The 54,806-nt window shown below is 63.2% G+C and carries 56 protein-coding genes, 2 tRNA genes and 1 pseudogene (1 of these 59 running past the window's edge); 27 read left to right on the top strand and 32 right to left on the bottom strand.

Translation table 11 applies throughout. The annotated features are described in order from the left end of the window. Positions 1-30 precede the first annotated feature (30 nt). Positions 31-1,193, bottom strand: a protein-coding gene (locus QLQ83_RS18410) for an IS3 family transposase (RefSeq protein ID WP_282734270.1) whose coding sequence is annotated in 2 segments (ribosomal slippage) — positions 31-935 and positions 935-1,193 — 1,164 coding nt in all. Because the reading frame shifts where the segments join, the coding sequence is not laid out codon by codon here. A gap of 72 nt (positions 1,194-1,265) precedes the next feature. On the opposite strand from QLQ83_RS18410, the pseudogene QLQ83_RS18415 reads away from it, so the two are divergent. The 4 genes and pseudogenes from QLQ83_RS18415 to QLQ83_RS18430 form a co-directional block, all read left to right on the top strand. Then, positions 1,266-2,078: pseudogene (locus QLQ83_RS18415) on the top strand (DGQHR domain-containing protein); the annotation flags it as partial. Beyond that, positions 2,078-3,028, top strand: a complete 951-nt coding sequence (locus QLQ83_RS18420; RefSeq protein WP_282736949.1) for a hypothetical protein — start codon at positions 2,078-2,080, stop codon at positions 3,026-3,028. The pseudogene QLQ83_RS18415 and the gene QLQ83_RS18420, both read left to right, overlap by 1 nt. 30 nt (positions 3,029-3,058) lie before the next feature. Then, positions 3,059-3,721, top strand: a complete 663-nt coding sequence (locus tag QLQ83_RS18425; RefSeq protein ID WP_282736950.1) for an SOS response-associated peptidase — start codon at positions 3,059-3,061, stop codon at positions 3,719-3,721. 54 nt (positions 3,722-3,775) lie between these two features. Next, the gene (locus QLQ83_RS18430) at positions 3,776-3,946 is read left to right on the top strand and encodes a hypothetical protein (RefSeq protein ID WP_282736951.1); all 171 of its coding nucleotides are present in this window, start codon (positions 3,776-3,778) and stop codon (positions 3,944-3,946) included. 20 nt (positions 3,947-3,966) lie between these two features. Here the strand turns inward: QLQ83_RS18430 and QLQ83_RS18435 are convergent, their stop codons facing one another. After that, complete coding sequence (locus QLQ83_RS18435; protein ID WP_282736952.1) at positions 3,967-5,283, bottom strand: Y-family DNA polymerase; 1,317 nt, start codon at positions 5,281-5,283, stop codon at positions 3,967-3,969. An 8-nt stretch (positions 5,284-5,291) separates the two neighbouring features. After that, positions 5,292-5,732 carry a LexA family protein gene (locus QLQ83_RS18440; protein WP_282736953.1) on the bottom strand — a complete coding sequence of 147 codons (441 nt, stop codon included), beginning with the start codon at positions 5,730-5,732 and terminating at the stop codon, positions 5,292-5,294. A gap of 155 nt (positions 5,733-5,887) precedes the next feature. On the opposite strand from QLQ83_RS18440, the gene QLQ83_RS18445 reads away from it, so the two are divergent. Further along, entirely contained in the window at positions 5,888-6,241 is a 354-nt protein-coding gene (locus QLQ83_RS18445) for a LexA family protein (RefSeq protein ID WP_282736954.1), read from the top strand. 192 nt (positions 6,242-6,433) lie between these two features. Here QLQ83_RS18445 and QLQ83_RS18450 read toward each other — a convergent pair whose 3' ends face one another. Genes QLQ83_RS18450 through QLQ83_RS18460 form a run of 3 tightly spaced genes read right to left on the bottom strand, consistent with a single transcriptional unit; the run spans position 6,434 to position 8,725 of the window. Next, positions 6,434-7,204: a hypothetical protein gene (locus tag QLQ83_RS18450; protein ID WP_282736955.1), complete on the bottom strand. Its 771-nt coding sequence runs from the start codon at positions 7,202-7,204 to the stop codon at positions 6,434-6,436. A gap of 52 nt (positions 7,205-7,256) precedes the next feature. Next, positions 7,257-8,285, bottom strand: coding sequence for a phage late control D family protein (locus QLQ83_RS18455; protein ID WP_282736956.1), 1,029 nt, complete (start codon positions 8,283-8,285; stop codon positions 7,257-7,259). Next, entirely contained in the window at positions 8,282-8,725 is a 444-nt protein-coding gene (locus QLQ83_RS18460; RefSeq protein ID WP_282736957.1) for a phage tail protein, read from the bottom strand. Before QLQ83_RS18460 ends, QLQ83_RS18455 begins: the two co-directional genes overlap by 4 nt. A 15-nt stretch (positions 8,726-8,740) precedes the next feature. On the opposite strand from QLQ83_RS18460, the gene QLQ83_RS18465 reads away from it, so the two are divergent. Then, a complete protein-coding gene (locus QLQ83_RS18465) occupies positions 8,741-9,172 on the top strand; it encodes a hypothetical protein (RefSeq protein WP_282736958.1) in 432 nt (143 codons plus the stop codon). Here QLQ83_RS18465 and QLQ83_RS18470 read toward each other — a convergent pair whose 3' ends face one another. From QLQ83_RS18470 to QLQ83_RS18490, 5 genes are all read right to left on the bottom strand, one after another. Continuing rightward, a complete protein-coding gene (locus tag QLQ83_RS18470; RefSeq protein ID WP_282736959.1) occupies positions 9,173-11,638 on the bottom strand; it encodes a phage tail tape measure protein in 2,466 nt (821 codons plus the stop codon). Positions 11,639-11,650: 12 nt separating this feature from the next. Beyond that, positions 11,651-11,785, bottom strand: a complete 135-nt coding sequence (locus QLQ83_RS18475) for a GpE family phage tail protein (protein WP_282736960.1) — start codon at positions 11,783-11,785, stop codon at positions 11,651-11,653. A 26-nt stretch (positions 11,786-11,811) separates the two neighbouring features. Then, complete coding sequence (locus QLQ83_RS18480; RefSeq protein ID WP_282736961.1) at positions 11,812-12,132, bottom strand: phage tail assembly protein; 321 nt, start codon at positions 12,130-12,132, stop codon at positions 11,812-11,814. A gap of 249 nt (positions 12,133-12,381) precedes the next feature. Continuing rightward, positions 12,382-12,891 (bottom strand): phage major tail tube protein, encoded by a 510-nt coding sequence (locus tag QLQ83_RS18485; protein ID WP_282736962.1) that lies wholly within the window; start codon positions 12,889-12,891, stop codon positions 12,382-12,384. 22 nt (positions 12,892-12,913) lie between these two features. Beyond that, entirely contained in the window at positions 12,914-14,425 is a 1,512-nt protein-coding gene (locus QLQ83_RS18490; protein ID WP_459382599.1) for a phage tail sheath protein, read from the bottom strand. Between the two features lie 492 nt (positions 14,426-14,917). Here QLQ83_RS18490 and QLQ83_RS18495 point away from each other — a divergent pair, with 492 nt between their 5' ends. Beyond that, positions 14,918-18,043, top strand: a complete 3,126-nt coding sequence (locus tag QLQ83_RS18495) for a sulfatase-like hydrolase/transferase (protein ID WP_282736963.1) — start codon at positions 14,918-14,920, stop codon at positions 18,041-18,043. 246 nt (positions 18,044-18,289) lie between these two features. On the opposite strand, the gene QLQ83_RS18500 is transcribed toward QLQ83_RS18495, so the two are convergent. The 16 genes from QLQ83_RS18500 to QLQ83_RS18575 form a co-directional block, all read right to left on the bottom strand. Further along, a complete protein-coding gene (locus tag QLQ83_RS18500) occupies positions 18,290-18,871 on the bottom strand; it encodes a DUF4376 domain-containing protein (protein ID WP_282736964.1) in 582 nt (193 codons plus the stop codon). Between the two features lies 1 nt (position 18,872). Next, positions 18,873-19,898, bottom strand: coding sequence for a phage tail protein (locus QLQ83_RS18505; RefSeq protein ID WP_282736965.1), 1,026 nt, complete (start codon positions 19,896-19,898; stop codon positions 18,873-18,875). 33 nt (positions 19,899-19,931) lie between these two features. Further along, positions 19,932-20,570 carry a phage tail protein I gene (locus QLQ83_RS18510; protein ID WP_282736966.1) on the bottom strand — a complete coding sequence of 213 codons (639 nt, stop codon included), beginning with the start codon at positions 20,568-20,570 and terminating at the stop codon, positions 19,932-19,934. Then, a complete protein-coding gene (locus tag QLQ83_RS18515) occupies positions 20,563-21,474 on the bottom strand; it encodes a baseplate assembly protein (protein ID WP_282736967.1) in 912 nt (303 codons plus the stop codon). Before QLQ83_RS18515 ends, QLQ83_RS18510 begins: the two co-directional genes overlap by 8 nt. Beyond that, complete coding sequence (locus QLQ83_RS18520; protein WP_282736968.1) at positions 21,471-21,809, bottom strand: GPW/gp25 family protein; 339 nt, start codon at positions 21,807-21,809, stop codon at positions 21,471-21,473. Before QLQ83_RS18520 ends, QLQ83_RS18515 begins: the two co-directional genes overlap by 4 nt. Beyond that, positions 21,806-22,417 (bottom strand): phage baseplate assembly protein V, encoded by a 612-nt coding sequence (locus QLQ83_RS18525; RefSeq protein ID WP_282736969.1) that lies wholly within the window; start codon positions 22,415-22,417, stop codon positions 21,806-21,808. The genes QLQ83_RS18520 and QLQ83_RS18525 overlap by 4 nt, the downstream gene beginning before the upstream one ends. An 86-nt stretch (positions 22,418-22,503) precedes the next feature. Continuing rightward, on the bottom strand, positions 22,504-22,962 hold the full coding sequence (locus QLQ83_RS18530) for a phage virion morphogenesis protein (RefSeq protein ID WP_282736970.1): 459 nt from the start codon (positions 22,960-22,962) through the stop codon (positions 22,504-22,506). 1 nt (position 22,963) lies between these two features. After that, positions 22,964-23,446 carry a phage tail protein gene (locus tag QLQ83_RS18535; RefSeq protein ID WP_282736971.1) on the bottom strand — a complete coding sequence of 161 codons (483 nt, stop codon included), beginning with the start codon at positions 23,444-23,446 and terminating at the stop codon, positions 22,964-22,966. After that, entirely contained in the window at positions 23,443-23,880 is a 438-nt protein-coding gene (locus QLQ83_RS18540) for a holin family protein (protein ID WP_282736972.1), read from the bottom strand. The genes QLQ83_RS18535 and QLQ83_RS18540 overlap by 4 nt, the downstream gene beginning before the upstream one ends. A gap of 39 nt (positions 23,881-23,919) precedes the next feature. Then, positions 23,920-24,726 (bottom strand): N-acetylmuramidase family protein, encoded by an 807-nt coding sequence (locus QLQ83_RS18545; RefSeq protein WP_282736973.1) that lies wholly within the window; start codon positions 24,724-24,726, stop codon positions 23,920-23,922. Beyond that, positions 24,723-25,031: a hypothetical protein gene (locus QLQ83_RS18550; protein WP_183315248.1), complete on the bottom strand. Its 309-nt coding sequence runs from the start codon at positions 25,029-25,031 to the stop codon at positions 24,723-24,725. The genes QLQ83_RS18545 and QLQ83_RS18550 overlap by 4 nt, the downstream gene beginning before the upstream one ends. A 19-nt stretch (positions 25,032-25,050) precedes the next feature. Further along, complete coding sequence (locus QLQ83_RS18555; RefSeq protein ID WP_411971143.1) at positions 25,051-25,260, bottom strand: tail protein X; 210 nt, start codon at positions 25,258-25,260, stop codon at positions 25,051-25,053. Then, positions 25,260-25,733, bottom strand: coding sequence for a head completion/stabilization protein (locus QLQ83_RS18560; RefSeq protein ID WP_282736974.1), 474 nt, complete (start codon positions 25,731-25,733; stop codon positions 25,260-25,262). Before QLQ83_RS18560 ends, QLQ83_RS18555 begins: the two co-directional genes overlap by 1 nt. A gap of 104 nt (positions 25,734-25,837) precedes the next feature. After that, positions 25,838-26,551 carry a phage terminase small subunit gene (gene gpM, locus QLQ83_RS18565; protein ID WP_282736975.1) on the bottom strand — a complete coding sequence of 238 codons (714 nt, stop codon included), beginning with the start codon at positions 26,549-26,551 and terminating at the stop codon, positions 25,838-25,840. 13 nt (positions 26,552-26,564) lie between these two features. After that, positions 26,565-27,587: a phage major capsid protein, P2 family gene (locus QLQ83_RS18570; RefSeq protein WP_282736976.1), complete on the bottom strand. Its 1,023-nt coding sequence runs from the start codon at positions 27,585-27,587 to the stop codon at positions 26,565-26,567. 12 nt (positions 27,588-27,599) lie between these two features. Then, positions 27,600-28,409, bottom strand: a complete 810-nt coding sequence (locus tag QLQ83_RS18575) for a GPO family capsid scaffolding protein (protein ID WP_282736977.1) — start codon at positions 28,407-28,409, stop codon at positions 27,600-27,602. Between the two features lie 146 nt (positions 28,410-28,555). Between QLQ83_RS18575 and QLQ83_RS18580 the strand changes: the two genes are divergently transcribed. Together QLQ83_RS18580 and QLQ83_RS18585 are read left to right on the top strand one after the other, a co-directional pair. Then, the gene (locus tag QLQ83_RS18580; protein ID WP_282736978.1) at positions 28,556-30,331 is read left to right on the top strand and encodes a terminase large subunit domain-containing protein; all 1,776 of its coding nucleotides are present in this window, start codon (positions 28,556-28,558) and stop codon (positions 30,329-30,331) included. Then, positions 30,328-31,446: a phage portal protein gene (locus QLQ83_RS18585; protein WP_282736979.1), complete on the top strand. Its 1,119-nt coding sequence runs from the start codon at positions 30,328-30,330 to the stop codon at positions 31,444-31,446. Before QLQ83_RS18580 ends, QLQ83_RS18585 begins: the two co-directional genes overlap by 4 nt. 1,012 nt (positions 31,447-32,458) lie before the next feature. Here QLQ83_RS18585 and QLQ83_RS18590 read toward each other — a convergent pair. Next, entirely contained in the window at positions 32,459-32,662 is a 204-nt protein-coding gene (locus QLQ83_RS18590) for a cold-shock protein (RefSeq protein WP_089714596.1), read from the bottom strand. Positions 32,663-32,949: 287 nt separating this feature from the next. On the opposite strand from QLQ83_RS18590, the gene QLQ83_RS18595 reads away from it, so the two are divergent. The 3 genes from QLQ83_RS18595 to QLQ83_RS18605 all read left to right on the top strand — a co-directional run bounded on the left by QLQ83_RS18595 (position 32,950) and on the right by QLQ83_RS18605 (position 34,350). Beyond that, positions 32,950-33,189: a hypothetical protein gene (locus tag QLQ83_RS18595; protein WP_282736980.1), complete on the top strand. Its 240-nt coding sequence runs from the start codon at positions 32,950-32,952 to the stop codon at positions 33,187-33,189. A 176-nt stretch (positions 33,190-33,365) separates the two neighbouring features. Continuing rightward, positions 33,366-33,689 carry a TraR/DksA family transcriptional regulator gene (locus QLQ83_RS18600; RefSeq protein ID WP_282736981.1) on the top strand — a complete coding sequence of 108 codons (324 nt, stop codon included), beginning with the start codon at positions 33,366-33,368 and terminating at the stop codon, positions 33,687-33,689. 64 nt (positions 33,690-33,753) lie between these two features. Further along, positions 33,754-34,350, top strand: a complete 597-nt coding sequence (locus tag QLQ83_RS18605; protein ID WP_282736982.1) for a hypothetical protein — start codon at positions 33,754-33,756, stop codon at positions 34,348-34,350. A 4-nt stretch (positions 34,351-34,354) separates the two neighbouring features. Here the strand turns inward: QLQ83_RS18605 and QLQ83_RS18610 are convergent, their stop codons facing one another. Beyond that, the gene (locus QLQ83_RS18610; RefSeq protein WP_282736983.1) at positions 34,355-34,942 is read right to left on the bottom strand and encodes a helix-turn-helix domain-containing protein; all 588 of its coding nucleotides are present in this window, start codon (positions 34,940-34,942) and stop codon (positions 34,355-34,357) included. A gap of 121 nt (positions 34,943-35,063) precedes the next feature. Further along, positions 35,064-35,804: an SDR family NAD(P)-dependent oxidoreductase gene (locus QLQ83_RS18615; protein WP_282736984.1), complete on the bottom strand. Its 741-nt coding sequence runs from the start codon at positions 35,802-35,804 to the stop codon at positions 35,064-35,066. Positions 35,805-35,962: 158 nt separating this feature from the next. On the opposite strand from QLQ83_RS18615, the gene gltX reads away from it, so the two are divergent. The 3 genes from gltX to QLQ83_RS18630 all read left to right on the top strand — a co-directional run bounded on the left by gltX (position 35,963) and on the right by QLQ83_RS18630 (position 37,676). Continuing rightward, positions 35,963-37,444 (top strand): glutamate--tRNA ligase, encoded by a 1,482-nt coding sequence (gene gltX / locus QLQ83_RS18620; protein WP_282736985.1) that lies wholly within the window; start codon positions 35,963-35,965, stop codon positions 37,442-37,444. A gap of 58 nt (positions 37,445-37,502) precedes the next feature. Then, positions 37,503-37,578: transfer RNA gene (locus QLQ83_RS18625), tRNA-Ala, on the top strand. A gap of 22 nt (positions 37,579-37,600) precedes the next feature. After that, positions 37,601-37,676, top strand: a tRNA-Glu gene (locus QLQ83_RS18630). A 517-nt stretch (positions 37,677-38,193) separates the two neighbouring features. On the opposite strand, the gene gltA is transcribed toward QLQ83_RS18630, so the two are convergent. Further along, complete coding sequence (gltA, locus tag QLQ83_RS18635) at positions 38,194-39,480, bottom strand: citrate synthase (protein WP_282736986.1); 1,287 nt, start codon at positions 39,478-39,480, stop codon at positions 38,194-38,196. A 446-nt stretch (positions 39,481-39,926) separates the two neighbouring features. On the opposite strand from gltA, the gene sdhC reads away from it, so the two are divergent. The 12 genes from sdhC (at position 39,927) to QLQ83_RS18695 (ending at position 54,481) form a co-directional block, all read left to right on the top strand. Next, positions 39,927-40,304 (top strand): succinate dehydrogenase, cytochrome b556 subunit, encoded by a 378-nt coding sequence (gene sdhC / locus QLQ83_RS18640; RefSeq protein WP_282736987.1) that lies wholly within the window; start codon positions 39,927-39,929, stop codon positions 40,302-40,304. After that, positions 40,298-40,645 (top strand): succinate dehydrogenase, hydrophobic membrane anchor protein, encoded by a 348-nt coding sequence (gene sdhD, locus QLQ83_RS18645; protein WP_106230151.1) that lies wholly within the window; start codon positions 40,298-40,300, stop codon positions 40,643-40,645. The genes sdhC and sdhD overlap by 7 nt, the downstream gene beginning before the upstream one ends. 3 nt (positions 40,646-40,648) lie before the next feature. Next, positions 40,649-42,421, top strand: coding sequence for a succinate dehydrogenase flavoprotein subunit (sdhA, locus tag QLQ83_RS18650; RefSeq protein ID WP_282736988.1), 1,773 nt, complete (start codon positions 40,649-40,651; stop codon positions 42,419-42,421). A 12-nt stretch (positions 42,422-42,433) separates the two neighbouring features. Next, positions 42,434-43,144, top strand: coding sequence for a succinate dehydrogenase iron-sulfur subunit (locus tag QLQ83_RS18655; RefSeq protein ID WP_282736989.1), 711 nt, complete (start codon positions 42,434-42,436; stop codon positions 43,142-43,144). A 222-nt stretch (positions 43,145-43,366) separates the two neighbouring features. Further along, positions 43,367-46,195, top strand: coding sequence for a 2-oxoglutarate dehydrogenase E1 component (locus QLQ83_RS18660; protein ID WP_282736990.1), 2,829 nt, complete (start codon positions 43,367-43,369; stop codon positions 46,193-46,195). A 41-nt stretch (positions 46,196-46,236) separates the two neighbouring features. Continuing rightward, positions 46,237-47,808, top strand: coding sequence for a 2-oxoglutarate dehydrogenase complex dihydrolipoyllysine-residue succinyltransferase (odhB, locus tag QLQ83_RS18665; RefSeq protein ID WP_282736991.1), 1,572 nt, complete (start codon positions 46,237-46,239; stop codon positions 47,806-47,808). Between the two features lie 49 nt (positions 47,809-47,857). After that, positions 47,858-49,297: a dihydrolipoyl dehydrogenase gene (lpdA, locus tag QLQ83_RS18670; RefSeq protein ID WP_282736992.1), complete on the top strand. Its 1,440-nt coding sequence runs from the start codon at positions 47,858-47,860 to the stop codon at positions 49,295-49,297. 139 nt (positions 49,298-49,436) lie between these two features. Continuing rightward, positions 49,437-50,603 (top strand): ADP-forming succinate--CoA ligase subunit beta, encoded by a 1,167-nt coding sequence (sucC, locus tag QLQ83_RS18675; protein WP_282736993.1) that lies wholly within the window; start codon positions 49,437-49,439, stop codon positions 50,601-50,603. Continuing rightward, positions 50,603-51,475, top strand: a complete 873-nt coding sequence (gene sucD, locus QLQ83_RS18680; RefSeq protein WP_282736994.1) for a succinate--CoA ligase subunit alpha — start codon at positions 50,603-50,605, stop codon at positions 51,473-51,475. Before sucC ends, sucD begins: the two co-directional genes overlap by 1 nt. A 272-nt stretch (positions 51,476-51,747) precedes the next feature. Continuing rightward, complete coding sequence (locus QLQ83_RS18685) at positions 51,748-52,164, top strand: CopG family transcriptional regulator (protein WP_282736995.1); 417 nt, start codon at positions 51,748-51,750, stop codon at positions 52,162-52,164. 24 nt (positions 52,165-52,188) lie between these two features. Further along, positions 52,189-53,529 (top strand): extracellular catalytic domain type 1 short-chain-length polyhydroxyalkanoate depolymerase, encoded by a 1,341-nt coding sequence (locus tag QLQ83_RS18690; protein ID WP_282736996.1) that lies wholly within the window; start codon positions 52,189-52,191, stop codon positions 53,527-53,529. Positions 53,530-53,611: 82 nt separating this feature from the next. Continuing rightward, positions 53,612-54,481: an urea carboxylase-associated family protein gene (locus tag QLQ83_RS18695; protein WP_282736997.1), complete on the top strand. Its 870-nt coding sequence runs from the start codon at positions 53,612-53,614 to the stop codon at positions 54,479-54,481. 98 nt (positions 54,482-54,579) lie between these two features. On the opposite strand, the gene QLQ83_RS18700 is transcribed toward QLQ83_RS18695, so the two are convergent. Next, positions 54,580-54,806 carry the final stretch of an exoribonuclease II gene (locus tag QLQ83_RS18700; RefSeq protein ID WP_282736998.1) on the bottom strand. Its footprint extends 1,714 nt past the window's final position, so only the last 227 of its 1,941 coding nucleotides appear in the window; the start codon falls outside the window, past its right edge; the stop codon is at positions 54,580-54,582.

Below are 54,806 nucleotides of genomic sequence, written 5' to 3' on the forward strand. Positions count from 1 at the left end.
TGATCTTACCCAGCATTGGTGGACACCGGTCTAAGCGATCATTTGGGCCTCAAAGGCCTCTGGACTGATCATCCCGATTGCACTGTGTCGGCGTTGCCGGTTGTAGTCCAACTCAATGTATTCGAATACCTGCCGACGCATCGCCTCACGGGTCACGAACCGCTCGCCGTGGATGGCTTCGACCTTGAGGCTGTGAAAGAAGCTCTCAGCGCAGGCATTGTCGTAACAGTTGCCCTTGGCGCTCATGCTGCACTTGAGACCGTGACGCATCAGCAGCGACTGGTACAGCGTCGAGCAGTACTGGCTCCCGCGGTCTGAATGGACAATTACGCCTTTGGGCATCTTCCGGCTCCACAGGGCCATTTTCAGGGCATCGCTGACCAGGTCAGCCGTCATGCGTTCGCTCATCGCCCAGCCGATCACCTTGCGTGAGTACAGATCAATCAGCACCGCCAGATAGAGCCAGCCTTCACCCGTTGCCAGGTAGGTGATGTCGCCGACCCATTTCTGATTCGGTGCCGTAGCGGTGAAGTCCTGCTCCATCAGGTTCGGTGCGACTGGCAGGCCATGCCGTGAATTCGTGGTGGCCTTGAACTTGCGAGCGGCTTTCGCCCGCAGGTTTTGCCGACGGAGGCTGGCGGCCACAGTATTACGGCAGATGGGTACGCCAGCATCGTTCAGGTCGCGGGTCAGCCTGGGGGCGCCTGAGCGCCCCTTGCCCTGTTCGAAGGCCTGAGCCACGCGCTGATCCGTGATCGTTTGTCGGCGGCGGCGGGAAGACGGTTCACCACCACGCTGTCGCCAGGCGTAGTAGCCGCTGCGGGCGACACCGAGAAACGCGCACATCCGATGAACGCTGAAGGCCTGACGGTGCTGCTCGATGAAGGCGTACTTCACTTCAGGCTCTTCGCGAAGTACACCGCGGCTTTTTTTGCGATTTCAAGCTCTTCCGACTTCTCAGCCAGCTGACGCTTGAGCCGCGCATTCTCGTCAGCCAAGGCCTGCTCGCGAGCCGAGACGGTTTGCTGCTGCTGGGCCTTGGCTCGCCATTGATAGAGCTGGCTGGACTGAAGCCCCAGCTCGCGAGCGGCGGCACTGGTGCCAACACGATCAGCGAGTGCCAGGGCCTCGTCCTTGTAGGCCTGGGAGTAACGGGTACGGGTCTTCTTCATCGCCGCTGCTTGCCTTGCCATGGGGTCACCTCGTTCAGTGTACTGCCTTAACGGGGTGTCCACTGTTGCTGGGCAAGATCAGTTTTAGATGAAAGTCGAGCAAAAGATATTGCTCATTACATCGATAATGAGCTGGGCACTATCCCAACTTCGATCATACTTTCCGCACAAGCAGCAGCAGAGCTTGAGATTGTGGGGAGAGGGAAAACGCTTTCTTTTAAGGAAAACCCAAAAGCATTTCTTGTGCTCGATGGTCAACATAGGGTTTTTGGCTTCTCGATGGCAAAAACTCATCTTCGTGTTCCTGTTGTTATTTATAACGGTCTTTCTCGCAGGGATGAGACAAGACTTTTTATTGATATAAACTCTAAGCAAAAGGGGGTTCCTAACGAACTTTTGCTTGATATTAAGAAGCTTGCAGAATATGAAAATAATGAAGAAGTTGTTCTTAGAGAAGTCTTCGATATGTTTGACGGGGATTTTTCTAGTGTCTTATATGGTTTGCTCTCTCCAGCAAAAAAATCAAAAAATAAGATATCCAGAGTCTCGTTTAGGCATGGCGTTTCTCCTGTGCTGGTCTATTTTAGGAATAGAGAGTCAGAGTATATTTTTAAAGTCCTTAATTCGTACCTGACAGCCTTCAAAGAAGGGCTGAGTAATCTGGGGTGCGAAAAGTCAATTACTAGTTCAGTCGTATTTCGTGGTGTTATGGGGGCCTTTCCTATAGTTGTGACAAAAGTAAAGGATAGGTATGGGTCAGATTATAGCGTAAATAATTTTTATGACGTGTTGGAACCTGTCTTTTCTAAAGCCGGAGCTTATAACAAGTTTGATTCTCCCGGTACGTCGCCTAAGGCGTTAGTGGAGTTTATTGATTCGGGTCTTAAAACTGCCCTGGTGGTGTAATGCGCGTAGATCATCTCCGAGTTTTTTATGCTCAAGGAATAAATTCAGTTCAGATTCCAAAAGATGATTTTGTCGATTTTAAAGCTTGGGTTTCATCAGGGAAGTACCAGTTAAAAGAAGTTAGAAATAAAGGTTTCGATGTGGTTGTGTCGGATTATCATAGTTTTTCAACAATGTTGGCCCATGATTCAAGTAGGTTTTGCTCTGCTGCTTTCGAAACAATGAAGTTGATCAGTTTTCCCGAGAATCTGCCTCGTTCTTTGGCATGGGTTGCTGTGCAGACATATTATGCAGCCTTTTTTGCCGCGCATTCGGTTCTTCGGGTTTTTGGGAATGTGTTCAGTTTTTTATACCCTGGGCACCTCAAAATCGTCGAAGAATTTGCTGAAGTTTTGTCAATTCCCTCTAGGCACAATATGTCAGGTGGCAGCTATTCTGGGTCTTATGATATTAGATCTGGGGAGCTAAGGGTTTCGTCGGCTGGTAAATCCCATGAAGATTTTTGGGAGCGTTTTTTCTATCTTGTAATGATGCTGCGCGACCAAGTAGATGAACTTGATGTTTTAGAATCTGAAAAAATAAATAACACTAAATACCTATCCGAGATGGTTGATCTTTTGTCAAATAGTGGAAGCTATAGAAATGGTGCCTGGTTGTCCAGTGTTAGGAACAAGATAAACTACCAGCATACTGATGGTATGTGGTTTCCTTATTCTGGAGGGAATCATGACATTCCTCGAATACGGAGGATTCTTGGCCAATGGGAGGAAAATAATTCTAGTTATATATTAAACTTAAGATGCGTAAGCGATATGGAGAGGTTTTTTAAATGTTGTACGTTGATTGTAAATTTTTCTTACCTGATTTTTCAAGATGTTGTCTCAATATCAAGAGTGAAAAAAAACTGCTTTGAAATGTACCCAGGGGCACTTATTAATCACGCGGGATAGTTTTTTATTTCTCATTAATGTGATGTGATTATGTGTGGACGTTTCTCTCTTTATAGCTCGTATTCCACGCTTTCCCAGGGTCTGAAATTGCCGCTGGAGGTGGCGGTGAAGCTGACGCCACGCTACAACGTGGCACCGGGCACCTGGATCACTGCGGTTCGTCATCCCACCGATAATGAGCCGCTGGTGATGGACGAGGTTTGGTGGGGCTACCGGCCGCACTGGGCGAAGGAGAAGGCGCCCGAGCCCATCAATGCCACCGTCGAGAAGGTGGCCACCTCCAACTACTTCCGCGGGGCGTTCGCCCATCATCGCTGCCTCGTGCCTGCCGACGGGTGGTATGAGTGGTTGCCGCTGAATGGCAAGAAGCAGCCGCACTTCCTGTGCCGTGAGGATCGCGAGCCGATCTGGCTGGCGGCGATCTGGACGGAGCGGCCGGACGGTAAGCCGGGCTGCGCGATCCTGACCGAGCCGGCGCGCGGTGTGGCCAAGGAAATCCACCCGCGTATGCCGCTGGCCCTGGATGCCGAGAGCCTGAAGCCCTGGCTCGATCCGCACCTGACCGACCGCGAGACGATCCGCCAGGTGGTGCATCACCTGGATGCAGAGCTGATCACGCACTGGCCGGTGAGCACGCGGGTGAACCGGCCGACAAACGATGAAGCGAGCTTGATTGAACCTTTGAAGCCGTAGGCCACGCATGCACTGTGCTCCGCTGCTGACCTACTTCAGAGGGAGCCACCGGAGATGGAACAGCACATACGGCATCTGGAGCAGGAAGTGGCAGTCGTCAAAGAGACCATGGCCACGAAGGAAGCGCTTGCCAAAACTGAGGCCAGCATTATCAAGTGGAATGTCGGCACCATAGTGGCTGTTGCCGCATTGGTATTCGCCATCATCCGCTTTGCTGGTGGCTGACCCGTATAATGCAATTGCTATCAGCGCCCTGGCCACTGGTCAGGACGCTTGAGTTTGTGGCCTTCGCCTACCTGTAGCACCTCTCCCCATCGCGTGGTAAATCGCGGCGTGCGGTGCGCACAGCGCAGGTGCCATGCGGCGCCGGCGGTGGGCCGGCCAAGGGTGACGGTACCACGCCCCATTTTCTGATTGAGCTCGTCCAGGGCCGCCATCAATTGGCGGCCTTTGTCGTGTTCGGCCTGCCGTTCGGGTGTATCAAGAAGCGAGAGCTGCTGGCGGTTGGCGTCCACCAGGTCGAGCAGCATCACCCCGGCCTTCATGAAGCGGTACCCGCGGCGATAGATCGCCTCGAGCCCCTGCTGGGCGGCGGCGAGGATCGGCCGGCTGTCGTCGGTGGGCTCGGGCAGCTCGACGACCACGCTGGGGGAGTATTGTGCGAGATCCGCTCGGTGCCGGTTGGTCTTAAGGAACACGTAAACCGCGCGGGCGTAGCTGTCCTGGGCGCGGAGTTTCTCAGCGCTGCGCTGGGCATGCTGGCGGATGGCGGCCTGTACCTCGCCTAGTTCGCTTGTCAGGCGGCCGAAGGAGCGCGAGGTCATGATGCGGTCACGTGGCCGGTCGGCGTCGTTGAGCTCGATGCAGGGCGTGCCCTGGAGTTCGCGCACGGTGCGCTCGAGGGTGACGGAATAGCGCCGGCGGATGGCCTTGGGATCGGCCTGGCGGAGATCCCAGGCGGACTCGATACCCTGGATGGCCAGCCGTTCGACCAGCCGCCGACCGACGCCCCAGACATCACCCAGCGCGGTGCGCTCGAGCAGCCCGCGTGTCTCGTTCCCCTCGGGAGTGAGCACACACACACCGTGGTAACCCGGCAGCTTCTTGGCGGCGCGGTTGGCGAGCTTGGCCAGCGTGCGGGTGGGGGCCACGCCCACACACACGGGGATGCCGGTGAACTGCCGCACCTTGTGGTGCAGGGTGCGGCTCAGGGCGAGCGTGGTGGGGTGGTCGAAGCCATCGAAGCGTACGAACATCTCATCGATGGAGTAGGGCTCGACGCCGGCGGAGAACTCCTCGAGGACTTCGCGCACTCTGGCAGACATGTCCCCGTAGAGCTCGTAGTTGGAGGAGAGCAGGTGGATGCGACCCTGACGGGCCCACTGCTGTAGCTCGAAGGCGGGGGCGCCCATCTCCACGCCCAGGGCCTTGAGCTCGTTGGAGCGGGCGATCACGCAGCCATCGTTGTTGGACATCACCCCCACCGGTACACCTTCGAGCCGCGGCTGGAACACCCGCTCGCAGCTCACGTAGAAGTTGTTGCAGTCCACCAAGCCAATCATGGGGCCGCTCACACCGGGTACTCGTGGATGACCGAGCGCACCACGCCCCACACCTGGCAATCCAGGTCAGTAAGGGGAATGGGGGCGTAGCGGGGGTTGCCGGAGCACAGCAACGGCCTGCCGTGGCGCTTCTCATAGCGCTTCACGATCACTTCGCCATCGACCAGGGCGACGAGGATGTGCCCGGGGCGTGGATCGATAGAGCGATCGACCACCAGGGTGTCGCCATCCTGGATGCCGAAGCCGTCCATGCTGTCGCCCTTCACGCTCATGAAAAACGTGGCCGAGGGTCGCTTCACCAGCCGCTCGTTGAGGTCCAGCGTGCGGCCGACGTAGTCCTCGGCTGGCGAGGGGAAGCCGGAGATACCGGCACGGATGGTGGTGAGTGGGAAGGGCAGCGGCCGTAGCGGCGGGGATGGCAGCGGGTAATGGATCTTGGGATCGCGCATCGGAAGGCCTCTTGTCAAAGACTGTATATTTGTACAGTATTCGGCAGGAGCGCTCTGTAAGGCAAACGCTAATGCAATGCGGGAGCTGAGCGACCGGCTGCCAGAGCCCGGCATGGCGAGGCTGAGCGATGAGAGAGCAACAAGGCAGGGACGATATGCGTGTGAACTACCTCGGCCCGCTGTGCGCGGGCATTTCGCACCCCGCGCTGGAGGGCTATGACCTGAAGCGCTTCAAACCCACTTGCTACCTGGTGGAGGTCAGCGAGGAGGCCGGTGTGGTTGGCCCGCTGATGGAAGGCGACCTGCTGGTGGTGGACGAGCAGAAACCCGCACAGCACGCCGACCTGGTGGTCGTGGAGGTGGAAGGGGAGCAGCGGCTCTTCAACAGCCACCGCATCGGTGGACGGGTGCGTCTGATCCCCACCGCCGGGCCGCGGGAGTCGCTCTGGGCCCGGCAGTCGGATCTGCGGGGCGTGGTGGTGAGCCAGGCGAGGCGGTATGCCTGGTGATGTAGGCAAAAACGTACATAGCGTGTTGGTGATGGCGTAGGGCGCGATAGACCGGCTCCGTCCATGCTGCAGATATGACGCCAAGTGGTCGCGGCCTGTGGCCAGGTTGCCAAGGATAGATGCGGATGCGTCATGCGATGATGAAGCGGCCCCTGCCAGGGATGGTGAGGGGCTTTTCCCTATCGGTACGTTTTAGGCGGTCATGCATCGGCTTAACGTTTCGCGATTCCGGTACAGGGCGATCAGTAGCTCTGCAATCAACAATGCCAAACCTATCACCGGAACTTTTCGCTTTACGAGCCAAGAAACCAATATTCGAAATTCATTTGATCTCAGAGTTATCATGATAGATCTAAGGATTTCATCGTCAGTTAATAGGTTTAGGAATATTTCAAGGTATGTTTTTGCGCGGTTTAAATCTCCTTCCAGCACTGATTCTGCGAGGCTCTCAAGAAGTGAAAGAAAATCATATTCGTTTTCAATAGTCTGAAAGGTAGCTGCCAACTGATTTATTTCTTCCGTTGTGAAACCGATTATATCAGCAAAGATCTGCAGCGCCGCCTCACTGCATGGGCCGATATTGATTGATCTGGGTAGCATGCTCTCGTTATCGATGGAGTCTCGGACCCACTCAATGGCAGTAGATGGCATGTTGGTTAGAATCCACGGCTCTACCTCTTCGAGCTCGATTAATTGTGTGTATTCTAGTGGTATGATTTCGTCCAAATTAGTTTGAGCACTGTCAAGCACGCCCTCGAGCTGATCAATATACTCCTCAGGAGATAGACAAAAATTGGAATATGTGAGTCTGAGCTGAATTTTTATCCGTTGGATTTCTACGTATTCCTCTGGGTTTAAGTTCAGGGTGCTCGACTGTGCAAAGCTTTTCATCGGCAAGAGGTAGCCCACGGAAGCCCCGGCCCCAAGAGTGACCAGAAAATGTCTTCGATGTAGCGATTTCATGAGTGTTTCCTTTTTGTTTTTTTCAGTGTAGCCATAGGTCAAAATTCCGCGACTATGAAGATGCTTTGTCCGCTGTATTACGAACTTCCATCTTGACGCCGCTGGTGTATGCAGTATCGGTGAGCTCGTGGGTGACCTCGGTGATCAGCCAAGGGGTGCCGTCGACCTTGGCCTTGAAGCCGGTAAGCGTGACCGGGGTTTCGGGGTAGAGGTCCGGCCGGCCCTCGGCCAGCGTCAACGAGCACTCGGCGCCGCCGCGCTGGATGCGCTGCCATTCGCTGCGCGCGGCATTGGCGGCGTCGTCGCGGCTGGCGTAGGTGTGGCGCAAACGTTTCACGTTCTCGTCACTGCCGGCGATGACTTCGCGGCGCTCGGCGGCGTCCGGGTCGTGCCAGTAGGCGAGCACGCCAGTGAAGGCGTGGCGGTCGGCCTCCACGTAGCGGTGGCCGTCGCCGTGGTGGCGGCGCAGGGTCATCGGGGCGATGGCGCGGCCGCTGGCGGTGTTGGCCTGGCCGGCGGCCATGAACAGCAGGCGACCGGCCTTGATGGTGGCGATGGCGTCATATTGCTCGGCCAGGCGGGTGAGGAAGTGCAGATCCGACTCGTCGGTCTGGTCGGCGTGCTCTACGTAGACGCCCTGCAGGGTGGTGCCGAGGGCGGGCTCGAGTTGATGGCGGCGGGCGATGGTGGTGACGATGTCGCCTAGGGTGAGCTCGTGCCAGCCCTGTGAGCGCTTGCCGGGCAGCTGGCGGCGCATGTCGGCGCTGCGCGCGCGGATGACGACGAAGTCGGGCGCGCCGGAGTGCTCGACCTCGTCGACGATGAAGGTGCCGCGCTCGACCAGGCCGGCATCCTGCCATCCCAGTGCCAGGGTAAGCTCGGCGCCGTGGCGCGGCAGCGCGAGGCGGCCGTCGTGGTCGCTCAGGGTGATGTCGAGCTGGTCGGCCTCGAGGCCGCGGCGATCGGTGAGGCGCAGGCGCATCAGGCGGGCGTCGAGCTCGGGGCTGATCACCTGGCCGGCGAGCGTGAGGCGGTAGCCTGGAGCGCGGGCCGGGCGGCCCTGTTGAAGGGAAGGGCTCATGCCAGCAGCCCCGTGGCGGCGCGGGCCAGGGCCCCGGTGAGGCTGCCCAGCAGGTCGGCGCGGTCGTCGTCGACGCGCTGCAGGGTGAGCGAGAAGCCGATGCGCTGGGCGCTGCCGTCGCGCATCTGGTGGCTCTTGTTCTCATTGAGCGACTCGATGACATAGAGCCCGTAGAAGGTGCCGTTGCCCTCGATCAGCGGCCAGGCCGCGCCCTCGGCGGCCATCTGGCGCAGCTGGTTGAGGTTCTGCTGGCCACCGGTGAAGTGGGGCAGCAGGGTGCCGGTGAGGGTGATGGTGTCATCACCCGGGCCGAGGTATTGTCGTGCGGGACGCTTGCCCACGCGGCCCTGGCCCTCGTGGCGCCAGGCTGTTTGGCGTTGGAGCTCCTGGTAGGGGGCAGTGCCTAGCGCAAAGACGAACATTCCGTAGGCCATCATCATCAAGAGTCACCTGCAATGTTGAGAGAAACTGCATACTTCGGGTTCTTGTTCATCGTCATTATCAGCATCGTGCTCACTGCCGATTTGGGGGGTGATAGAGGCTACGTCCTGCGTCTGGTGCAGAACGGTGGGGATGAAACGGTGTACCTGCTGATTGGTGCCACGCTGGGCTTGGTGTTGCGTGATGCCCCCGCCAAAGACGGAAGGCTAGCTTTGATGACAGCTGTCGCTGCTGCTTTTTCGGGTATGTTTCTGTCGGCTTTCAACAGTCTGGAAAGTACGGCCACGTGGCTGGCGGCCGTCATGCTGGTAACGTTCTTTTTCACCTGTCTCTTCTTGAGCGTTGTCCATACCTTCGAAGCCTTGAAAAAGGGGGCTCGGAGTGCCGAGCCTTCAGAGGCGCCGGCTCCACGCTTCGTGCGCACGCCACCGCCTCGGCGGCGTTGATCAATCGACGTCATAGAATGCGCTCCGATGTCGAGCAGCAGCATCGTGTTCGGCGCGGGCCAGGACGCGCTGTACCTCGGCGTTGACCAGGCGGGCGAGGGCCTGCTCGTCCATGCCCGGGGCGGCGTGAACGTGGATATCGCCGATGGTGACGCTGCTGTTGCCGCCGGATGGGGCGGATAGCGGGGCGCGGGCGTCGAAGCTGGGCGCGCGCAGGGGGCCGCTGTCGGCGGCCACCGTGCCGGCGCTAGCCAGGGCGGCGGTGCCGAGTACCAGACCGCCGCCGGCCTGGCGCAAGCGCTTGGCGAAAGCGTCCACCTCGCGCAGCGGGCCTCGCTCGCTTCTCGCTAGGCCCTGCTGGTAGCCTTCCATGGTGTGGCCGCCGAGCTCGGCGAACACCCGGGAAGGGGAGTTGATCCCGAGCTTGTCCTTGAACCAGCCGGTGACCGCGCCGGCGGCGCTGCCGATCTTGTCCTTGAGCACCTGCCACTTCTCGTCGATGCCGTTGATCAGGCCGTCGAGCAGGTTGGCGCCGAAGCCGGCGAAAACCCTGGAGGGTGAGGCGATGCCGAGCTTGGCCTTGAACCAGCCGATGACGCTGCCGCCGACCCCGGTGATCTTCTCCTTGAGCGCTTCCCACTTGGCATCGATGCCGCCGATCAGGCCGTCGATGAGGGCGCCGCCCACGGCGCTGAGGCTGGCGGGCAGCTCCACGCCCAGGGCTTTCAAGGCGGTGCTGATGCCGCGCCACAGCAGGCCCAGTGGTGACCAATCGAGCAGTAGGCGCGAGACACCGGCGATGCCCTCCTGGAAGGCGGCCTTGATGCCGGCCCAGGCGGCGCCGGGCATGGCTTTGAGGCTCTCCCAGAGGGCGGCGAACTTGGGCCCGATGGTCTCCCAGTTCTTCCACAGGTAGGCCGCGCCCAGGGCGACGGCGGAGATGCCGCCGATGACCCAGCCGATGGGCGTGGCGGCGAAGGCCGCCGAGACCACCTTCACGCCGCTGGCAACGATGGGCAGGGTCTTGGCGAAGGCGGCCATGGCGCCGATGGCCTTGCCCACGCCCAGGCCGAAGCTGAGCACGCTGGTGATGGCCTTGCCGGCAAACAGGGTGGCGGTGATCACCGCCAGGTTATCGAAGCCGCCCACGGCGGCGGCGGCCTTGGTGGTCAGCACGCCGAGCGTGGCGGCGAAGGTGGCCGCGCCCCGGCCCAGCTCGAGGATCAACGGCACGGCGGCCTTGAGACGCTCGCCGAACTCGCGGGCGAAGGCCTTCACCTCGTCACGGTTCTCGCGCATCCAGCCGGAGAGCTCGCCCATGAGGTCGGTGATGGCGGGCATCAGCTCGGCGCCGATGGTGTTCTTCATGCCGGCCATGCCGAGTTCGGCGTCGAGCATGGCATCCTTGAACACCTCGGCGTCGCGGGCTGCCTCGTCGCTGAGCACATAGCCGGTGGCGCGGGCGTCCTTGCGCAGCGCCTCGAGTCCGCTGGAGCCGTCCTTGAGCATGTTGACCATGGCCACGCCCTCGCGGCCGAAGAACTGGGCGGCGAGCGCCACCTTGTCGGTGTGGCTCTCGACCTGGGCGAGCCGATCGGCGACCACGCCGAGGGCGGCGTCGGGGGTGAGCTGGGCGAGCTGGTCGGCGTTGATGCCGAGCTGTTCGTAGGCCTTGGCGGCGGCGCCGCTGCCCTGGCGGGCCTCGCCGAGGCGCTTGACGAAGCGTTCCAGGCTGGAATCGAACTTCTGCGTGGATACGCCGGAGCGCTCGGCGGCGTAGCGCAGTTCCTGGAAGGGCCCCAGGGCGATGCCGATCTTGTCGCCGCTCTTCGCTACCTCATCGCCCAGGCTGGCGGTGGAGTTGGTGAGGCCGAAGATGCCGGCCGCCGCGCCGGCGGTGGCGAACAGGGTGCGCCGGCCGAAGCGCCCCACTTCGCCGGTCATGCGACTGAAGCGCCCCGAGACGTCGGCATCCGCCAGGCGCTGCATGGCGTTGCGCTGGCGGTTCAGGCGTTCATTCGTGGCGCGGATCTGGCGGTCGAGGGCCTGCTGCTGGGCGGTGAGGCCGCGGGTGCCGTCCTCGGCGCGGGGGAGGCCCTTGGCGAGCTCGCGCACCCGGTTGCGCTGGTCGCGATACTCGGTGTTGAGCTTGTCGACGGCGGCCTGTGCCTTGGCCTGCTGCTGGGTGAGCCGGCGGGTGGGGCCGGTGGTGGTCTTGAGCTCCTGGGTGACGCGGTCGAGCTCCTGGCGCTTCTCGCGCAGGGCGTCGCGGGTGGCGTGGCTCTGGCGCGTCATGTCGCGGAAGGCGCTGATGCGCTTCTGCTGCTCGTTGAAGCCCTTGAGCTCCTCGCGGCTCTCCTTCATGGCGCGGCCGACGCCGCGGCTGCCCTGCATGATCTTCTTGAGCGGGCCGGTGGCCTTGTTGATGGCCTTGAGGGTGACGGAAAGGTTCAGGTCCTTGGCCATGCCGGCTCCTGTCTATCGGTGGTGGCTCGCCTGCCTGGGCGGCTCGAGGCGTTGGCGGGCGCGCTCTCGCCAGTCGGCGAGCTCCTCGAGGGGCATGGGGTCCATCTCGCCGGGACCCCAGTGGAACACCATGGCGAGATCCGCCATGGCGTCCTCGACGAAGTTGGGCAGGCTCAGCTCTCGGCGTCGGCCTTCATGCGCTTGGGTAGCAAAAAATTGGCCACCACGTTGCCCAGCTGAACCATGTCGGCCGGGTCCAGGTCGCGCAGCTCGGGCTCGGTGAGCGCCGGCTCGGTGATGCGCGGCAGCACCTTGGTGAGCGCCTGGACGTCCATGTTGAGCACGTCGGCCAACGAGACGCCGCGCAGGGCGCCGGACTTGGGCTTGCGCACCTGGATCTCGGTGACGGTGGTCTTGCCGCGCTGGATGGGCGAATCGAGCTCGACGGATTCGGTGACGGCGCAGGGCAGCTCGGCGGGGGTCTGGTCGGTCATGGAGTGAGGCTCCTGAGGGTGTGTCATGGGGTGATCAGCATTTGCCACGGGATATTGCCGATGAGGTAGCCGACGGCAATGGTGAAAGCGACGGCCCAGATGGCCAGGAATCGCCAGAGGGAAAGCCCTTCGTTCATGGTTCGCTGCTCCCTGATGAACTTGCTAAGCTGTTCCACAGGTTCCCCCTAGCCTTGATAGGGTGAGAATCCAGAGCGTCTCGCCGGCCCCCACCGGCGGGGCGTTCGTCGTTTACAGGCCGAGGTTCTGGCGGCGCTCGGCGAGACGGTCGACGCCGCGCACGCGGAACACGTAGCCGGGCACGTCGATCTCGATCAGCTCCTCGCCGTCGACCACCAGCTTGTAGTAGGTGCAGGTGGTGGTGACCTCGATGGAGTTGCTGTCGCCGGCGGTGACCTCGCCCATGGCGATGGTCTTGTGGCGGCCGCGCACGGTGACCTCGACGGGGATGGTTTCGCCGGTCTCGTCGGATTCATACGAGCCGGCGAAGCGCAGCAGGTTGGCGTCGTGCTGGGCGGTGCCGTACTCGGTGAAGATCTCCTTGAGGATGCCGCCGACCTGCCAGGCGAACTCGATCACCTCCTGGCCCATGTCCAGCTCGACGGTGCCGTCCATCCCGGCGCCGCGGTACTCCTCCACGGCGCGGGCGAGCTCCGGCAGGGTCAGCGTGGGCACCTGGCCCTGCCAGTTGTTGCCGTCGCCGAACAGGTTGAAGTCTTTCAGCTTGCGGGGAAGTGCCATTGGTCAGTCTCCTGTTTCAGCTTCAGGCAGCGGCGACGCGGTCGGCGAAGTCGACCAGGTAGCGGTCGGTGATGCGCTGCTGGAACATCAGGTTCTCTAGCGGCGGCACCGGCGTGTAGTCGTAGTCGATGTAGAGCTTGCCGGCCTTGAGCACCTCGGGGGTGTTGAGCTCGGCGTCGAACCAGGCCTGGCCGCCCAGCAGGTAGCCCTGGCGGATCCACTCGCGGAACTTGGCGTTGATGCCCTCGATGATGTCCTTGACCAGGCTGGGGTGCATGGGCAGGTCGACGGCCCAGAGGTGCGCCTCGGCGATGGTGTCGGCGATCACCTGGGCGCTCCTGGTGTAGTTCTCGAAGGCGAACAGCGGGTCGATGGAGCAGGTGCGCGAGCCCCAGAAGCGATAGCCGCCGCGCTGGATGAGCGTGGTGACCTCGTGGCTGTTGAGGTAGCCCGCGTCGGTGGCCGGGTCCTGCAGGTCCCAGAAGACGTCCTTGCTGATGCCAGTGACGCCGTTGACGGGGCGGTTGGAGAGCGTCTTGTGCCAGCCGATCTCGTTGTCGAGCTTGGCGCGCATGCCCATGGCGCGGGCCACGGCGGAGAGGTTGCGGGTCGAGCTGGTGGCGGTGTCCCAGCCGGTGAACTCGGGCCAGATCACCATCACCTCGCGGGCGCCGAAGTTCTCGCGGTACATGGCAGCCTCTTCCTTGGTGGCGCTGTCGCCGGCGCTGGCGTAGACGAAGCCGCGCAGCTTCTGGGCGATGCCGATCAGCTCGGCGGTGACGTCGGCGTCGTCGAGCTCGGGCGCGCCGATGATGCGCGGCTTGACGCCGAAGGTCTGCTCGGCAGAGAGCAGGGCCTGCAGGCCGGTCTTCTTGCCGCTGGCGTCGACGCCGCCGATGACGTTGGACTTGGTCTCCTCGTCGGTCTCGCCTTCGGCCACGCGTACCACGACGACCAGGGTTTTGGCCTGATCGGCGATGGCGTCGAGCGAGCGGGCCAGAGTGCCCTCCTCACCGGCGTTGCCCTGGGCCGCCAGCAGGTCGGTGAGCAGCACCGGGGTATCCAGCGGGAAGAGCTCGTCCTCGCCGTTCTGCAAATTCTGGAAGCTGGTGGCTTTTACCACGCCGCTGCCGTCGCCTTCCTCGGTGGCGCTGACCAGGGCGCTGGCGTCCGCCTCGGCGTTGACGGCGGTGGCGATCTCGGCGGCGGTGCTGGTGATGGCGCTGTCGATGTCGGTGGCCAGGCTGACAGTGATGTCGCTGCCCGAGACCGTGACGCCCAGGGTGGCCGAGGCGCTACCCGGGTCGACGTAGCGCACGCGGATGGCGTTGCCGTCGGTGCCGGAGCTGGCGGCGGTGTAGGTGACGCCGGAATTCACTGCGGCGAAGTCGATCAGCCGGCTGGCGGCCACGCCGGCGGCGGCATTGGGGGCGGTGGCCACCAGGCCGATGACCGCAGTGGCCACGGTGCGAATGGGCCGGGTGCCCTCGTTGATCTCTACGACACGGATGCCGTGGTGGTAGTCCTGGGCCATGGGGAGCTCCTGCGCAGGGGGATCGAGAGTCGATGCATGACGTGCTGCCATGCTTGCGCGCGCAGGGCGGGGGCTCTAGCGGTGGGCGTTGTGGATGTTGTGGTTACAACGGCGGAGCGGCAAACGGCCGCTCGTCAGCGGCCAATAACTGCTCTACTAGAGCCACGCAGAACATCCAGAAATGCCATTAATATGTGGTCATATCCAGAATCAGAGGTCGTCAGGTAAGAGTTTCCAGGTCCATTTAGAATAAGTTGTGGTTCAAAATGTGGCAATCTACACAGTTTGCAGTGAATTTCATTTTGACAGTTGATGTTATTGGGAGGAAGAGCGCGTAGGTTCCTCATCAAAAAATATAGTATTGGAAGTTGATTGTTATAACTAGAGAGGCCTCTATGAATATAGTGTAATGTTGCAAATGGGTGACAATGCATATTTTTTATAGTATAATTCTCAAGATAAACTCTTGGTTGTTACAATGGGATATTCTACATGCAGTTAATCATTCTGTCGCTGCTGTCATTGTTAGTGGCCACATATTTTGGTTATAAATCACCGCTAAAGAATAAGGCAGCTTTTTTTGGTTCTTTTTTATTTATGGCCTCAATGCTGTTGTATGGTTTTTATTATGTGGCAAATTATTTTACAGGAAGCGGGATTGATGAATCCGTATCTTTTCACCTGAGTGCTGGGCTTGACGGTGCTGGAGCAGCTGAATATCAAAGTTTGATTTTTTCAACTATTGCGTATGTGTTGATTGTTATAATATTGAGTTATTATGTATTTAAAGCGCTAAAAAAGCAGGCCAAAAATCCTAATGGTCATTTCATGCGGTACACCACTACAGTGTTCCTTTTGGTAGCCTCCTTTATCACTAATCCAGCGGCACATGATATTTACTATGTGACATCATCTGTATTTTTAGAGGAAGCATATTCGAGCGAAGAAAGTTTTCCTGAAGATTTTATCTCCATATCTCCTTCAATTGAAGAGAAGAAGAATATAGTCTATATCTACTTAGAAAGTGTTGAAGCTACATACCTTGATGAAGATTTGTTTCCCAATTTGATGCCTAATATCAGGAAGCTCCAACAGTCTGCAACCACGTATACCAACATTCAGAATGTTACACATGCTGGCTGGACAATTGCCGGTATGACTGCCAGTCAATGCGGATTTCCTCTTTTTTCCCCTTCTCATGGGAACTCTCTCTCAGGGATGGATCAATTTTTACCTGAGGCTAACTGCATTGGAGATGTGCTTAAAAACAACGGGTATTATCTTAGTTATATGGGAGGCGCGGACCTAAGCTTTGCTGGAAAAGGGAAATTCTATAAGTCCCACAGCTTTGACAGCGTGCAAGGAAAGAATGAGTTATCTACGCACTTAAGTGACCGAAAATACATGTCTGGCTGGGGGCTGTATGATGACTCTCTGTTTGCTATGCTTAAAGAAGAGTATTCTCAACTATCAAAAGACGAAACACCCTTTGGCCTTTTTACGTTGACTCTTGACACCCACCACCCCAAAGGGCATATGCCTAAGTCTTGTAAAAACCTTGAATATAAAGATGGTAGTAATCCTATCCTGAATTCTGTGCATTGTGCAGATGCATTAGTTAAGGATTTTGTTGACTATATTGAAAAGAACCCAAGTCAAAACGGCACCGTCATAGTAATCGCATCTGATCATTACGCTATGAAAAATACTGCCTGGGATGATTTAAACAAAGGGGAAAGAAGGAATCTTTTCATGGTCATCGACTCAGCATCAAAAGAGGAAGGTGTAAATGTCAATAAACCAGGATCAATACTGGATGTTACGCCAACGCTACTCTCCTTTCTTGATACTCCGGTCGATGGGCTAGGGTTTGGTAGAAACTTAAACTCTGACTCCCTGTCACTGATCGAACAAAAGAGTGATATTAACTCTTACCTCACTGAGCATCAGGGTGTTGTCAAATACCTCTGGAGCTACCCGGAGCTAGATGAGGGGATAAAGTACAGCCTGGAGGAAGAGGGATTTCTTTTACTAGGCGACAGGAGTATTTCTATTCCGTCAATCATAAAGTTAGATGGTGATGCCAAAGTTGACGAAATTGTTTTTGCTAATTCAGGGAGAAAGAAGCTTAGCGATTATATAGAGGAGATGTCAATAGGACAAGATTTTGTCTGGGTTGACGATTGCAAAATAATTAATGCGTTTGCATATCCGGGTGAAGCTGGTAGCAAAACAACCGAATTGTGTATCGCTTCTGGGACAACCGGCGCAAGTGAGATTTCTGCATGGGGCCTCGTTGACGGAACAAGTGTTAATCACTCTGAAATAAAGGATTCGCTGACAAGTAAAAATTTATCTGAAAAATTACATGAAGAGCGAGTTGGCAATGTATCTAACATTATTAAATACGGTGCTGCGAACCTAGAAACCTTTTCCGTTTCTTCTAGAAGTGACATGGCAGGAAGTGTAGTGGTGCGGTCTGCTGGTTATGGTACTGGCGCTTCTTTTATCGAACAAAATGGAAGTCGAATACGCTTTGAACGTGGTCTTACTCTTGTTGGATTATCCAACACTCATGCGCCGATCAAGCTTAGCTACATAGATTCATATGGTGGCTCAGTGACTGACCAAGATGCTCTTGATTTTTCTGGCGACTTTCACTCCATGATGGAAGATCACTCGGAGTCATTCGATACGTTCCTTATCATTGGCCATGATAGTGTTGTTGGCAGTGATACTGAACATTTAAACTCTTCATTCTCGGGAACCAAGCTTGAGAAATGGAGCGATATCAAGCACCGCCAGCCTTATCTTGCTGTACTGTCAAGTCATGGTGAAACCATAGAACTGCTTGGGGATAGTGAAGATTCTTTGACCATAAGAATTAAAGATTTCGCCAAATCTTTTACGTCCGTAGACCAAAGGAACTTGGACAGCATAGAGAGGGTTGCTCACGCTGGCGGCGGGTATGAAGGGAAAACTTATACGAATTCATTAGAAGCGCTTGAATACAATAAAAATAATTACTCGTTCTTTGAAGTTGACTTTTCGTGGACATCAGACGCAGAGCTCGTTTGTATTCACGACTGGGACAATAGCTTTGAGCGCTCATTTGGATTTAGTACTGAGTCAGCTGTTACTTTAAATGAGTTTAAGACTTTGGTGGCCGATAAATCAGATGTTGAAAAATGTACCCTCTCTTCTCTTGCTTACTGGGTGGAAAAAAATCCAGGAAAAAAAATTGTTACTGATGTAAAAGCAAGAAACGCTAACGCGCTAAAATTAATTGCTGAACGCTACCCGGATCTCAAGGACAGTTTTGTGCCACAAGTCTATCAGCCGACAGAATATTATATAGCCAGATTGTTAGGTTTTGATAATGTCATATGGACGCTGTATCGTTTCCGTGGTGACAACGAAGCTGTTATAAGTCATTTGGAAAATATGGATTTGTATGGATTGACCATGCCGCGTGGCAAGGTTGACGCTGGCTTGGCTAAGATGGCGTTTGATGAAAGGGGCGTGCGCAGCTACGTCCATACAATAAATAGTGAGGATGAGTACCAGAAGTACTTGGATCAGGGTGCTTCTGAGATTTATACTGACTGGCTATATTGATGTAAAGACTTTGCGCAATTAGATGTTTTGGGGATATATGTAAAAATTTAATACTTCGGCTTTGCCGGGGGGGTTGGTTAAGGCTGAGTATGGTCTGTATTTTATCGATCTCATATTCGCTGTCGTGGCGATGAAGGCGTAATCGACCAGGCGTCAGTATGGTAGGTCGTTACTAGTTTTCTAGTAAGTTCAGTCTGACTGCAAGTTATAAAGGCCCCATAGCCTGGGGCCTGATTTATGTAATCTTTACCATACCACCGTCTCGATCCCCTCCCTCTCCTCAGCCTCGAGCGCGGACTTGATGGCGTCCTTGCGCTGCCAGGACTGGTCGTAGATGGCCTTCACGTGAGCTAGGGCGGCGTTGGTCATCTCGATAGCCTTGGTTGGGGTGATGGCGTAGGTGGTGTTCGAGGCAGCGCGGAACTCGATGACCGGGTCAGCGACGCCGGCGTCGCGCAGATCCCGCGCCTCGATAGCGATTCCCAGAAGGTTGGACTTGTCCTCTGGACGCGTCTGGACCACGTCCTCGCTGCCGTCGTGGAAGGTGAACGGCATACCGGCGGCGAAGGCCGCATCGCGGGCGGTGTCGATCTCGCGGCGCTGGCGGGCTGCGAGGGTTTCGAGATCTATCGGTGGGATCGTCATCCAAGCCGGGCGGCCGTTCTCGTTTGCGCCGCGTCGCATTCCGGCTGGCGGGCTACCTTTGCCATAGGTTTCGTATTCCTCAGCCGTAGCCTTGATGGCATCACTAGGCCACGTGCCGGCTCTCTGATACTCGGCTATTAGCTTGGAGGAATAAAAAGCGTTTTGTGTTGCGCTGTAATGCATATCAGTATCCTATTACGATCACGTTAAAATTAATGCCGGAACTGTTCGGCCCATAGGTATAGATGTCCACAGATGTCGCAGACTGCGTGCCATCATTGAAAAAAACGTGTTCCGTTTGAGCAGCGTTGTTATTTGAGCTATCCAGGATCGACAAATAGCCTGACAACATCCCCGTCGGAAACGCAATCGGGAAGTTGAAAGTGGTGTTTTGGGCATCTCCTAGTGCGCTAAGCCTGGCCCACTGAAAGATCAGGCCTCCCATCCAGCTGGGTAGCGCGATATAGCCTGTGGTGCCAAAAGAATAATCTACGCCCCACCTCAGCTTCTTCGGCGTGACCGCAGTGGTGTCGTCATCTCCCGCATCGACCTGCGCCTGAGTTGCAACTTTTAGAAGCCCCATGACACTTTCCGTGGCCTGCTTGACCCATGCCTTGAGCTTTTTCGCCGTGATGAACTTGCCGTCATCGATGCCGGCGTCGGTTTCTGCCTGGGTGGCGATACGGGCCATGCCCTGGGCGGCCTCGGTGGCGGCCGGGTGGTTGCGGCTGGCCTCGTGTTCGTCGCGCTCGGTGTCGACGTAGTCGCGGGTGGCGAGCACCACGTTGGGGTCGACCTTGAGGGTCACCGCGGCGGTGTCACTGACCTCAAGCACGAAGCGCACGGTCTGGGTGCGCGAGCTGCCCTCGGCGAGCACCGGCTTGTAGGTTTCGGGGTAGTTGCCGACGCCGATCAGGTCGCCGTCGACGTCGAAAATACCGATCTCGCGGATCGTCCAGCCGCCGACGTCGGGCGGCAGCACCTGCTCGACGACGATCCAGCTGGGGTTGTCGGGGTCGGTGGTGCTGGTGTTGATCGGCGCGCGGCGCACTTCATTGATCAGGGCCGTGGCGCCGCTGTCGGGCGTGGGCAGGCTGCCCCCGCCATCGCCGACGGCGAGCTCGGTGATCTCGATGGTCTGCCCCAGGGCGACGGCGTTGGCCAGCTTGGCCTGACCGACGTCGGTGAGCAGGGTGTAGAACTGGGCCATGTGGGTCTCCTGTTGTGTGACGATCCGGGTCGATCAGGGCTGCGGGTAGACGGTGGCGGTGTCGACGCTGTCGGTGGCTGCGCCCAGGTAGAACAGGCCGGTCACCTGGGTCTCGGCGGCGACGAAGGGAAAGACGGCGGTGACGTCGCCGTCGTACATGGCGCTGCCGAGGTAGACGACGCCCTTGCTCTCCCCGGCGAGATCCAGGGCGGTGATGTGCCGGGTAAGCGGCTTGGCATCTTCGATCAGGCGCTCGAGCTCGGTGTACATGGCATCGGTGATGCCGGTGTCGAGCACGCCGATCTTGAGCGCGAAGGTTCCTGGCGTCCCCAGGGGGTCGGTCTGCCACCACTCGATGACCTCGAGCAGGTAGCCGAGCGGCTCGACCACGCGGCGCAGTGCGCTGATCGTGCCCTTCTTGCGGTGGATGTAGAACGCGGTGGCGATGACGTCGCGCTTGGCTGCCTCGGACCAGTTCGGGTCCCAGCGATCGACGCTGAAGGCCCAGGCGAGATAGGGCAGCAGCCGCGGCGGGCAGGTGGCCGGGTTCCATAGTTGGCGCAGCGGTACCGGGATGCGCTGGATCTCGGCCAGGGCCTCCGCGGCGGCGCGCTCCAGGGGCGTGCCGTTGGGCGGCAACAGGCTTCGGCGTGACTTGGCGGCGTCAGGCATCGCTGCCTCCGATCACCACGGTGGTGCCGGTGCAGTGGGCGGCCTGGGTGTCATCGAGCACCACGTCGGCGGCCGGCGCAGCGAGTTCCACCCGCTGGACGCCCTCGACGTGCAGGGCGGCATGGATGGCCGAGATACGGATGTCGCGGCCCAGGCGGCGCTGCTCGGTGATGTAGGTGGCGAGCGCGGCCTCGGCGGCCTCGAGGATGGGCTCCTGCTCGGGCCCCGGGTAGACGTAGAGCGTGGCATCGACGGTGTAGTCGGTAATGTCGGCGGACTGCACGGTGAGGCGGTCGCCCACCGGGCGGATGTCCTCGGCAGAGAGGGCGGCGTCGACGGTATCGATGAGGTCCTGGCTGGCGGTGCCGTCGCCCTCGGTGCTGAGCAGGGTGACCAGGGCCTCGGCCGGGTTTGGGCTGATGGCGGTGGCGTCGGCCACGCGGCCGTCGGCGCTCATGGCGTGGAACACATAGGCACCGCGAGGGCCGGCAACGCTGAGCCCCTCCCAGGCCTGCTGGGCGCGCAAGCGAAGGTCCTCGTCACTCTCGTAGGTCGGCGGTACCGGCGGGGTGGCATCGGGGTCGCCCGCATCGATCAGCAGGCGCTCGACCTCGAAGCTGGCCACCAGCTGGTCGAGGTCATCGCCGCGCGAGTAGGCGAGCATCACGGCCTTCGCCGCCTCGTTGACGCGCTGCCGCCAGACGAGCTCGCGGTAGGCGTTCTCCTGAAGGAGCTTGGTGAGCGGCTCGCTCTCGTGCTCGAGGGTGGCCTCGACCCCGGTGCGCTGGCTGGCCGGGACGAGATCGAGCAGCGCCTGGCGGCGCTCGGCGAGGATCGTCTCGTAGTCGAGTTGTTCGACAACCGTTGGCGCGGGGAGCTGCGAAAGGTTGATGGTGCTGCTCATGTAACAGGCACCTCCAGGCGGATGGGCTGGCCAGCGGTGGTCTGGCCTTCCACCTCGATGACGGCGTGGCCGGGGCGGATACTGCTGACTGCGCGACGGATGGCGGTTACGCGCAGGCGTGGCTCCCAGCGGATCAGTGCCATGGCGGTGGCGGCGTAGACCTGCAGCAGGGTGGCGTCGTTGAGGGGCCGGTCGATCAGCTCGGGGAGCAGGCTGCCGTAGTCGCGACGCATGACGCGCGAACCGATGGGTGTGGCGAGGATGTCGCTCACGCTCTGGCGGATATGCTCGACACCCTCCAGGGCGCGGCCGGTGGTGGCGTTCATGCCGGTCATAGTGGCGTCCCGGTGTTTTGCTGGCTGTCGCCGTCGCTGTCGTTGCCCTGCGGGTGCTGGTGACTGTCGCCGATGTCGGTGCCGTTGTGGGTGACGCTGCCGCCATTGATGGCGAGCGTGCCGTTGATCACGGTGTCGGCGTTGAGCGTGGCGCCGCCGCCGGCGGTGGCGGTGAGAGCGGCCGGGGTGTCGACGGTGACGTCGCCCTGGGCGGTGAGCGTGGCCGAGCCGGGCAGGGTGGCCTGCAGGTGGCTGGCGGCGTGGTTGTACTCGATGACTGCGCCGTCGGGCATCACGGCGTGCCACTTGTCGGCGCTGTCGCTTGGCGCGGGGTGCTGGGTGCGGTAGAGGCCGGCGAGCACCACGGCGCTGGCCATATCCCCACCGGGGGCGAACACCACCACCTGCTCGCCCTCGGTGGGCGGGTTCCAGGTGCGGGTGGTGCCGGCGCGCTTCTCGAGCCAGGGCAGCCAGGCGGTGGTGATCTCGCCGGTGGCGACGCGCACCCGGGCGCGGGCGTGATCCACCTCGGCGACGGTGCCGAGGCGGACCAGGTTGTGAATCAAGCGCAGCAGCTCGGCGGCGCTATGCAGGGGGCGTTGGCTCATGGCGCCATCGTTGCCCCTGGACGGGGCTGGCTCTAGCCGGGGGCGTTGTGGATCGGGGCGCTACAACGTGCCGCGGCCTCGGGCGGCTAGAGGGCGCCGCCGATTCTCTCGAGGATCATGTCGCGCACCACGGCGCGGTCGGCGTCGCTGTAGCCGAGCAGGCGGCGCTCGGGGTAGTCGTGCCAGGGGCCGTTGCGGTCGACGTTGTCGCGCAGGCCGTACTGGTGCACCCGGGCAATGCGGGCCACGCGTCCGGCGAAGCCGACGGTGGCGGCGTCGGCCTGGCCGCGCCCCTTGAGGAACTTGGCCTGGCGGATCTTGGCGAACATCACGCCGTGGCGGATGGCGCCGGCCTGCTCGCGGGCCTGGGGCTTGCGCGGCTCGAACGGCGAGCCGTCGGGGTTCTCCTGGCGCTTGATGCGCGCGGCCTGGCGCTTGCGCAGCACGCGGGCGATGTCGCGGGCCAGCTTGCGGCGCTCGCCGGGCTCCAGGCGCTCGATCAGCGGGCCGATCCAGTCCTCGAGGGCGTCGAGATCGTCGGTCACGTTATTGCTCCCACTCGGCGACCAGGTCGTACTCCTCGCTGTCGTCGACGTCGCGGATATAGAGCTGCCAGTTGCCGGCGGCACAGGGGTCGATCTCGAACTCGGGCTGGCGGTGGTCGACGTGGATGGTGCCGGCGTCGCAGTCGACGAGGGCGACCACGCGCTCGGTGAGGGTGACGTCGATGGCCAGATCCCAGCGCTGATTGTCGAGCAGCTCGGCCTGGAAGCTGACGGCCTCCTCGGGCACCAGGTCGGGCTGGTAGCGGGACAGCCACTGCAGCAGCGGGATGATCACGGTGTCGAGCTCGCCGGCGTGGTCGGTGAGCACGACGCGCACCGGCACCCGGTACTGGTGCGAGAGGTGGGCACCGCAGTGGAACTCGATGCTGCCGTCCTCGATGAAGGTGAGCAGGCGGTCGGGGTTGCGCTTGAGGCCGGGAATGCGCTCGAGCAGGTAGGCGCGCAGCGAGTGGAGCTTCTTCATCGGGTGTCGACCTCCTTCAGGAAGCCGCCGCGCTTGCCCTTGAGGGTGCCGGCGATCTTCTCGCCGCTACGTCCGGCGATATAGCCGCCCACGCCCAGGGTCATCAGGTTCCACAGCGGCTCGGGTAGCTCGAGGTGCAGGCCGATTCCGAACATGGCGCCGAGGTAGGGGGCGAGCAGGTAGTTGTTGGCGACGATGGCGACGATGACCAGCATCAGGATCGGGCGCCAGTTGCGCTGCAGCCAGCTCTCGCCGGTGGCCTCGGCGAGCACCACCTTCATGCGCGCCTTTAGGCCGGCATCCTGCTGGTCGATCAGGCGGCGCTGCAGCTCGGCCTTGAGCTGGGCGGCCTGGTCCTTGTCGGTAACGGCCTGGTCGATGACCTCCATCACCGGACCGGCGACGGTGCCGAGCACCTGGCGGATAAGGTTCATGCGGTCTCTCCTTATGGTTCCCGATGCCGAACCGGCCTTTCAGGCAGCCAGGGCGCGGGCGTGGCGCCGGTAGGCGGCATCGAGCCTGGTGTCGTAGTCGTTGCGCTCGAAGTCGGGGCCGTTGTAGCGCCGGGCGAAGTCGCGCCAGTCGCGGCGGCGCAGGGCGGCATGCAGGGCATGGTCGGCCTCGATGAAGCGCACGAAGGCCTCGAGTTGGCGGCCCTCGCTGGCCCTCATTGCCTCCTCCCAGACGCGGGCGCTGCTGTAGCCGAGGTGCTGCCAGTGGAAGCCCATGATCTGGAAAAGCCCCCAGCTGGCCGACTCGATGGCGGCGCGTGCGTGGATCTCTCCGGCACGCGCCAGGCGGGTGTGCTCGTGGGGGCCGCCCTGGTAACCGCCGGGGCGGCGGTTGACCAGGTTGGGGCGCTTCTCCTCCCAGGGCGCGGGGCTGATGCCGTGGTGCTCGAGGCGGCGGCGCATGATGTGGCGCTCGAAGAGGAGCACCGGGGCGGCGTTGCGCGGCCCGCCGAGGTGGAAGCCGACGCCGCGGGACTCGACCTCGTTGACGGCCATCACCGCGGCGAGCTCGACCTCGAGGGTCTCGGCGGCGCCGACCAGATCGGCCTGGCGCAGCGCCTTGGGGTCGCGGCCCTGCTGCAGGGCGCGCTGGGTCTTGCGGCCGGCGATGCCGTCGATGACCAGCCCCTGCTCGCGCTGGAAGGCGCGCACGGCGGTCTCGGTGGCGGGACCAAAGACGCCGTCGGTGGTGAGGCCGAAGCCATGGCGTCTCAGGTCGTGCTGCAGGCGTTCAACGGCGGGGCCGGTGGTGCCATAGCGCAGGGTCATGGGCGGGACTCCTCCTCGAGCTGGCTGACGCGGCCGTCGAGCCGGGTGATGCGTTCCTGAAGGGCGCCGATCTCTCGGCTGGCGTCGCTCTTGCGGTAGTACAGGTCGCTCCAGTCGCGCAGGTCGCGGCGCAGGCTTTCGATCTGCTCGCCCTGGTAGACCAGGCGCTCGCGCAGCACGGCGGTATGCTCGCCTAGCGTGACCAGCTTGAGTCCCGCCCAGGCGAGCAGGGCGACCAGGGTGAGCTGGATGCCGGTCTGCAGATGACGTTCGAAGACGTTGGGTTTCACGGTGGTATCCGCCATGCGGTCCTCTTGTTGCGGGTCAGCTCCAGAGCTGGACGGTGTCGACCACGGCAGCCGTCGGCGGCTCTTCCGGCAGCTCGACCAGAGTGCCGTGGGGAAGGATCGGCCCGAGCTCGGCGAGCCCGGGGTTCATCTCGAGCGCCTGCTCGGTGACGCCGGCGGTGGTGCCGAGCACCCGGTAGCAGAGCGCGTCCAGGGTCTCGCCCTGGTGGGTGCGCACGCGGGGCACTAGATCAGCTCCACGGTGGTGTGGCGCTCGCCGAGGATCTCGCTGACCGCCCAGCGGGCGTCGCGGCGGAAGTCGTCGGCGGCCAGGTCCTTGGCCTCGCCGCGCTCGTCGCCCTCGCCGGTGGCGCTGTAGTCGCGGTAGCGCTCGAGCAGGCTGGCCATGGCGGTGGCGTAGAGGGCGCGCTGGTAGAGCAGCACGTAATGCCCCTCGGCGGCCCAGCCAGGTGCGGCGACCTCCTCGGCGGTGGTGGCGCCGTCGTCGATCCGCGCGGCCTGCCAGTCGGCGAGCTGGCGGTTGACGTCGGCCAGGGCCACGCGCAGGGCATGGGCTACGCGGGCCTCGGTGACGGTGGAGTCGAGGCGCTCGGCGTCGCGGAAGGCGACGGGGTCGACGGCGGGCCAGAAGCCGTTGTTGGTGATGGCGGCCGGCGCTTCGGTGGTCTCGCCGGTGCCGTAGGAGATGAGTGACGACATGGCCGGGCCTCAAGGTGAAGGAAGGGGGTGGGCCGGGATCGACGAGATGGGACCATGGTCCGCTCTCCCCCGGCGCCCCCTTGGCGTCGGCGTGCGACTCGGGGTCAGCCCTGGGCGTTGCCGCCCTGGGCAGCGTTCTTGAGCTCGCGCTCCAGCTTCTCGATGTCCTTCTTGACGCCGGCGCGCTCGTTGAGCTGCAGGGCGCGGCGCAGGTGCTCGAGGGCCTCCTCCAGGTTGCGCGAGTCGCGGTGGGCGTAGCCGAGGGCCTTGTGCAGCTTGGCGCGGATCTGGTCGTGCATGTCGGCGTCGGCGGTCAGGGCCTCGGCGCGGGCGAGATGCATGACCAGGTCGGCGGCGACCTCGGGCAGGGTATCGCCCTCAGTGGCCTCGAGCCGTGCCAGCGCTTCCTCGGCGACCTGCTCGGCGACGATCGAGGCGGTGTCGCGCTCGAAGCGGTCGGGGGTGTCGAGGCCGTGGCGCAGGGCGTACTCGGCGACTTCGATGCCGCCGGCGAGGTCGCCCACGTCGAGGCGCCACAGCATGACGGTCATTAGCACGTCGTCGGCGGCGCCCTGGCCGCCCTCGAGCACGCCGGCCACGTAGGCCTCGAACTCGGGGAGCAGCTCGCGCTTCTTGGCGACCTTGGCCTCCAAGGACTTGATGCCCTTGAGGGTGCGGCGGGCCTCCCAGAGGGCGGCGGCGTGCAGCTCGTACTGCTCGCCGCTCTGGGCGGCGCGGGGATCGGCGGCCCCCGCCGCTTGCGCGGCGGTGGCTCGCTGGTAGTGCTTACGGGCGGGGCTGCTGTTCTGGCTCACCATGGGGGCTATCTCCTTATGCGCCGGTCCAGTCGCCGAAGACGATGTTCTCGACCAGACAGCCGGCGCCGAAGTCCTCGATGACGTAGGCGTCGTTGGAGGACTCGTAGTTCTCCACGCGCTTACGCTCGGGCTTGTCCTTGATGTAACGGCGACGGCTGCCCTGCTGCCAGTAGAGCGAGAGGTTCTCGGGCATGGTGATGAACAGGCTGCCGTCGGGGTAGAAGGGCACCCGTGCGGCCTGTTGGCCGCCCATGCGCTTCTGGCTGATGACCATGTCCAGCGCCTGGGCCTCGGTGGGCGTGGTGGCGTGCTCCTGGATCAGCGGGAAGTACTTGTCGGCCATGATCTTCCGGCCGCAGATCACGCGCAGATCGGTGGACTCGCGGTGCCAGGGGTCAATCAGCTCGTTGACCACGTCATAGACCAGGGCGTCGAGGTTCTTGTAGTCGCCTCCCGGGCCGACACGCACCTCGCCGACGTTGTCGCCCTCGGCCAGCACCCGGGCCGTGGCCCGCTCGCGGTAGTGCTGCAGCCAGCCCTTGTTGACGTCCTGCAGCAGCGGGTTCGCCACGCGGTCGGTGGCGGCGGCGCCGCTGGTGCCGTTGAAGCCGATCATGATGCGGTCGAGCGCCTGCTGGCGGACGATGGCGTTGCGCACGCGGGTCTGGAAGTCGGGGAACTTGGCCCAGGCGTCGAGCTTGCTCCACGGCAGGAAGGTGTCGAACTCGGTGGAGAGACACTCGTAGCCGTTGTCGTCCAGGGTGGAGAGGTCGCGCGGGCTGCGATCGTTGGCGGAGACGTCGGTGCGCCCGGCGATCGGGCCGGAGAGGCCGAGGCCGAGCTTCTCGCCCTTGATCTCGTCGACGCCGACCATGTTGATCATGCCCAGGAACTGGCTGGACTCCTGGATCTTGGATTCCAGGGTCTGCTGGACGCTGGGCTCCATGGCGAAGCTCTCGGTGGCGCTGGGCACGCCGGAGAGCTGGGCCACGCGGGTCAGCAGGGCGTTGAAGTTCTTGCGGGTATCGTTACGCATGGGCGGCGGTCCTTAGCAGTCGGTCAGCAGTGCGTTCCCGCCGCCGGTGGCGGGGGCGCGGGGCGGGGTGGTCGGTTCGTTGTCGAGCGCGGTATAGAGCTCGTCGAGGCGGCGCTGAGTCTCGGCGTGGGCGGCCTCGAGTTCGCTGAAGGCCTCGGCGCTGGGGCGGCCCGCGAGATCTGCGGCGAGCGCCTGGTGCTTCTGCACGAAGACCTCGAGGGTCTGCTCGAGCTCGGTGCGGAAGGCGGCGAAGCCCTGGTCGGTCTTGGCGTCGTGCTTCTTGAACAGCGCCTTGACGCGCTCGGCGAGGCTCGGGCCCTTGTCCTGCTCGGCAGGCGGCTCGCTGAAGTCGAGCTCGGTCTCCATGGCGGCGGTGAAGACGTTGTGCGCCGACTGCTTGCGGGCGGCCAGGGGCGAGGCGCTGCCCTGCTGGGCGCTGAACTGCAGCATGTCTGTGCCCAGGCTCGCCGGGGAGTCGGTGACGGCCAAGCCGACCAGGTAGGCCTCGCCGGTGTCGGCGAACTCCGGATCCACCTCGATGGAGGTGTAGACCTTCTGACGCTCCTGGTTCATCTGCTTGAGGCGGTCGGTGGGGTCGATCTCGGCGAACAGCGCGAGCTTGCCGTCGATCTCGCGGGCCTCGAGCTTGGTGACGTCGCCCAGGGCGGGGAAGGGGCCGTCGGCGAACATGCCGCGCATGTGCTCCATCCAGACCCTGGCGCCATAGGTGGCGGGGTCGAAGTTCTTGGCCATCTGCTCGATCCACTCGCGTGAGATATTGCGGCCGTCGGTGGTGGCGCCTTCGGTGGCGATCCGGAACATGGCGGGGGCCTCTGCTGGTTGCTCGGCGATACGTTGCCGTCAGGTTCCGCGCGGCCGGTCATGGCCTCAACGTTGTGGCGTTGTAGCGGCACGATCCACAACGCGCCCGGCCGTGAGCGCCCCGCGCGCACGGTTAGGCTGGCGGCATGACGACGATGCCTGCCGACACCCTCGATTCACCGCGCGTGACCGCCCGCCACCTCTACTGGCAGGGGTGGCGCGTGGTGCGTATTGCCGAATTCCTGGGCGAGAAGCCGCCGACGGTGCACAGCTGGAAACAGCGCGACGGCTGGGACGAGGCCTCGCCCAGCCAGCGGGTGGAGGGCGCGCTCGAGGCGCGGCTGGTGCAGCTGATCAGCAAGGAGGGCAAGGAGGGCAAGGACTTCAAGGAGATCGACCTGCTGGGCCGGCAGATCGAGCGCCTGGCGCGGGTGCACAAGTATGAGGCGACCGGCCGCGAGGCGGACCTGAACCCCAACATCAACGCGCGCAACGAGGCGCCGCGGCGCAAGCAGCGGCGCAACTTCCTCGATGAGGAGCAGATCGAGCAGCTGCGCGCAGCCTTCCTGGAGACGTGCTTCCAGTACCAGCTGGACTGGTACGAGGCGGGCCAGAAGCACCGCATTCGCAACATCCTCAAGAGCCGCCAGATCGGCGCGACCTTCTTCTTCGCCCGCGAGGCGATCGTCGATGCCTTCGAGCAGGGCCGCAACAAGATCTTCCTCTCGGCCTCGAAGGCGCAGGCGCACATCTTCAAGAACTACATCGTCCAGTTCGTGAAGGAGGTGTGCGACGTCGAGCTCAAGGGCGACCCCCTGGTGCTGGACAACGGCGCCGAACTGCACTTCCTGGGCACCAACTCGAAGACCGCCCAGGGCTACCACGGCGACGTCTACCTCGACGAGTACTTCTGGATTGGCCGCTTCGCCGAGTTCCGCAAGGTCACCAGCGGCATGGCGATGCACAAGAAGTGGCGCCAGACCTACTTCTCGACGCCCTCGAGCATCGGCCACGAGGCCTATCCGTTCTGGACCGGGGAGATGTTCAACAAGCGGCGCAAGAAGGCCGACCGCCAGGCCTTCGACGTCAGCCGCGAGGCGCTGGCCGGCGGCCGGCTGTGCCCCGATGGCCAGTGGCGCCAGGTCGTCACCGTGGAGGACGCCATCGCCGGCGGCTGCGACCTCTTCGACCTCGAGCAGCTGCGCCTGGAGTACAGCGAGGACGAGTTCGCGAACCTGCTGATGTGCGAGTTCGTCGACGACAGCCAGAGCGCCTTCCCGCTGGCGATGGTGCACCCGTGCATGGTCGACAGCTGGGAAGTGTGGGACGACTACCGGCCCTTCGCGCCGCGCCCGGTGGGCGAGCGCGGGGTGTGGATCGGCTACGACCCGACCGGCACCGGCGAGGAGGGCGACGGCGCCGGCCTGGTGGTGGTGCTTCCCTCGCGCAGCGCCGAGGAACCGCACCGGATCCTTGAGCGCCACCGGCTCAAAGGCCAGGACTACGAGGCCCAGGCGGCATTCATCCGCAGCTTCGAGAGCCGCTACCAGATCGATCACATCGGCATCGACGTCAGCGGGCTGGGCGAGGCGGTGGCCGAGCACGTCGAGAAGTGGTTCCCCACCGTGGCGCGCTACCAGTACAGCCCCGACGTGAAGAGCCGCATGGTGATGCAGGCCCAGCAGATCATGCGCAAGGGCCGCCTCGAGTTCGACGCCGGCTGGTCGGATCTCGCCCAGTCGTTCATGGCCATCAAGCGCGAACTCACCGCCTCGGGCCGCCAGTTCACCTACACCAGCGGGCGCAGCCAGGCGACCGGCCACGCCGACCTAGCCTGGGCCACCATGCACGCCCTGCACCACGAGCCAATCGACGGCCCGGCGGAGGATGCCGGGCGATCCATGATGGAGATCTTCGAATGAGCGACACCGCCACCGACAAACCCCGCGTGCGCGTGCCGGCCTACCGGGTCGACGAGCCCGGTGCCATGTCAACCGAATCGGCCAGCCTGTCAACGGAATCGGTCGGGGCGTCAAGCGCTCGGCCCGAGGCGTTCAGCTTCGGCGACCCCGAGCCGGTTACCAGCATGCGCGACTTCTTCTACGAGGGGCTGTGGCTCTCGGCCGACGAGTGGTACGAGCCGCCGATCCCGCTGGACGTGCTGGCCAAGAGCTACCGGGCGACCGCGCACCATGGCAGCGCCATGCAGGTGAAGCGCAACATCCTGCTGCGCACCTTCGAGCCGCACCCGCTGCTGGGGCGCCAGGCGTTCAGCGGCCTGGCCCTCGACTACCTGGTGTTCGGCAACGCCTACCTCGAGGAGGTGTTCGGGCGGCTGGGCAAGCGGCTGCCGTTCCGCCACCTGCGCAGCCGCTACATGCGCCGGGGCGGGCTCAATGCCGACCGCTATTGGTGGGTGCCCAACTTCGTGGACCGGGTCGAGCTGCCGGCGGGGCGGGTGATCCACCTGCTCGAGCCCGACATCGACCAGGGCATCTACGGTGTGCCGGACTATATCGGCAGCCTGCAGTCGGCCTGGCTCAACGAGTCTGCCACCCTGTTCCGCCGGCGCTACTACCTGAACGGCAGCCACGCCGGGTTCATCATGTACGTCAACGATGCCGCCCATAACAAGCAGGACATCGACGCCATGCGTGAAGCGCTCAAGAACTCCAAGGGCCCCGGCAACTTCCGCAACCTGTTCCTCTACTCCCCCGGGGGTAAGAAGGACGGGGTGCAGGTGATCCCCGTGTCGGAGGTCGCGGCGAAGGACGAGTTCTGGAACATCAAGAACATCACCCGGGACGACCAGCTCGCGGGCCACCGGATCCCGCCGCAGCTGATGGGCATCATCCCCAGCAACACCGGCGGCTTCGGGGACGTCGAGAAGGCCGCGCGTGTGTTCGTGGCCAACGAGCTAGAGCCGCTGCAGGAGGCCATGATGGAGATCAACGAGCGCGTCGGTGAAGAGATCGTGCGCTTCCGGCCCTACTCGCTCGACGGCGACTCGGGCCCAGGCCTCGACCCGACACGCTGACCAGCACCCGCCAACCTCATCGCAGCCGCCCCGACCCGGGCGGCTTTTTCGTGTCCGCACGCCAGACCAGGGTGACCCCACCCCACCCGGGCCGCGCCCCAGCGCGCGCCGTCGACACCCCGCCCCGCCTGCGATCTAAATATTTTTGTTTTTATGCATATACGCACTATGGGCGAGGCCCGGCGTATGCGGGGCGCCCTGGTGGTCTAAGTGACTGTGACAGCATGCGTTTTTATGCGAATTGCCAGCTTTGGAGGTTGCCGCAGCGCTTGCGGGCCAATCTGAGAAGGTGAGGGGGGCTCGGAAAAAGGTAACATCGGTAACTTGGCCGATTTTCGCTTGTATCTATCTGATTATATTGATTTCTACCGTTACCTTTAAAAGGTAACAAGAGGTACTGAAAAAGGTAACGGGCTACCAAGTCATTGATTTTAAAGGATAGAGAAATCTCTCTCTGTGACCTTTCAAAAAGGTAACGCATCACCTTTTCATTACCTTTTTGTTACCTTTTGGACACCCGTTTGAACGCCTTTGAGATCAATTGCCTACGTCATTTTTCGGCATGCCATTACCTTTGTTACCTTTTTCCGAGACCCCCACGGATTCTAGAGCTGCCCCGCGCATGATGTGCACGCACGCGTCGTACACGCGCACGCATCACCTCACGACAACCAACGAGGTTCGCAAGGAGAAAAGGAAAAGTTGCTGGTAGAAATTTGGTACGTGATGGCAATGAATGCCGGAATGGCGGGGCTCAGTTCCTATCCATCATGGGCGCGACGGAGAAGGTACGGTCGAGCTGGAGCATCGGCATCACGGGGGTGTCGGTCGGGAGGGCGGATATTCTACCAGTACTGGTCAATTTCTGGCCAATGCTGGCAGGGTGATATCCCCGCAGCCTTGCGGTCCTTGGCGGGTGCACGAAAACCCGACACGCAGAAACACCAAGGCCCGCATCAGCGGGCCTTGGTGCTCGGCGTCTTGCGAAGCGATAGGTCTGTCTGATCGGCGATCAGATGACTTCGATGTTCGAAGCCTGCAGGCCTTTCTTGCCCTGAACCACATCGAAGGAGACCTGCTGACCGTCCTGGAGGGACTTGAAGCCGTCTGCCTTGATTTCGGAGAAGTGGGCAAAGAGGTCATCGCCACCGTCGGTCGGGGTGATGAAGCCGAAGCCTTTTGCGTCGTTGAACCACTTGACTGTGCCAGTAGACATAGTTGTCTCCTTTCGCGCTATGCGCTCTTTACGAATTACCGGGTAATGCCCCGAGTGCTAGTGGGTCAAACAAGGGGATATAACCAGACAACCGAAAGGATTCGACTACTACTGACAATATGCATCTTGCTAACCAACTGACGCTACGGTGTCACGTATGGCGGCCGCCGTCAATGCCTTGTGTGCTGTCGCCTCCATCCCGACCTGCAAGGGCAGTAGGCCGAGGCCGCATCTGGCGTTCCTCGTCCATACTGACCGACACCCATGATCATCAGGAGCAGCAGAACATGAGCGGCGATCTCACCGAGCATCAGATGGAGCTGCTGGCCCGCGTGCTGCAGCACGGCGGGGAACTGGCATCACCCTTCGGCCATCCGGGCGAGGACAGCCTGCTGGAGGAGGTGCTGGAGGACATCGACACCCTGGAGGCCAGGGGGCTGATCACCGTCGACCGGACCCGGGGCAGCGACGAGCCCGAGCGCATCTCCCTGACCCAGGAGGGCTATGACGCCCTGGGCATGGCCTGAGCGCTGGTCCAGCGGAACGGGAATGCCCTTGCGCGCTCCGAGGGCTCGCCCACGGGACGGGACGGGGAAAGCGGCGTCGTGACCCTCGTCACCGTGGGGCAGGGCGCGATGTGCTATCTAGAAGGAAGCGGGGCGGTGCCCCTTCGGCATTGCCGACAATGACAGGAGGCGACGTCATGGCGGATCGGAAGCAGGAACTGGAAGCGCTGCGCGACGAGCTGATCGACCGGTTCGACCGCTACAAGGCCCACAAGGAGCAGCGGGGCGGTCCGCTGGATAAGGACATGGAGGACCAGTCCATCGAACTGCAGAACGATGACGTGATCGAGGCCCTGCAGCAGGAGGCCGAGGATGAGCTTCGCCAGGTGATGCATGCGCTCGCGCGTATCGACGAAGGCGAGGGCGATCGCTGCGAGGAGTGCGGCGAGTCCATCGATGCCCGCCGGCTGGCGGCGGTGCCCTATACCACGGTATGCCGCGACTGTGCCGAGCTGCGCTGAGCGGACGCGCCGTGGACGGGAATGATGGTAGTCTGGCCTCTCATCGACCGGGCGGGAGGCGTGCATGACGGCGTGGTATCGAGCAATGGGGGCAGGCCTGCTGCTGGTGTGGCTGGCCGGTTGCAGCGGTGGCGAGGAGGAGGAGGCGGCGTCCGAGCCCGCTCAGACGGACACTGCCGAAGAGACCCGCGAGCCACCGCCGGAGGCGAAGCCCGAAGTGCCCGCGGTGCCGCCCTTCGACCAGCCGGCGATGATCGACCTCACCTCCCGCCTGGGCAGCGACCGGCGCCTGACGGTGGAAGGCGAGACCAACCTGCCCGAGGCGACCCGCCTGCAGGTCATCGTGGAGCGGGAACTCAGCGGGGTGCGCTGGCGTGAACGGGTGTCGGTGGAGGAGGGCGGCTTCGTGGCTGGCCCTTTCGGCCCCGGGAGCGGGCTACCGGACGGCGGTTATCGCGTCACGGTCGACGTGCAGGAAGGAAGCGTGCAGCCGCGGTCGGTGCGTGACCGCCTCGGCGAGGAGAACGAGCATCTGAGTGGTCCCCTGGTACAGGAGTCACGTCATGGCCTGGGGCAGGTGGCCAGCTACAGCCAGCGCTTCCTGGTGGGCAGCGAGACCCGCCGCACCCTCGACCACGTCGAGGTGCTGGAAGTGGAGTGAACCCTCACAGCGGCTGGACGCGCCAATGGGCCACCATCTTGCCGACCAGCCGGCAGGCCGGGGTCCAGGGCATGGCCTCGTCGCTGTTCTCGCGGTGGAACATCAGCTCCCCGGTGGGGCCCTGTTCGACCCGGCGGATGGCCAGGCTGCCGTCGTCGTCGATCAGGTAGAGCCCGGGCTGGCGGAAGATGTCGCTGGGGGCAATTGCGACCAGGTCCCCCTGGGTGAGGAAGTCGAAGTGCTCCCCCGGGGCGGGGGTGACCAGGTGGCAGTCGCCGTCCCAGCGCTGGCCGGGCACCATCTCGATCGGCAGGTCGATGCCCTTCTGCCGACCATCCTGCCAGGGTAGCGGCGGGCGGCTGCGCAGATAGAGCGGCGAGGCCTGGGCGCCCGTTTCCTCGAGCAGCCGCGACAGCGGGCAGTTGAGGGCCTGGGCCAGGGCCACCAGCCGCTCGTGGCCGATCTGCCGGATGGCACCGGATTCCCAGTAGGAGATGGTCACATCGGACACACCGACCCTGCGCGCCAGGGCCGCCTTGTTGAGCCTGGCCTCCAGCCGAAGTTCTTTGATCCGCGGGCCGAGTGTGTCCATTTCAGCATCCTGTGGGGAATTGAGTTGGCTGATCTTCTGTGATCGATTTATGCCGTGCAAGGGCACGCATCAACGTTAATTCTGCCCTAATCCGGGCCGGGTCGGCATGCGCCTTCGGGGCTCACCACGCCACGGGTTCGCCGGCCCAGTCGAGGAAGACCCCGCTCTGCTCGGGGCCGCAATCGTCCAGTACCGCCAGCAACCGCTGGGCCACGAACCGCGTCGTGAACAGCTTGTCCGCCGGGACCCGCGCCTGGAAGGGTTTCGACAGGGCGGTATCGGTGGTGCCGGGATGCAGGCAGGCGACGCTGACCTGGGGGTTGAGGCGGCGCAGCTCCACGGCGGCGGTCTTCATCAGCATGTTGTGGGCAGCCTTGCTGGCCCGGTAGGCGTACCAGCCACCCATCCGGTTGTCGCCGATGGAGCCGACCCGTGCCGAGAGGCTCGCGACCACAGCCGGATGGCGCCCCTTGAGGCCGGGCTGCAGGGCCTTGAGCAGCAGGGCCGGGGTGATCGCATTGACATGGTAGAGTCGGCTCATGGCCTCGGCGTCCAGGTCGTCGAGCTTCTTCTCGGGCCCGATGCCGAGCCGCTCGTCGTGCAGCATGCCGATGGCATTGAACACCAGGTGCAGCGGGGTGGTGTCCAGGGCCTGCTCCAGGGCCGCGACGCCGTCCGGCTCGCCGACGTCCAGGGCGAGGGACTCGAAGCGGGGGTCGGGGTGCGTGTGGCCGGCGCGGCTGATGCCGACCACCCGACCGGGACGGTCGCTTTCCAGCAGGGCATCGACCACGGCGCGGCCGATGCCGCCGGAGGCGCCGGTGACCAGGGCCGTGAAGCCGTCGGGGAGTCGCGAGAGCATGAGGTTCCTTGGTGGGGAATTCGGGCTCAAGCATGGACCACGAGGCGGGGGAATGATTCCCGGCCACGGCTGCCCGGCGCCGGCCAGGTGCGTATAATGCGGGGCATTCGCCCTCCCGGCAGGGCAAGCCCCACACCATCGACAGGACCAAGGACGACATGACCGTACGCACTCGTATCGCGCCGTCACCCACCGGCGACCCCCATGTGGGCACCGCCTATATCGCCCTGTTCAACCTCTGTTTCGCCCGCCAGCACGGCGGCCAGTTCATCCTGCGCATCGAGGACACCGACCGGGTGCGCTCGACCCCCGAGTCCGAGCAGATGATCCTCGATTCGCTGCGCTGGCTGGGGCTGGAGTGGGACGAGGGCCCCGACGTGGGTGGCCCCCATGGCCCGTACCGCCAGAGCGAGCGCGGCGACATCTACGGGGAATACGCACGCCAGCTGGTCGAAGCCGGCCATGCCTTCAAGTGCTACCGCACCAGCGAGGAGCTCGACGAGCTGCGCGAGGCGCGCAAGGCCGCCGGCATGCACCTGGCCCTCAAGCCTTCCGACCTCGCCCTGCCCGCCGAGGAGCAGGCGCGTCGCGAGAAGGAGGGCTGGCCCCATGTGGTGCGCATGAAGGTACCCGCCACCGGCAGCTGCGTGATCGATGACATGCTGCGTGGCGTGATCGAGGTCGACTGGGCCCAGGTGGATGCCCAGATCCTGCTCAAGTCCGACGGCATGCCCACCTACCACCTGGCCAACGTGGTGGACGACCACCTGATGGGCATCACCCACGTGCTGCGCGGCGAGGAGTGGATCAACTCGGCGCCCAAGCACCAGCTGCTCTACGAGTACCTCGGCTGGGAGATGCCGCAGCTCTGCCACATGCCGCTGTTGCGCAATCCCGACAAGTCCAAGCTCTCCAAGCGCAAGAACCCGACCTCCATCAACTACTACCGGCGCATGGGCTTTTTGCCCCAGGCGGTGATCAACTACCTGGGCCGCATGGGCTGGTCGATGCCCGACGAGCGCGAGAAGTTCAGCCTCGACGAGATGATGAGCCACTTCGATGTCCAGCGCGTGTCGCTGGGCGGGCCGGTGTTCGACCTGGAGAAGCTGACCTGGCTCAACGGCGTCTACATTCGCGAGGAGCTCGACGACAAGGCTTTCCTCAAGGCGCTGATGGAGTGGGCCTTCAACGAGGAGTACGTCAGCCAGATCCTGCCCCAGGTGCGCCCGCGGGTGGAGACGCTCTCCCAGGTGGTGCCCCTGGCCGGCCACTTCTTCTCGGGCCTGCCGGCCATCGAGGAGGAGAGCTTCGACGAGGTCAAGCTCTCCCGCGAGGAACTGCTCAAGCTGCTGCAGTTCCTGGTGTGGCGCTTCGAAGGCGTACCGGCCTGGCACAAGGCGGTGCTGCTGGAGGAGGTCAAGACGCTCGCCGGCCACTTCGAGCTGAAGATGAAGGCCTTCCTGGCACCGGTGTTCATCGCCATCACCGGCTCCAGCGCGAGTACCTCGGTGATGGACGCCATGGCGATCCTGGGCTCCGACGTGACCCGGGCGCGCCTGCGCCACGCCATCGAGGTGCTGGGCGGCGTCTCCAAGAAGCAGGCCAAGCGCTTCGAGAAGGAATTCCGTGAGCTCGCGTGATTTCCTGTTGACGAAGGCGGGGCTTATCAGTAACATACGCCCCGTCTTCGAGAGATACGGGGCCTTAGCTCAGCTGGGAGAGCGCGACACTGGCAGTGTCGAGGTCAGCGGTTCGATCCCGCTAGGCTCCACCACTTCTCGCATCGAGGATGTTGCGTCCCATTCGTCTAGTGGTCCAGGACACCGCCCTTTCACGGCGGTAACAGGGGTTCGAACCCCCTATGGGACGCCACCTTCTACCGCTCTACCTTCCTAATGCTTTTTCATTATCAGCCGGCCAGTTCGCTCGCCGGGTGCTTCGCCGTGTCCGGGCGGCCCGCCGCTGCGGCCCTGGCATCCGAGGCGATATCGGCTTGACATCCCCCTTGACTTGTCCACTTTCCCGCGCACCCCGGGTCGACCTGTGCACAGTCTCGCCCCGAACCCGCATGGTTGCTGGCTTCCTGTATTTACTCTTTTATTTCAATGAGTTACGATAGATCAAAAATTGATCAATCTAAGCCGGCCCCGCTTCTCATGGCGATTCTGCGACCTTTTCGAGAGGTTTTGAACAGGCTTATCCACAGAATGTGTGGAAAACGGGCGGTGCCGCGGAGGAGGGCGTTTCCGTAATAAAGTCAACCTGAATAAATGAAGATTCTAGTTCTCCGGTACTAAGTCGCTAAGGGGGTCGACGTGGCCCGCAAACGCGGAAGGCCGCCCGAGGGCGGCCTTCCTGGTGGTGTCGGCGTGCGCGCCGCCGTGCCGGCTTACTTGGCGGGGTAGTCGCGCTGGGCGTGGCCGGTGTAGAGCTGGCGCGGCCGACCGATCTTGTAGCTGTCGCTGAGCATCTCGTTCCAGTGGGAGATCCAGCCGATGGTGCGGGACACGGCGAAGATCACCGTGAACATGTTCTTGGGGATGCCCATGGCCTTGAGGATGATGCCGGAGTAGAAGTCGACGTTGGGGTAGAGCTTGCGCTCGATGAAGTACTCGTCCTCCAGGGCGATCTGCTCCAGGCGCTTGGCGATCTTCAGCTGCGGGTCGTCGGCCAGGCCCAGCTCGGCGAGTACCTCGTCGCAGGTCTCCTTCATCACCTTGGCGCGTGGGTCGAAGTTGCGGTAGACGCGGTGACCGAAGCCCATCAGCTTGAACGGGTCGTCCTTGTCCTTGGCCTTGTCGACGAAGCGCTGGATGTTCTCCTCGGAGTCGTCGCCGATCTCGTCGAGCATGTTCAGCACCGCCTCGTTGGCGCCGCCATGGGCCGGGCCCCAGAGGGCCGCGATGCCGGCGCTGATGCAGGCGAAGGGGTTGGCGCCGGTGGAGCCCGCCAGGCGCACCGTGGAGGTGGAGGCATTCTGCTCGTGGTCCGCATGCAGCATGAAGATGCGGTCCATGGCCTTGGCGTAGACCGGGTTGATCCGGTACTCCTCGCACGGGTTGCTGAACATCATGTAGAGGAAGTTCTCTGCATAGTTCAGGTCATTGCGCGGGTAGTTGAACGGCTGGCCGATGTTGTACTTGTAGGACATCGCGGCGATGGTCGGCATCTTGGCGATCAGGCGGATGGCGCTGATCTCGCGGTCCTCCTGGACATTGATGTCCAGGTGGTCATGGTAGAAGGCGGCCAGGCCACCGACCACGCCGCACAGGATCGACATCGGGTGGGCGTCGCGGCGGAAGCCCTTGAAGAAGTTGTTGATCTGGTCGTGGACCATGGTGTGGTTGCTGATCCGCGACTCGAAGTCGGCGTATTGGGCGTCGTCGGGCAGCTCGCCGAACATCAGCAGGTAGCACAGCTCGACGAAGTTGGACTCCTTCGCCAGCTGGTCGATCGGGTAGCCGCGGTGCAGCAGCACCCCCTTGCCGCCGTCGATATAGGTGATCGCCGACTGGCAGGAGGAGGTCGCCATGAAGCCGGGGTCATAGGTGAAGAGGCCTTCGGCGCCGAGGCCGCGGACGTCGATGACGTCGGGGCCCAGGGTGCCGGAGTAGATCGGCAGGTCGATCGGCTTTTCCAGACCGTCTACCGTCAATGTCGCTTTCCTGTCAGCCATGCTGGCCTCCTCTCGAGTTCATGGTGGGACGATTAAGTCGTTATTCCGCTGATGGTGCCGGCGAAAAGGTTCGCCCACTATAGAAGCGTGCCAGCGATTGTCAATTCCACCATTGTGCGGTCGGTATTGTACATTAGCTTGTTAAGTGGATGGCTTTTGTATAGGAAATGGTGCTCCGCACCATGGCGGTGCGCCACGGCCCCGGTCGACGCCTCCGGATGCCCGGGTAGACGCCGCCAGCGCCGAGAAATCGGCCTTCCACCATGGTCGAGTACGCTCTGTGTCCATTTGTCATGACAGGGCGATGTCCCTATAATCTCAGCGCGCGACTGGCAGGAACCGGTGGTCGTGTCCAACTCGGCCACGATCGTGTCCCTTCCCGAAACCACCGCCCGCTCGGGCCTTGTCCGACGACCGAACAGCGGGCCAAGAGAGTGTGTAGAGCCGTGAATAGCAAACGACCCGTAAATCTGGATCTGTCCACGATACAGTTTCCCCTTCCCGCCCTGACGTCGATCGCTCATCGCATCACCGGCGTCATCCTCTTCATCGGCCTGATCTTCGCCTTCTGGGCGCTCGACACGTCGCTCTCCTCGCCGGCAGGTTTCGCGGCCGTGAGTGACGCCTTGGCCCACAACTTGCTGGCCAAGCTGATCGCCTGGGGGCTGCTGTCCGCCCTGGCCTTCCACTTCGTGGCCGGCATCAAGCACCTGCTGATGGACATGGATATCGGCGTGACCCTCGAGGGCGGCGTCAAGAAGGCGCAGATCACCGTGGTGGTAAGCGTGGTCCTGATCATTCTGGCTGGAGTCTGGGTATGGTAACCAACATCACGAATCTCGGGCGCAGCGGTCTTTCCGACTGGCTGCTCCAGCGCGTCTCCGCCGTCATCCTGGCGCTCTACACTCTCTTCATCGTCGGCTTCCTGCTACTCAGCCCCGGCCTGGACTACGCGGCCTGGAGCGGCCTCTTCTCCGCTACCTGGATGCGCATCTTCTCGCTGCTGGCCTTCATCTCCCTGGCGGCCCACGCCTGGGTCGGCCTGTGGACCGTGACCACCGACTACCTCAAGTCGACCGGCGTACGCGTCGCCGTCCAGCTCATCATCATCCTGGCCATCTTCGTGTTCCTGGTCTGGGGCATCACCGTTCTGTGGGGAGCCTGATACATGTCCACCATGCGTAGCCTGTCTTTCGACGCCATCATCATCGGCGGGGGCGGTGCCGGCCTGCGGGCCGCCCTCGAGCTGGCCAAGTCCGGCAAGAAGACCGCCGTGCTGTCCAAGGTCTTCCCGACCCGCTCGCACACCGTCTCGGCCCAGGGCGGCATCACCTGTGCCATCGCCTCCGCGGATCCCGACGACGACTGGCGCTGGCACATGTACGACACCGTCAAGGGCGGCGACTACATCGCCGACCAGGACGCCTCCGAGTACATGTGTTCCGAGGGCCCCAAGGCGGTGTTCGAGCTCGAGCACATGGGCCTGCCGTTCTCCCGCTTCGACAACGGCCGCATCTATCAGCGCCCGTTCGGCGGCCAGTCCAAGGACTTCGGCAAGGGCGGCCAGGCGGCACGCACCTGTGCGGCCGCCGACCGCACCGGCCACGCCCTGCTGCACACGCTCTATCAGAACAACCTGAAGAACAACACCACCTTCCTCAACGAGTGGTACGCCGTCGACCTGGTCAAGAACGCCAACGGCGACGTGGTGGGCTGCATTGCCATGGACATCGAGACCGGCGAAGTGGTGCACGTCAAGTCCAAGGCTACCGTCATGGCCACCGGCGGGGCGGGGCGGATCTTCGCCTCCACCACCAATGCCCTGATCAACACCGGCGACGGCATCGGCATGGCGCTGCGTGCCGGCTTCCCGATGCAGGACATGGAGATGTGGCAGTTCCACCCGACCGGCATCTACGGCGCGGGCACCCTGGTGACCGAAGGCTGTCGCGGCGAGGGTGGTTACCTGATCAACAAGGACGGCGAGCGCTTCATGGAGCGTTATGCCCCCAACGCCAAGGACCTGGCCGGCCGCGACGTGGTCGCGCGCTCCATGGTCATGGAGATCCTCGAGGGCCGTGGCTGCGGCGAGAAGGGCGACCACGTCTTCCTCAAGCTGGATCACCTGGGCGAGGACGTCCTCGGCAAGCGCCTGCCCGGCATCGTCGAGCTCTCCAAGACCTTCGCCCACGTGGACCCGGCCAAGGAGCCGATCCCGGTCGTCCCCACCTGCCACTACATGATGGGCGGGATCCCGACCAACGTGCACGGCCAGGCGATCATGCAGGACGCCGACGGCAACGACCAGATCGTCAACGGCCTGTTCGCCTGCGGCGAGGCGGCCTGCGTGTCGGTCCACGGCGCCAACCGCCTGGGCGGCAACTCGCTGCTCGACCTGGTGGTGTTCGGCCGTGCGGCCGGCATGTTCATCGAGGGCGCGCTCAACGAGGGCATCGAGTACCTCGACGCCTCCGAGTCCGACGTCGCGTCCGCCATGAAGCGCATCACGCGCTGGAACGAGTCGGAGGGCGGCGAGACCGTTCCCGAGCTCAAGCGCGAGCTGCAGGACATCATGCAGACCTCCTTCGGCGTGTTCCGCGAGGAGAAGAACATGGTCGAGGGTGTCAAGCGCCTCGAGGAGCTGCGTGGCCGGATCGCCAACGCCTACCTGCCGGACAAGTCCAACACCTTCAACACCGCGCGCGTCGAGGCGCTGGAGCTGGACAACCTGATGGAAGTGGCCGAGGCCACCGCCATCGCGGCCCTGGAGCGCAAGGAGAGCCGTGGCGCCCACTCCCGCTACGACTACCCGGACCGCGACGACGTCAACTGGCTGAAGCACTCGCTCTACTTCCCGGCCGAGAAGCGACTGGGCAAGCGCGATGTGAACTTCGCACCCAAGACCGTCGACATGTTCGAGCCGAAAGTCCGCACCTACTAAGGGGGAGTCACGATGTCCAAGCTTCAGGTATCCCTGTACCGCTACAATCCGGAAACCGACTCCGCGCCCTACATGCAGGAGTTCCAGGTCGACACCCAGGGCCGCGACCTGATGGTGCTCGACGTCCTGCACCTGGCCAAGGAGCAGGACAATGGCCTGGCCTATCGCCGCAGCTGCCGCGAGGGCGTGTGCGGCTCCGACGGCATGAACATGAACGGCAAGAACGGCCTGGCCTGCATCACCCCGCTCTCCGAGGTGGTCAAGGGCAACAAGCTGACCCTGCGTCCGCTGCCGGGCCTGCCGGTCATTCGCGACCTGGTGGTCGACATGGGGCTGTTCTACAAGCAGTACGAGCGCATCCAGCCCTACCTGCAGAACGACGAGCCGGCGCCGGCCATCGAGCGCCTGCAGTCGCCGGAGGAGCGCGACAAGCTCGATGGCCTCTACGAGTGCATCCTGTGTGCCTGCTGCTCGACCTCCTGTCCGTCGTTCTGGTGGAACCCGGACAAGTTCGTCGGCCCGGCCGGGCTGCTGCAGTCCTACCGGTTCCTCGCCGACTCCCGTGACACCGCCACCCGCGACCGCCTGGCGGAGCTCCAGGACCCGTTCTCCGTGTTCCGCTGCCGCGGGATCATGAACTGCGTCGCGGTCTGCCCCAAGGGGCTCAACCCGACGCGGGCGATCGGCAAGATCCGCGAGATGCTGCTGGCCGATGCCACTTAAATCGTGGCGTCCAGCTTGTTATCATGTCCACCGCTCTCGGGCTGCGGCGAGAGGTCGCAGCCGAGTCCGGTGCGGAGCATGATGCATAGAGCCGGTGCCCTGGGCACCGGCTCTTGACCATGGAATTCAGGATGCCCTTCCTCCGGCAGGGCACCAGCGATGTCGATGCGGTCGAGTCGTGTCGGCGCCGATACCACCCCATCAGTGCAGGGTGACCAAGAGATGCAACAAGGCATAATGGAGTTGATGTGGCGCTCCTCCCACGTGAGTGGCGGCAATGCCCACTATGTGGAAGCGCTCTACGAACAGTACCTCGATGATCCCTCCGCCGTTCCCGACGAATGGCGCCAGTACTTCGACCAGTTGCCGCGACCCGAGGGCGGGGCCAGCCACGATGTCCCGCTAGCACCGGTCCGGGAGCAGTTCTACCAGTTGGGCCGCCATCGGCGTACTGCCCAGGCCGGTGTCGACAGTGGCGAGAACAAGAAGCAGGTCAAGGTTCTCCAGCTGATCAACGCCTACCGCTTCCGCGGGCACCAGAAGGCCGACATCGACCCCCTCGGCCTGCGCAGCCCCACTCCCGTTCCCGATCTCGACCTCTCCTTCCACCAGCTCTCGAAGGCCGACCTGGACACCGAGTTCCAGACCGGTTCCTTCTTCCTGGGCATGGACAAGGCGCCGCTCAAGGAGATCGTCAGCGCCCTGGAGCAGACCTACTGCCGCTCCATCGGCTGCGAGATCATGCATATCGTCGACACCGAGGAGAAGCGCTGGCTGCAGCAGCGCTTCGAGTCGGTGCGCTCGGCCCCCAGGTTCAGTCCCGAGGTGCGCAAGCACGTGCTGGAGCGGCTGACCGCCGCCGAGGGCCTGGAGAGCTACCTGGCCTCCAAGTACCCGGGGACCAAGCGCTTCGGCCTCGAGGGTGGCGAAGCCTTCATCCCGATGATGGACGAGCTGATCCAGCGTGCCGGCGGCTACGGCACCAAGGAAGTGGTCATCGGCATGGCCCACCGCGGTCGCCTCAACCTGCTGGTCAACATCCTCGGCAAGAACCCCTCGGACCTGATCGACGAGTTCGATGGCAAGAAGGTCATCGAGCGTGGCTCGGGTGACGTCAAGTACCACCAGGGCTTCAGCTCCAACGTCATGACGCCGGGCGGTGAGGTGCACCTGGCGCTGTCGTTCAACCCCTCCCACCTGGAGATCGTCGCCCCGGTGGTCGAGGGCTCGGTGCGGGCCCGCCAGGACCGTCGGGACGACCCGGTCGGCAACAAGGTGCTGCCGATCAACGTCCACGGCGATGCGGCCTTCGCCGGCCAGGGCGTGGTCATGGAGACCTTCCAGATGTCCCAGACCCGTGCCTACAAGACCGGCGGCACGGTGCACATCGTCATCAACAACCAGGTGGGCTTCACCACCTCGCATCCCCAGGACTCGCGCTCCACCGAGTACTGCACCGACATTGCCAAGATGGTCCAGTCGCCCATCTTCCACGTCAACGGCGACGACCCCGACGCCGTGCTGCATGCCACCCAGGTGGCGCTGGACTATCGCCAGCAGTTCAATCGCGACGTGGTCATCGACCTGGTGTGCTACCGCCGCCGCGGCCACAACGAGGCCGACGAGCCCTCCGGCACCCAGCCGATGATGTACAGCAAGATCAGGGAACATCCGTCATCGCGGGCCCGCTACATCGAGCGGCTGGTCGGCGAGGGGCTGCTCAGCGACGACGACGCCAAGGCGATGATGGAGAAGTACCGCGATGACCTGATGGCCGGCAACCACGTGGCCAACGCCCTGGTGCAGAAGCCCAACAAGTCGCTGTTCGTCGACTGGACCCCCTACCTGGGCCATGAGTGGACCGGCCATGCCGACACCACCGTGGACATGAAGCGTCTGCAGCGCCTCGCCGGCAGGATGTGCGAGATTCCCGACGGGATCGAGGTGCAGCGCCAGGTGGCCAAGATCTACGACGACCGGCGCAAGATGCAGGCCGGCGGCCTGGCGGTCAACTGGGGCTTCGCCGAGACCCTGGCCTACGCCACGCTGCTCGACCAGGGCCATCCGGTGCGCATCACCGGCCAGGACGTCGGTCGCGGCACCTTCTCCCACCGCCATGCGGTGGTGCACAACCAGAAGGACGGCAGTGCCTACGTGCCGCTGCAACACATGGCCGACGGCCAGCCGCGTTTCACCATCCACGACTCCTTCCTCTCGGAAGAGGCGGTGCTGGCCTTCGAGTACGGCTACGCCACGACCATGCCCAACGCCCTGATCGTCTGGGAAGCCCAGTTCGGCGACTTCTTCAACGGCGCCCAGGTGGTGGTCGACCAGTTCATCTCCTCCGGCGAGACCAAGTGGGAGCGCCTGTGTGGCCTGACCATGCTGCTGCCCCACGGCTACGAGGGGCAGGGGCCGGAGCACTCCTCGGCGCGTCTCGAGCGCTTCCTGCAGATGTGTGCCGAGCACAACATGCAGGTCTGCGTCCCGACTACCCCGGCGCAGATCTTCCACCTGCTGCGCCGCCAGGTGATCCGTCCGCTGAGAAAGCCGCTGGTGGTGATGTCGCCCAAGAGTCTGTTGCGCCACAAGTCGGCGACCTCGACCATCGAGGAGCTGGCCCATGGCGGCTTCCAGATGGTGCTGCCCGACCAGGGAAACCTCGAGGCCGGCAAGGTCGAGCGCATCATCCTCTGTGCCGGCAAGGTCTACTATGACCTGGCTAACTGGCGCGAGGAGAACGCCCGCGACGACGTGGCGATCCTGCGCATCGAGCAGCTCTACCCCTTCCCCAAGGAGGAACTGCTGGAGGCCATCAAGGACTACACCAACGTCACCGACGTGGTGTGGTGCCAGGAGGAGCCGCTCAACCAGGGCGCCTGGTATTCGAGCCAGCACCACATGCGGGCCGTGGCCGACATGCTGCGTGACGGCCTGGGCGGCAAGCTCAAGTTCGCCGGTCGCCCGGCATCCGCGGCACCCGCGGCGGGCTACATGTCCGTGCATACCGAACAGCAGCGCCAGCTGGTGGAAGACGCCTTCAACCTCTGAGGCGCCCACCGGGACGAGAGAGAACAGACAAGGGATACGACATGGCTACCGATATCAAGGCACCCACCTTTCCGGAATCCGTCGCCGAGGGCAGTGTGGCGGCCTGGCACAAGAAGCCCGGCGACAGCGTCGAGCGTGACGAGCTGATCGTCGAGATCGAGACCGACAAGGTGGTGCTAGAGGTCGTGGCCCCCGAGGCCGGCACCCTCAGCGAGGTGCTGGTGGAAGAGGGCGACACCGTGGAGTCCGAGCAGGTGCTGGGCAGGATCGGCGAGGGCAAGGCCGAAGGCGGCGACAAGCCGGCGGCCAAGAAGGATGCCAAGGCCGAGCAGAAGGCTGATGCCAAGGCCGAGAAGCAGGACGACGCCGAGGCCAAGCCGTCGGCCGGTGGCAAGACCCACGAAGTCAAGGCCCCGACCTTCCCCGAGTCGATTCAGGAAGGCACCGTGGCCAGCTGGAACAAGAAGGTCGGCGAGGCGGTCAAGCGCGACGAGGTGCTGGCCGAGATCGAGACCGACAAGGTGGTGCTCGAGGTCGTCGCCCCGGCCGACGGTGCCCTCGCCGAGATCAAGGCCGAGGAGGGCAGCCAGGTCACCTCCGAGCAGGTGCTGGCGACCTTCAGCGAAGGCGCCGGCGGCGCCGCTGCCGCGCCCAGCGAGGAGAAGGCGCCGGCCTCCGCCGACGACGGGGCGAGCGACGAGAAGGTGGGCGACAAGATCCTCGCCCCGGCCGCGCGCAAGCTGGTCGCCGAGCACGACCTCGACGTCAATGCCATCGAGGGCACCGGCAAGGGCGGCCGCATCCTCAAGGAGGACGTGCAGCGGGCAGTGAAGGAAGGCGCTGCGAAGAAGGCGGCCAAGCCGGCCGGTGGTGCCCAGGCCGCTGCTGCCGCCGCCCCGGCCGTGGAGGGCGAGCGCCCCGAGAAGCGCGTGCCGATGAGCCGCCTGCGCCAGACCATCGCCAAGCGCCTGGTCCAGGCCCAGCAGACCGCCGCCATGCTGACCACCTACAACGAAGTGGACATGGGTGCGGTGATGGATCTGCGGGCCCAGTACAAGGACACTTTCCTCAAGGCCCACGACGTCAAGCTCGGCTTCATGGGCTTCTTCGTCAAGGCCGCCAGCGAGGCCCTCAAGCGCTTCCCGGACGTCAACGCCTCCATCGATGGCACCGACATCGTCTATCACGGCTACCAGGATATCGGCGTCGCCGTCTCCACCGACCGTGGCCTGGTGGTCCCGGTGCTGCGTGACACCGACAGCATGAAGATCGCCGACGTCGAGAAGGGCATCGTCGACTTCGGCAAGCGGGCCCGTGACGGCAAGCTCGGCATCGACGAGATGCAGGGCGGTACCTTCACCATCACCAACGGCGGCATCTTCGGCTCGCTGATGTCCACGCCGATCATCAATCCGCCGCAGACCGCGATCCTGGGCATGCACAAGATCCAGGAACGTCCGATGGCGGTGAACGGCAAGGTCGAGATCCGGCCGATGATGTACCTGGCGGTCTCCTACGACCACCGCATGATCGACGGCAAGGATGCGGTACAGTTCCTGGTCACCATCAAGGAGCTGCTCGAGGATCCGGCACGCCTGCTGCTGGACATCTGAGCCACCGGACCCACTACGTTCTTCAGCGACAAGCAACGAAGGAGCCAACATGGCTGACAAGTTTGATGTGATCGTGATCGGTGCGGGCCCCGGCGGCTACGTCTCCGCCATCCGTGCCGCCCAGATGGGACTGAAGGTCGCCTGTGTCGAGAAGTGGATCGGCAAGGAAGGCAAGGTCGTCCACGGCGGTACCTGCCTGAATGTGGGTTGCATCCCGTCCAAGGCGCTGCTCGAGGCCTCCCACAAGTTCGTCGAGGCCAAGCACGACTTCGCCGACATGGGCATCGAGGCGGGCGACGTCAACATGGACGTCAAGAAGATGATGGCCCGCAAGGACAAGATCGTGAAGAACCTGACCGGCGGCATCTCCGGTCTGTTCAAGGCCAACGGCGTCACGGCCATCGAGGGCACCGGCAAGGTGGTCTCCTCCAAGCAGGTCGAGGTGACCGACCAGGACGGCAAGGCGTCCACCTATGACGCCGACAACATCGTCGTTGCGGCTGGCTCCGTGCCGGTGGAGATCCCGCCGACCCCGCTGAAGGAAGGCCTGGTGGTCGATTCCACCGGCGCCCTGGAGTTCCAGGAGACCCCCAAGCGCCTGGGCGTGATCGGTGCCGGCATCATCGGCCTGGAGCTCGGCAGCGTGTGGAGCCGCCTGGGCAGCGAGGTCACCGTGCTCGAGGCCGTGGATGACTTCCTGCCCATGGTCGACGGTGCCATCGCCAAGGAGACCCAGAAGCTGCTCAAGAAGCAGGGCCTGGACATCAAGCTGGGGGCGCGGGTCACCGGCTCCGAGGTCAAGGGCGAGGAGGTGGTCGTCAAGTACACCGACGCCAAAGGCGAGCAGGAGATGACTTTCGACAAGCTGATCGTCTGTGTCGGCCGCAAGCCCTACACCCAGGGCGTGATCGCCGATGGCGTGGGTATCGAGACCGACGAGCGCGGCTTCATCCACGTCGACGACCAGTGCCGCACCAGCGTGCCGAGCGTCTACGCCATCGGCGACTGCGTGCGCGGCCCGATGCTGGCCCACAAGGCCTCGGAAGAGGGCGTGATGGTCGCCGACATCATCGCCGGCCACAAGGCCGAGATGAACTACGACGCCATCCCCAACGTCATCTACACCTTCCCGGAAGTGGCCTGGGTGGGCCTGACCGAGCAGGAGGCCAAGGCCAAGGGGATCGAGGTCAAGACGGGGGCATTCCCGTTCGCCGCCAGCGGCCGCGCCATGGCCAACAATGCCACCGAGGGCCAGGCCAAGATCATCGCCGATGCCGAGACCGACCGCGTGCTGGGCATGCATATCGTCGGCCAGCATGCCGGCGAGATGATCGCACAGGGCGTGATCGCCCTGGAATTCGGCTCCAGCGCCGAGGACCTGGCGCTGACCTGCTACGCCCACCCGACCATGTCGGAGGCGGTGCACGAGGCCGCCCTGGCGGTTGAAGGTCATGCCATCCACATGGCCAACCGCAAGAAGAAGAAGTAAGGACAACAAGCGCCACCGGCAGGTGGCGCATCGCTTCCGGCCAAGTATCGGAGGCGAACGGTGGTGACACGGCGACCGCTGCCCAGAGGCTGCGAGCCGCGTCATCGTTCGAGTCACATGCAACCAATGGCATGAATCGATGAACCTTCACGAGTATCAGAGCAAGCAGCTGTTTGCCGACTATGGCCTGCCGGTCTCCAAGGGCTTCGCCGTCGACACCCCCGAGGAGGCTGCGGAAGCCTGCAAGAAGATCGGTGGCGACAAGTGGGTGGTCAAGGCTCAGGTCCACGCCGGTGGCCGCGGCAAGGCCGGTGGCGTCAAGCTGATCAAGAGCCCGGAGGAGGCCCAGGCCTTCGCCGAATCCTGGCTGGGCAAGAACCTGGTGACCTTCCAGACCGACGAGAACGGTCAGCCGGTCACCAAGATCCTGGTCGAGACCTGCACCGACATCGCCAACGAGCTCTACCTGGGCGCGGTGGTCGATCGTGGTACCCGTCGCGTGGTGTTCATGGCCTCCACCGAGGGTGGCGTGGAGATCGAGAAGGTCGCGGAAGAGACTCCCGAGAAGATCCTCAAGGCCGAGATCGACCCGCTGGTCGGCGCCCAGCCGTACCAGGCGCGTGAGCTGGCCTTCGCCCTGGGCCTCTCCGGCAACCAGGTCAAGCAGTTCACCAAGATCTTCCTGGGCCTGTCCAAGCTGTTCCACGACAAGGACCTGGCCCTGCTCGAGATCAACCCGCTAGTGGTGACCGACGAGGGCAACCTCCACTGCCTCGACGCCAAGATCAACCTGGACGGCAACGCCCTGTATCGCCACCCGGACCTGCAGGCGATGCGTGACCCGTCCCAGGAAGACGAGCGCGAGGCCGAGGCGGCCGCCTGGGAGCTGAACTACGTGGCCCTGGAAGGCAACATCGGCTGCATGGTCAACGGCGCCGGCCTGGCCATGGGCACCATGGACATCATCAAGCTCAACGGCGGCCAGCCGGCCAACTTCCTCGACGTGGGCGGCGGTGCCACCAAGGAGCGTGTGGCCGAGGCCTTCAAGCTCATCCTCTCCGACGATTCCGTGAAGGCCGTGCTGGTCAACATCTTCGGCGGCATCGTGCGCTGCGACATGATCGCCGAGGGCATCATCGGCGCCGTCGAGCAGGTCGGTGTCAACGTGCCGGTGGTGGTGCGTCTGGAAGGTAACAACGCCGAGCTGGGTGCCGAGAAGCTGGCGTCCAGCGGTCTGAACATCATCGCTGCTACCAGCCTGACCGATGCGGCTCAGCAGGTCGTCAAGGCAGCGGAGGGCAAGTAATGAGCATCCTGATCGACAAGAGCACCAAGGTCATCTGCCAGGGCTTCACCGGCGGACAGGGGACCTTCCACTCCGAGCAGGCGATCGCCTACGGCACCCAGATGGTCGGCGGCGTGACCCCGGGCAAGGGCGGCCAGGAGCACCTGGGCCTGCCGGTGTTCAACACCGTCAAGGAAGCCGTGGCCGAGACCGGCGCCGAGGCCAGCGTGATCTACGTGCCGGCCCCGTTCTGCAAGGACTCCATCCTCGAGGCGGCCAATGCCGGCATCAAGCTGATCGTCTGCATCACCGAGGGCATCCCGACCCTGGACATGCTCGACGTCAAGGTGAAGTGCGACGAACTGGGCGTGCGCCTGATCGGCCCGAACTGCCCCGGCGTGATCACCCCGGGCGAGTGCAAGATCGGCATCATGCCGGGGCACATCCACAAGCCGGGCAAGGTCGGTATCGTGTCGCGTTCCGGCACCCTGACCTATGAAGCGGTCAAGCAGACCACCGACCACGGCTTCGGCCAGTCCACCTGCGTGGGCATCGGCGGCGACCCGATCCCGGGCTCCAACTTCATCGACATCCTCGAGCAGTTCGAGAAGGATCCGGCGACCGAGGCGATCGTGATGATCGGCGAGATCGGCGGCACCGCCGAGGAAGAGGCAGCGGCCTACATCAAGGCCAACGTCTCCAAGCCGGTGGTCTCCTACATCGCCGGCGTCACCGCGCCTCCCGGCAAGCGCATGGGCCATGCCGGCGCCATCATCGCCGGTGGCAAGGGCACCGCGGACGAGAAGTTCGCCGCCCTGGAAGCCGCAGGCGTGAAGACCGTGCGTTCGCTGGCCGAGATCGGCGATGCGCTGAAGGCAGCGACCGGCTGGTAAGTCAGCTGCGCTGCCTTCGGGCAAAAAGAAGTACTCCAAGGGCACCCGCTGGGTGCCCTTGTTGTTATCGGCGTTTGATTTCCAACTGATCCACACCCGGCACACGCATGACGGCCCACCACAAGGTGGGCCGTTTTTGTCTTCCCCCCGTCTTGACTACTGTCTCGGTTGGCTTAATATACCATCCATATGGATGGTGTATAGAGTATATAAAAATGGTCATAGACAACCGGGAGGGGAGTCTCCCCTCCTGGGCCAACGAGGTACACCACATGAGCGTCCATGAGCTTCGCCGCAAGTCCGGCGATTCCAGCGAGAAGATCACCATCAACCTGGGGGTCGTCGACCTGGGGCAGATCGATCTGCTGGTCCAGGAAGGGTTCTATTCCAATCGCACCGACCTGATCCGCACGGCCATCCGCAACCAGCTGGCGACCCATGCCGAGGTGGTCAGGGAGACCGTGACACGCAAGGCCTTCGTGCTGGGGCTCGAGCATTACAGTCGCACGGACCTGGAGGCCCTCCAGTCGGCAGGAGAGACGTTGCAGATACAGGTCCTGGGCATGGCCAGCATCGCCGACGACGTACCACCGGAGCTTGCCCGCGCCACCATCGAGTCGGTGGTCGTGCTGGGCGCCCTGCATGCCAGCGCGGCGGTCAAGGCCGCCCTGGCGGATCGGATCCACTGAATCATTGAATTGGGGAGAGCGACGATGATCGACGCCACCATGACGCGACGAATGGAAGACGCAACACGGCTCACCCGCGCCGGGAAGCTGCACGAGGCCATGGCCATCCTGCAGGGCGCCGTGCCCGGGGGGAGGGGAGGGGCGAGGGACGAGGCAACGCCGGAAGAACCGAACCGCTCGGGGAATATTTTCGAGGGGACCTGCCAGGTCATCGACGGGGAGGCGCGGGCGTCGAGGTCAGCGTCCGCTGAGTCGGGGTCGCACCGAAGAGGGGAGCCGTCAGCGGGAGCGGCGCAATCCACGGCATTTGACCATGCCCGTCAGGCGACCAGGGGGATTTTCCCGGGCGGAGATGTCGGGCTGCCCTCTGCCTGGCGCGACAAGTGGCGCCACTTGCGTGAGACCGTGGTGCAGCAGCCGGAGCAGGCTCGGCGCACCAGCGCGCCAGCGGCGCCCGGCACGTTCACCGCCGGTAGCTTTGCCAATCAGGCCGGCACGCGCGAGTACAAGCTGTATCTCCCCAGTGGCTATCACGGGCAGGCACTGCCGCTGGTGGTCATGCTGCATGGCTGTACGCAGGATCCGGACGACTTCGCTGCAGGGACCTCCATGAATCGGCTGGCCGAAGAGCAGCCGTGTTGCGTGCTCTATCCGGCCCAGCCGATGACCGCCAACAGTTCGAAGTGCTGGAACTGGTTCAAGGCCGACGACCAGCAGCGCGAGGGCGGTGAGCCAGCCATCCTTGCCGGCATGACCCGTCAGGTCATCGACATGCACGGGCTCGATGCGAGCCGGGTCTACGTCGCGGGACTCTCGGCGGGTGCGGCCATGGCAACGACACTTGCGATGACTTATCCGGATCTCTTTGCGGCGGTGGGCGTGCACTCCGGGCTGCCCCATGGCGTTGCCCAGAGTCTTCCCGATGCCCTGGGGGCGATGCAGGGGGGCACGAGGCCCCTCGGGGGTGGCGGCACAGCGCGAGCCTCAGGGTGGGCGTCGGAGGTGCCTGCCATCATCTTTCATGGCGACCGGGACACGACCGTGCATCCCAGCAATGCGGATCGCGTTGCCGCCCAGTACGCCGCCACGCGCAGAGAGGACAAGACGGCAAGCCACCGTGAGGGCAACGCCAGGGTAACGGTGGAGCAGGGGCAGGTGGCCGAAGGCCATGCCTATACCCGTACGACGCATCACGATGCGAAGGGTGAGCCACGCCTGGAGCAGTGGCAGGTACACGGCGCGGGTCACGCCTGGTCGGGGGGGAGCGCGCATGGAAGTTATACCGATCCCAGCGGGCCCGATGCCGCGAAGGAGATGCTGCGCTTCTTCTTCTGCCATCGGCGGGACGAGCGCAGCATGAGCTGAGGCGTCATCTGGCAGTCGTGAGCCCCTTGACACAATTCACTAGCATGTCGGGTATCGCTCGACTAGCCAAGGAGACAGGGTAATGGCAAAGGTGCCCGCCGCCTATCGCGCCACGCAAGGTTCCATTCTCGACGTGGACCGCGACTTCTATGCCCGGCTGACGGCGCCAGAGGCGCGGACGCGTATTCAGCAGCTGGTCGTGCCGATCCGCGAGGGACTGGCCTGGGAGGTGCCGGCCGGTCATGTGCTGCGTCTCTCGACGCTGGAGGGGCCGCAGGTGGGAGATCTCAACCTATGGCATCGCCATAACCCGCGGGAGCGCTTCTGGGCCTCACGCACTCGCCAGCTGCAGCGGGCCCATGTGTCCACGTTCGATCGCCTGTGGTCGTCGCTACCCTATCTGCGGCCCATGGCGACCATCATCGACGATACCCTGGCGGGCTACGGCATGGACGCCGACGGTGGACGCGTCCATGACCTGCTGGGGACGCGCTGTGACCCCTACGTCAACAAGCTGCTGACCGGCGAGGACTTCGACCATCACTGTCATTCCAATCTGGTGCGTGCGGTGGCTCCCTTCGGGCTCACCGAGTTCGACGTGCATGACGTGCTGAATGTCTTCCAGTGCACCGGACTCAATGACGATGACCAGTACTTCATGAAGGCCTGTCCGGCACGCGATGGCGATTATATCGAGCTGTTCGCCGAGGTCGACCTGCTGTGCGCGCTGTCGTGCTGCCCGGGCGGGGACCTGTCGGCCGACCTGTGGGGCCCCGACGCCCGAGATCCTCTGGCAACCTGCCATCCCATCGGGGTCGAGGTCTTTCGGCTGGCGCCGTCACTGCTGGCGGGCTGGGAGCCGCCGGCGTATGCGCCTTACCGGGGCGGGCACGGCATGCGCACCCCGGCCATCGACTGGACGGCGGAGAAGCAGCGTCGTTACAACAGCTGAGGAGGCATAGGCGTTCAACATGGCTCAGGCCATGAGGTTACCCTTGGAGCGTGGAGCCTTCGGCACCAGGCAGGTGTCGAAGGCGTGACGGCAGAGGCTCAGTCGGCCGGACGACCCACCAGCGAGCGGGTCTCCTCGCGGGCCTCGGTCAGCACCACGCGGATGACGTCGCCGAGCTTGAAGCGCTCCTCGCCCTCGACCTGGACGCGTCCCTCTTTGTCGTCGATTGCCACCTTCGTGCGGTCGCTGTGCATCAGCGGGGCCGGGATGAAGGCGGTGGCGCCATTGGCGGTCAGGCGCACCCGCATGCCGCCGCGGTTGACGG

The organism is Halomonas rhizosphaerae, assembly GCF_030010555.1.
GTDB classification, from domain to species: domain Bacteria; phylum Pseudomonadota; class Gammaproteobacteria; order Pseudomonadales; family Halomonadaceae; genus Halomonas; species Halomonas rhizosphaerae.

What these genes read in the sequence shown, in the direction of transcription:
- QLQ83_RS18420 (WP_282736949.1), top strand. Translation starts at nt 2,078, where the DNA reads ATGCGCGTAGATCATCTCCGAGTTTTTTATGCTCAAGGAATAAATTCA.
- QLQ83_RS18425 (WP_282736950.1), top strand. Translation starts at nt 3,059, where the DNA reads ATGTGTGGACGTTTCTCTCTTTATAGCTCGTATTCCACGCTTTCCCAG.
- QLQ83_RS18430 (WP_282736951.1), top strand. Translation starts at nt 3,776, where the DNA reads ATGGAACAGCACATACGGCATCTGGAGCAGGAAGTGGCAGTCGTCAAA.
- QLQ83_RS18435 (WP_282736952.1), bottom strand. Translation starts at nt 5,283, where the DNA reads ATGATTGGCTTGGTGGACTGCAACAACTTCTACGTGAGCTGCGAGCGG.
- QLQ83_RS18440 (WP_282736953.1), bottom strand. Translation starts at nt 5,732, where the DNA reads ATGCGCGATCCCAAGATCCATTACCCGCTGCCATCCCCGCCGCTACGG.
- QLQ83_RS18445 (WP_282736954.1), top strand. Translation starts at nt 5,888, where the DNA reads ATGCGTGTGAACTACCTCGGCCCGCTGTGCGCGGGCATTTCGCACCCC.
- QLQ83_RS18450 (WP_282736955.1), bottom strand. Translation starts at nt 7,204, where the DNA reads ATGAAATCGCTACATCGAAGACATTTTCTGGTCACTCTTGGGGCCGGG.
- QLQ83_RS18455 (WP_282736956.1), bottom strand. Translation starts at nt 8,285, where the DNA reads ATGAGCCCTTCCCTTCAACAGGGCCGCCCGGCCCGCGCTCCAGGCTAC.
- QLQ83_RS18460 (WP_282736957.1), bottom strand. Translation starts at nt 8,725, where the DNA reads ATGATGATGGCCTACGGAATGTTCGTCTTTGCGCTAGGCACTGCCCCC.
- QLQ83_RS18465 (WP_282736958.1), top strand. Translation starts at nt 8,741, where the DNA reads ATGTTGAGAGAAACTGCATACTTCGGGTTCTTGTTCATCGTCATTATC.
- QLQ83_RS18470 (WP_282736959.1), bottom strand. Translation starts at nt 11,638, where the DNA reads ATGGCCAAGGACCTGAACCTTTCCGTCACCCTCAAGGCCATCAACAAG.
- QLQ83_RS18475 (WP_282736960.1), bottom strand. Translation starts at nt 11,785, where the DNA reads ATGGCGGATCTCGCCATGGTGTTCCACTGGGGTCCCGGCGAGATGGAC.
- QLQ83_RS18480 (WP_282736961.1), bottom strand. Translation starts at nt 12,132, where the DNA reads ATGACCGACCAGACCCCCGCCGAGCTGCCCTGCGCCGTCACCGAATCC.
- QLQ83_RS18485 (WP_282736962.1), bottom strand. Translation starts at nt 12,891, where the DNA reads ATGGCACTTCCCCGCAAGCTGAAAGACTTCAACCTGTTCGGCGACGGC.
- QLQ83_RS18490 (WP_459382599.1), bottom strand. Translation starts at nt 14,425, where the DNA reads ATGGCCCAGGACTACCACCACGGCATCCGTGTCGTAGAGATCAACGAG.
- QLQ83_RS18495 (WP_282736963.1), top strand. Translation starts at nt 14,918, where the DNA reads ATGCAGTTAATCATTCTGTCGCTGCTGTCATTGTTAGTGGCCACATAT.
- QLQ83_RS18500 (WP_282736964.1), bottom strand. Translation starts at nt 18,871, where the DNA reads ATGCATTACAGCGCAACACAAAACGCTTTTTATTCCTCCAAGCTAATA.
- QLQ83_RS18505 (WP_282736965.1), bottom strand. Translation starts at nt 19,898, where the DNA reads ATGGCCCAGTTCTACACCCTGCTCACCGACGTCGGTCAGGCCAAGCTG.
- QLQ83_RS18510 (WP_282736966.1), bottom strand. Translation starts at nt 20,570, where the DNA reads ATGCCTGACGCCGCCAAGTCACGCCGAAGCCTGTTGCCGCCCAACGGC.
- QLQ83_RS18515 (WP_282736967.1), bottom strand. Translation starts at nt 21,474, where the DNA reads ATGAGCAGCACCATCAACCTTTCGCAGCTCCCCGCGCCAACGGTTGTC.
- QLQ83_RS18520 (WP_282736968.1), bottom strand. Translation starts at nt 21,809, where the DNA reads ATGACCGGCATGAACGCCACCACCGGCCGCGCCCTGGAGGGTGTCGAG.
- QLQ83_RS18525 (WP_282736969.1), bottom strand. Translation starts at nt 22,417, where the DNA reads ATGAGCCAACGCCCCCTGCATAGCGCCGCCGAGCTGCTGCGCTTGATT.
- QLQ83_RS18535 (WP_282736971.1), bottom strand. Translation starts at nt 23,446, where the DNA reads ATGAAGAAGCTCCACTCGCTGCGCGCCTACCTGCTCGAGCGCATTCCC.
- QLQ83_RS18540 (WP_282736972.1), bottom strand. Translation starts at nt 23,880, where the DNA reads ATGAACCTTATCCGCCAGGTGCTCGGCACCGTCGCCGGTCCGGTGATG.
- QLQ83_RS18545 (WP_282736973.1), bottom strand. Translation starts at nt 24,726, where the DNA reads ATGACCCTGCGCTATGGCACCACCGGCCCCGCCGTTGAACGCCTGCAG.
- QLQ83_RS18550 (WP_183315248.1), bottom strand. Translation starts at nt 25,031, where the DNA reads ATGGCGGATACCACCGTGAAACCCAACGTCTTCGAACGTCATCTGCAG.
- QLQ83_RS18560 (WP_282736974.1), bottom strand. Translation starts at nt 25,733, where the DNA reads ATGTCGTCACTCATCTCCTACGGCACCGGCGAGACCACCGAAGCGCCG.
- gpM (WP_282736975.1), bottom strand. Translation starts at nt 26,551, where the DNA reads ATGGTGAGCCAGAACAGCAGCCCCGCCCGTAAGCACTACCAGCGAGCC.
- QLQ83_RS18570 (WP_282736976.1), bottom strand. Translation starts at nt 27,587, where the DNA reads ATGCGTAACGATACCCGCAAGAACTTCAACGCCCTGCTGACCCGCGTG.
- QLQ83_RS18575 (WP_282736977.1), bottom strand. Translation starts at nt 28,409, where the DNA reads ATGTTCCGGATCGCCACCGAAGGCGCCACCACCGACGGCCGCAATATC.
- QLQ83_RS18580 (WP_282736978.1), top strand. Translation starts at nt 28,556, where the DNA reads ATGACGACGATGCCTGCCGACACCCTCGATTCACCGCGCGTGACCGCC.
- QLQ83_RS18585 (WP_282736979.1), top strand. Translation starts at nt 30,328, where the DNA reads ATGAGCGACACCGCCACCGACAAACCCCGCGTGCGCGTGCCGGCCTAC.
- QLQ83_RS18590 (WP_089714596.1), bottom strand. Translation starts at nt 32,662, where the DNA reads ATGTCTACTGGCACAGTCAAGTGGTTCAACGACGCAAAAGGCTTCGGC.
- QLQ83_RS18595 (WP_282736980.1), top strand. Translation starts at nt 32,950, where the DNA reads ATGAGCGGCGATCTCACCGAGCATCAGATGGAGCTGCTGGCCCGCGTG.
- QLQ83_RS18600 (WP_282736981.1), top strand. Translation starts at nt 33,366, where the DNA reads ATGGCGGATCGGAAGCAGGAACTGGAAGCGCTGCGCGACGAGCTGATC.
- QLQ83_RS18605 (WP_282736982.1), top strand. Translation starts at nt 33,754, where the DNA reads ATGACGGCGTGGTATCGAGCAATGGGGGCAGGCCTGCTGCTGGTGTGG.
- QLQ83_RS18610 (WP_282736983.1), bottom strand. Translation starts at nt 34,942, where the DNA reads ATGGACACACTCGGCCCGCGGATCAAAGAACTTCGGCTGGAGGCCAGG.
- QLQ83_RS18615 (WP_282736984.1), bottom strand. Translation starts at nt 35,804, where the DNA reads ATGCTCTCGCGACTCCCCGACGGCTTCACGGCCCTGGTCACCGGCGCC.
- gltX (WP_282736985.1), top strand. Translation starts at nt 35,963, where the DNA reads ATGACCGTACGCACTCGTATCGCGCCGTCACCCACCGGCGACCCCCAT.
- gltA (WP_282736986.1), bottom strand. Translation starts at nt 39,480, where the DNA reads ATGGCTGACAGGAAAGCGACATTGACGGTAGACGGTCTGGAAAAGCCG.
- sdhD (WP_106230151.1), top strand. Translation starts at nt 40,298, where the DNA reads ATGGTAACCAACATCACGAATCTCGGGCGCAGCGGTCTTTCCGACTGG.
- sdhA (WP_282736988.1), top strand. Translation starts at nt 40,649, where the DNA reads ATGTCCACCATGCGTAGCCTGTCTTTCGACGCCATCATCATCGGCGGG.
- QLQ83_RS18655 (WP_282736989.1), top strand. Translation starts at nt 42,434, where the DNA reads ATGTCCAAGCTTCAGGTATCCCTGTACCGCTACAATCCGGAAACCGAC.
- QLQ83_RS18660 (WP_282736990.1), top strand. Translation starts at nt 43,367, where the DNA reads ATGCAACAAGGCATAATGGAGTTGATGTGGCGCTCCTCCCACGTGAGT.
- odhB (WP_282736991.1), top strand. Translation starts at nt 46,237, where the DNA reads ATGGCTACCGATATCAAGGCACCCACCTTTCCGGAATCCGTCGCCGAG.
- lpdA (WP_282736992.1), top strand. Translation starts at nt 47,858, where the DNA reads ATGGCTGACAAGTTTGATGTGATCGTGATCGGTGCGGGCCCCGGCGGC.
- sucC (WP_282736993.1), top strand. Translation starts at nt 49,437, where the DNA reads ATGAACCTTCACGAGTATCAGAGCAAGCAGCTGTTTGCCGACTATGGC.
- sucD (WP_282736994.1), top strand. Translation starts at nt 50,603, where the DNA reads ATGAGCATCCTGATCGACAAGAGCACCAAGGTCATCTGCCAGGGCTTC.
- QLQ83_RS18685 (WP_282736995.1), top strand. Translation starts at nt 51,748, where the DNA reads ATGAGCGTCCATGAGCTTCGCCGCAAGTCCGGCGATTCCAGCGAGAAG.
- QLQ83_RS18690 (WP_282736996.1), top strand. Translation starts at nt 52,189, where the DNA reads ATGATCGACGCCACCATGACGCGACGAATGGAAGACGCAACACGGCTC.
- QLQ83_RS18695 (WP_282736997.1), top strand. Translation starts at nt 53,612, where the DNA reads ATGGCAAAGGTGCCCGCCGCCTATCGCGCCACGCAAGGTTCCATTCTC.